This is a genomic window from Sorangium sp. So ce204 (assembly GCF_051526795.1).
Classification (GTDB): Bacteria; Myxococcota_A; Polyangia; order Polyangiales; family Polyangiaceae; genus Sorangium; species Sorangium cellulosum_B.
The window spans coordinates 12299700-12357370 of sequence record NZ_CP150317.1 but is presented as its reverse complement, the minus strand read 5'-3'; the positions used below and the strand labels follow the sequence as shown (position 1 = coordinate 12357370).

The window sequence follows — 57671 nt, the reverse complement described above, 5'->3', positions numbered from 1 at the left end:
GGAGCCGACCGACGAGCAGTATCCGTTCACGCTGCTCACGGGGCGAGGGAGCTCCAGCCAGTGGCACACGCAGACGCGGACCAAGAAGTCGGCGGTGCTGCAGCGGCTCTATCCGAAGGAGATCTACGTCGAGCTGAGCCCTGTCGACGCGAAGAGGATCGGTATCGAGATGAACGAGTGGGTGGTCATCGCCTCCCGCCGCGCGGAGATCAAGGCGCGGGCGTTCGTCACGAACTCGGTGAAGCCCGGGGAGATCTTCGTGCCGATGCACTACGAGATCACGAACAAGCTGACGTTCCCGGCCTTCGACCAGTACTCCCGGCAGCCGTCGTACAAGGCCTGCGCGGTGAAGGTGCGGCGGGAAGAGGATCGCGGGTAGCCCGCGCGGCCTCCGCGAGGACAGCCTCCGCGAGGGGGCGCGTGGCGCGCGTGGGAGGCGCGCTCAGCCGGTCGCCCTCCGCCGCGGCGGGCGCGGGGCGTTCGGCCATCGTTGCGGACTGCGGGCCCTCGGCGCGGCCCGGCGCACGCCGCTCGCGGCCGGCGCCGGGGCGCTCAGGTGCCCGCGGCGCAGGTAGTAGGCGAGGAGCGTGTCCAGCAGCCGGGCGTTCATGGGGGGACACGCGATCGCCGTGCCGGCCAGCCCGTCGATCGTGTTCTGGCAGTCGTAGACGGGCATCCGCGCGTACAGCTCCCATCGGGTCAGGTCGCCGTGGACATTCTCGGTCAGCATCGGCAGGAGGGGAAGGAACGGGCTGTCGCTCGATCGCCGTACCCGCGCCAGCAGCTGCTCGCACCATTGCGCGTAAGGCAGCCGCGCCAGCGGATAGCCGCGGGAGACGAGCAGATCGAAGAAGCCGTTCAGATCGAGCCGCTGGGACGGCGGGGGCACCAGGTGGAACGCCTTTCCCAGCGAGCCCGGCCGGGAGGACAGGCGCACGATCGCCCGGCTGACGTAGTCGACCGTCACGAATTCCTTGCTCTGCGCGGGGAGGTCGGGGGCACAGCGCATCTCGATGCAGCCTTTGATCATTCTGCTTACGAAGTCGGTCAGGTTGGCGGCGCCCGTCTGGCTGTGACCCAGGATGAATCCGGGGCGGAGGACGGTGACGGGCACCCCGCGCGCGCGCGCGATCCACACGAGCTTCTCGGCGACCCACTTGCTCTGGGAATAGCCCATGTCCGTGTGGAGGTGGTCCACCCAGCGATCGAGATCGTCGCTCTCCCGCACGGTCTGGGCGCCGGTGAAATAGCCGATCTGGCCGATGACCCCGATCGTCGAGACGTGGTGCACGGGCTTCGTCCGGCCCAGGCAGGCGAGCCGCAAGACCTCCTGTGTCCCCAGCACGTTCGCCGCCTTGTGGGACGCGTACGGCTTGATGTAATTGACCTCGGCGCCGGCGTGGTAGATCGCGTCGACGCGCCGCGCGAGCGCCTCGAAGCGAGCCGGGGTGAGCCCGAGCAGCGGCTCCCTCAGGTCGCCCGGCACGGCGACGATCCTCGCGCTCGCCGCCGGATCCCAGAGCGAATAGGCCGAAAGGCTCTGCCGCAGTCTCGCAAGGCCTGCGGCGGCGTCGGGCGCGCGGACCAGGCAATGGACCGTGGCGCGCGTCTGCGTGAGGAGCTCGCGCACGAGAAAGGCGCCCAGGAACCCCGTGGCGCCGGTGAGGAAGACGTGGCGAGGCGGAGCGCTCGTGTCGACGAACGAGCCGCAAGGGCGGATGTCGGGGGCGAGGGCGGCCTCCGCGCGGAGGTCGATCGCGCCCATCGACGCCGCGGCGCCGCGCGCCTTCCAGCGCCGCGCCTCCTCGACGGCACGGGCGAGCCCGGCCAGGGTGGGTGACTCGAACAGCCGGCGCGCGGGCACGTCGACCTGGAAGGCCGTCCGCACCTGGAGGAGCACCTGCGCCGCCAGCAGGGAGTTTCCGCCGAGCTCGAAGAAGTCATCGTCGACCTCCGGGCGATCGGCATGGAGGACGGACGCCCAGATCTCGGCCACCCGGCGCTCGATCGGAGAGCGGGTGCTCTCCGGAGAGCGGGTGCTCTCCGGCTCTCCGGTGTGCAGCCGGCCGGCGTCGGGCGGCGGCAGCGCCCGGCGATCGACCTTCCCTGTCGCGGCGAGCGGCAGCGATGGCAGCACGACGAACGCGGCCGGGATCATGTAGGCGGGCAGCTTCTCCTGCAGAGACCGGCGCAGGCTCCTCGACAGGTCGCGGGACGCGGGACCGCAGCTGTCCACGCCGGCCTCCGCTCCCCGCCACCGATCCCCGTCCGCGGGGCGCGACGGCGGGCCGCCCGCGCCGACGTCCGAGACGACGTACGCCACGAGGCGCATGTCGCCGGGCGCGTGCTCGTGGAGCACGACAACGGCCTCGCGCACGGAGGGGCACGCGCACAGCGCCGCCTCGATCTCCGCGAGCTCGACGCGGAAGCCACGGATCTTCACCTGACAGTCGATCCGCCCCAGGAAATCGAGCGACCCATCGGCCAGATAGCGGACCTGATCGCCCGTCTTGTACAGGCGCTCTCCCGGCTCCTCGGGCAAGGGGTTCTGGACGAACGCCGCGGCTGTCAGATCGGGTCGGTTCAGGTAGCCTCGGGAGAGCCCGTCGCCGGCGACGTAGAGCTCACCGGGGACGCCCACGGGCACCGGCTGGAGCCGGCGGTCCAGGACATAGACGCGCGTGTTCGAGATGGGCCGTCCGATCGGCACGCGGGAGGCGCCCTCCGGGACCGCGCGCACGAGGTGAGCCGTGGAGAACGTCGTGTTCTCGGTCGGACCGTAGCCGTTCACGAGGTGCTTCGGGGCGCCTCTCAGGAGCACCTCTCTCGACAGCTTCGGATTGAGCACGTCGCCGCCGACGACGAGGTAGGAGAGCCCCTGAAAGGCGTCCGGGCTCACTCGCGCGAGGTGGTGGAAGAGCGCCGTGGTCAGGAACAGGACGGAGATGCCTTCTCGCCGGAGGAGCGCGGGCAGCGCTTCCGGTGACAGCAGCGTCTCGTGAGACACGATGACGAGGCAAGCGCCGTTGAGCAGCGCGCCCCAGATCTCGAACGTCGACGCGTCGAACGAGAGGCTGGAGGCGTGCGCCACGCGATCCGATGGCCCGAACGCGACATAGCCTGTGTCCCGTACGAGGCGGACGACCCCTCGGTGCGGGACAGCGACGCCCTTGGGCCGGCCGGTCGAGCCCGAGGTGAACATCACGTAGGCGAGATCGGTCGCGGCAGCAGGGATGGCGGGGTCTCTGTCGTCGCCGGGCGCGCCATCGTCCTCGTCGAGGCACATGACGTCCCCGCGGAAGTCGAGCCGCGTCACCAGCGCTCGCTGCCCGAGCACGAGGCTCACCGCCGCGTCCTCCAGCATGAAGCGCAGCCGCTCGTCTGGCATGCTCGGATCGAGGGGCACGTAGGCGCCGCCGGCCTTGAGGACGCCGAGCAGGGCGACGAGCGCGCGCGACGACCGCTCGGCGAGGACGGCCACGCGCAGGTCGGGGCCGGCGCGGCGCGCGGAGATCCGATGAGCGAGCCGGTTGGCGCGGCGGTCGAGCTCGCGGTAGGTGAGCGCCTCGTCGCCCTCGATGACGGCGATGGCGTCGGGCGTCCGCGCGGCGTGCTCCTCGAAGAGCGCATGAATGCACGCGTCGCGCGGATAGGCGGTCCGCGTCGCGTTCCAGACGACGGTCACCCGGCGCCGCTCCTCCGGCGTGAGCAGCGGAATCTCGGCGATCGGCCGCTCGGCGTCCTCCGCGACGCCCGCGAGCAGGAGACCGAGATGGTCCAGCATCCGCTCGATCGTCCCGGGATCGAACACGTCGGCGCTGTAGGTCATCGTCGCGACGAGCGATCGCTCCAGCGCCGTGACGGACAGCGACAGATCGACCGGCGCGGCCGGGCGGGCGCGCGAGCGCCGCGCCGCCGTCGCCCCCCTGATCGCGGCGCGGCGCAGCACATCCCCGGGTCGCACGAGCTCGAAGGTGGTCTGGAACGTCGGGTGATCGCTCGTGTCCTCCGCCCCCCCGGGCCCCGCGAGCGGCTGGTCCAGAGGCGCGTGGCGGCGGGCCTCGGCCGAGGCGATCTGCGCGGCGAGCTGCGCGAGGAGGCCTCGAAAGCCGAGCTCCTCGTCGATGCGGGCGCCAAGGACGAGCGGGCAGCGGGGCCCGGGCGCCGCGCGCCAGCCCCGCCGGCCGCCGCGGCGAGGCCAGGGTGTCCCGATCACGATCTCGCTCTGAACGGTATGGCGGTAGAGCAGCGCCGCATAAGCGGAGAGCAGGGTGACGAAGAGCGTCGCGCCCGAGCCCCGGCGCACGCGGTCGAGCTCCCGGACGAGCCGAGGCGGCAGCTCTCGCGACGCCGACGCGCGACATCGCGAAGGCGCGGGCGGGCGTGGGCGATCGGTCGCGAGATCGAGCGCGGGGAGCTCGCGCGGGAGCTCCCCCGGCGCGTGGGACAGACGTGCCTGTGTCGCGTGAGCGCGCATGATCGAACCTCCCCGTTGAACTGCAGAGGACGATGCGTGGGAGCTCAGACGGTCATCGAGCGTGCCTTGCGCTTCAGCGCATAGGCGATACCACTTTGCAGGGTGCCGCAGGTGACGAGCCCTCTGAGCTCGGTGCCAAGATCGACGAGCGCCTGCGCGACGACGGGGCGGACGCCTGACAGCACGACGTCGGCGCCGAGCAGCCTCGCCGCCTGCGCGACGCGGACCAGCGCGGCGGCCACCTCTGCGTCCACGGCCTTCACGCCGGTGATATCGAGTATGGCCACCGCCGCTTGCCTCTCGCCGAGGGCGTTCAGGAGCGTCTCCAGGATCTGCTGCGCGCGCTCCCGGTCGATCGCCCCGATGAGGGGCATCGCGATCACGCCGTCGGCGATCGGGATGAGCGGCGTGCCGAGCTCCCGGAGCGCCGCCTGCTGCGCCTGGATCACCCGCATCTGGGCGAGCGTCTCCTCCTCGTACCGGAGCTGCTCCGTGATGTCCCTGAAGAACGCCGCCATGCCCGTCGGCTCGCCCGCCGGGCCCATGACCACGAAGGCGCTGGTCTGCCCCATCCACTCGCTCCCGTCGGGGCGCCGGATCTTGAGGACGCCGCGCCATGCGCCGTCCTTCATCAGGATCGGCAAGACCTCGTCGGAGAGCCGGCGGAAGGTCTCCGGCATATAGAAGTCATTCAGCCCGCAGCCGACCGCGGCGTCGCCGAAGCCGCTCATCGCCTTGAAGGCGGTGTTGGCGTAGACGACCTGCCCGCTCATGGACGTCAATGTGATACCATCCAGCGCATTGTCAATCAACGTCTTGGAGACGCCGAGCTCTTCGGCCTGGCGGCGCTGCTCCACCTCCATGTCCTTTCGACCTGTGATGTCCTGGACTACGCTCATGACCTGGCGCGGCTTGCCGGCGCCATCCCGCGCGAGGACGATCTCGCGCCTCGTGACCCAGCACCACGACCCGTCGGCCTTGCGCAGCCGATACGCGAGCTCCGCCGAGTCGCTCGCCTGGCCTTCTCCCGCGTGATCGAGCTGCTCGCGAGCCCGGGTCTGGTCGTCGGGGTGCGCGAGCGTCACGAACGCATCGAGGCCGGCGAGGCCCGCTTCGTCCGCCGCATATCCGAGCTCGCCGGCCAGCGAGCGGTTCTCGTAGAGCTTTCGCTGCTCGACAGGATCGTGGACGCAGAGCAGGCACGGAATTGCCTGTAGCACGGCGTTCGTACGGCTGAGCTCGGCGCGCAGATCCCGCTCGATCTGCTCTAGCCTGGACACACGAGCGCGCAGGGCGGCAAGCTCGCCATGGTGCGATTGGAGAACCGTCTCGTGAGGTTCCATCGATTTCCCCCGATGCTGGCTGCTGGCAAAGGTCAGGCGGCGGCGACGCTGGACACCTCGCCTCCACCAGCGACGCTACACCTGATGAGACGCCTTAGACAGCATCAATCTCGGCAGGAAGAGCGTCACAGTGGGGACAGCAGGGCCCGCTGATCTGTATTGTCACAGCGAGGACGTTTGCTGCGGTTATCGACTTATTGTGCGGTCCGGCGCCTGGTCGATTGCTTGGCTGCGCGCGTCTCCGACGGAGCGGGCCCGCGCGTGGCGCGGCTCGATGTGACGGATGCCCAGCGTCGCAATCGTGCGCTCGTCGCATAGAGACGGTCAGAAGATTCCTGATGACGACGGCCACCCGTATGGCGTTCTCGTTCCCTGTGCGTCATTCTCGGCACCACGTCACCGTCCTGTGACGTCCCCACGGTCCGCCGGGCGAGCTCGCGCCGGTTCGCAACGACGCCTCGCCGCGCTGCCGCGAGGCCAGGCTGGACGGCATTGGCGGCGAGGCGTTCGCCCTGGGAATGGGCGGCGGGGCGGAGCCCGGTGTCCGGCCGGCGCCCTCGGAGCGTCACGTGTCTAGTCCTGAAAACCCATCGAGACGGCTGCGGAACCGGTCTTGCCCGAGTTCGCGTTCAGATCGCCGGCACCTCCGCCGTCACCAGGGAGGCCGAACTTGATCGGAGAGTCGGGCTCGACGTCAGGGCCCTGGTCGACGGTATGTGCCACCGCGAGTGAATGTCCTCCGTGGCCTCCACCTCCCCGACCGCCGTTGCCGCCCTTCCCGCCATCGCCGCCGCGGCAGCCTGGCTGCGATCCGGCCCTGTTGCCTCCGCCAGTGCCACCGTACCCACCCACGCCGCCGTACTGGCCGTCCCCGCCTCGTCCACCGTTTCCACCACGACCCGTGATGATGCTGGTTTTACTTACGCGGACGCGGCCGTGGTAAGAGAGAATCCCGATGCTGGATCCGCCTGGACCGCCGCCCTTTCCGGGCTTGCCGCCGCAGCCGCCAGCACCGCCGGAACCGCCAGAAGCGCCGCCCTGTACTGCGCCTGCGCCGCAGTACGCTGAACCGCCACGCGAGCCGCCTCCACCGCCGCCCCCGTAACCGTGCTGCCCTGCATGGCCATCTTCGCCTGCGCCACCTTCCAGCCCCGTGTTTGTGACCCGACCGGGCCCTGATGCGCCATTCCCGTTCGCGCCGTCATCCCCCGCCAGCCCGCCCCTCCCCTCTGTGCAGGACAGGATGGCTTGCCCAGCTCCGCAGACCGCGGCAGTCGAGACCTCCCCACACGTCCATTCCTGCTGGCACGCGGACTTCGACAGAGAATGTGTCGGCGCATGCGTACACCCGCATGCCACGCTCGCGGGCAAGCTCGAACGCCCGCGCAAACGATTTTATCGGCGAATTCGGCGTGCCAGGCCAAGCATCATCGCCTTTGTCTGCCACATACACGCCCTCGCAGTCGACCGGACGATCGGCGTTGCCGGGATCCGCGTTGCAGGACTCCACCGGCGCGCATGTGAGGGTCTCCTCGCAACGTTCCCATACCCCCGATTCGCTACCGCATCCGAGCGCCGCGCTCCCGTTGAACAAAGCGACTCCGAACAGCAAAGGCCGAGCCCCCAGCGCGCGGAAGCCCGATTCCCATCTCGTCATCTCTTCCCACATTGCGCCCCCTACTGCAGCTCATGAGAGTCTGGGTCGTTGGGATCCATGGCCGCAAACGGCAGGAACTCGACCGCCACGCCATCGTCGCCCTTGCTCTCCGTGACATTCGGATCGCCGCCGTCCCCTCCCTCCCCAGCAGTTCCAAGGAGAAACGTCGCCTGGACGTTCTCGCGCGTGACCTCCGCGGTCTCCAGATACGCGATGGCTACCGAATGACCGCCGAGCCCGCCGCCTGCGCCACCGCCGGGCCCCCCGGTGCCGCCATCGCCTCCGCGGCATCCCGCGAGTGCTCCGGGCACGCCTCCGCCTCCCTCACCGCCGGGAGCTCCGCTTCCTCCTGGCAGTCCCGCCCCTCCCGCGCCGCCCCGGCCGCCGCGGCCGGTCTGAAGGGTCGATCCGCGGATGGTGACCTTCGAACCTCTCGTGACGATGCCAGCGCTCACCCCTCCGGCGAAACCGCCTGTCCCCTGCTTGCCGCCACAACCGCCGGAACCACCCGAGCCGCCGAACGCTCCCCCGACCGGCCCGGCACCACAGGCGGTCGCACCGCCGCGCGAGCCGCCACCACCGCCGCCTCCCTGACCCGGGCGTCCGAGGGTCCCGTCCTGACCCTTGCCCAGCGAGCGGACCCATCCCACAACGCCAGGAAGCCTTGCCCCCTGACCGTGCACACCCGCCGCACCGTCGAGGCCGCGCTGGCCGTCGCTGCACGCCATGCTTCCCTGCTGACCGACGCCCCCGGTACCGGCGCCTGTCGGGTTCGGGTCGGGCAGCGGCTCCCCATGACCTCCGCTGAAGCCCTCATCGGGCAGACCGGGGCCGCCCTGGCCGCTGACCGAGGTTTCGTCGTCACACTCCGTTGTGACCTCTCGGGTTGCAGCCACGTCATCGACCGTGCACGCGTCGGCTCCCGCGTGTCCAGGCCGCCCATCGGCCGCCGCTGCATCCTCCGCCGGAGCTCCGGGCTCACCGTCGGCTCCGTCACCTGCGACAATGCGGCTGTCGATCAGCTCGATCTCGCTGCCAGCGGAGAGATAGATCCCGATCGAGTTGCCGCCCGGCATCGCGCCCCGTCCTGTGATGACTTCGCTCGCAACGAGCTTGAGCTCGGCCTCATCGCGCACAGCGACGATTCCGATCGAGCACGCTGCTGTTCGGTCCATCTCGTTACCATCGGGCGCCACGATCCGCAGGTTCGCGAGCGTGACTTCCCGCCCTCCGAACGTCACGACTTCGCGCTCGGGCTGATTCGGGGCGATGATGGTCTTCGCATCGGCACCGAGGTGCTGCCAGTCGTTCGCGCAGTCGAACCCGCCCCAGATGCTGGTATCGTAGAACCAGATACGTTCGTCGAAGGTCTCAGCGCAAGCGTAGACATGGTGGGGGTGACCGCCCGCCTCCACGAGCTCGAGGGCCTTGCGCAGTGTCTTCAGCGGCTTCGCGCGCGTTCCTGGATTCGCGTCGTCGCCGAGACTTGCGCTGACGAACAGGCCGCACCCATCTTGCGGAGGCTCCAGCGTGGGGTCGTCGACACAGATGGGATCCTCGTGACCGGAGGAACACCCGTACACGACAGAAGCGATTCCGAACCCGAACGCGATAGGCACCAAGGTGGCCACAGCCACCCGGCGTCGACCTTTCGATGAGGTATCCATGCTCCGAAGCTCCACGTTCGTCACCACACACCCGCCATCATAAGCCCCATGCGCTGCCCGCTCACCGTGGGCACAACACGCACCCCATCGCTGGACGATGAGGTTCGGTCCACGAGCAGAGACACGAGCGTCAGGGCACCGATCGCGCCGCCCGACACCACAGTCACCCATCCAGCTTTCGTCAGGAGATCGCGCTTCTCTTGCAGGTCGCGCAGCTCCGAGCACGCGCGCGGTGCGTTCGGGCGGGCACATCGGCTCGCGTCCTCGTCTACGCCACGCAGCGCGGTAGCTCGGTCGTGGAGCTCATCCTCGGTGTACGCACTCCAAATCAGCAATCCGGCCTCGAAACGCAGCTGTAGTTCAAGGGGCAGGACGTTGCGCTGCTCGAGACTCCAGGCGAGATGCTCGGCAGCATCACGGTACTTGCGCAGCTCGAGCTCACACAGGCCGAGCTCTCCGGCGATCTCCGCGCGCTCCTTCTCCGTGTTCGACGCCGGGTCTGTCGCCTGGAGCGCCGCATCGTAGGCCGCGTGTGCCTCGGTCCACCGACCTCCGTCACGGGCTCTCTGCGCACGGCGAACATGGTCCTTCACCGTCGAGCTGCCGCTTCGCTCCAGCGTCGAATAGATGTCCTCGGCGCTGGCGGGGCTCGTGTAGACACCAGCGGCGCCGAGCATCAGGCAGAACAACAACGAAGGCGCAACGTCACGCATGCGCGGACCGTACTTACGCCCGGCGCGCGGCGTCAACCGCGACAAATTCGCAGGGAAGGAACGCTTTGTCAGGCAAAGATCGGCCCGGCGACGCAAAGGCGCCGGTCGACCCTCCGCGCAGTGGAGCCGCCCAGGTACGCATTCCCCAATGGCGCACATTATCCCACCAAAGTTGACCGACCCTTCTCTTTCTTGAACCCTTCCGGCCAGCTCAGGGGTGCTACCAGCTGTGAGCAAGCCAGCACGAACTCCCCCCCACTTCGAGCGCTTCCGCCGCCTCATCAGGCGGGTCGGTGTCCCCGCGCGACACGCCGAGGACCTCGCGCAGGAAACGCTCCTGCGGGACTGGGAGGCGAGAGGGCGGCTCGAGACGGGCGTGGATCCAGCGCCGTACTCGGTCACCATCGCCCTGAACCTCGCCCGCAGCCACCTGCGGGACGCGAGCCGTCGGGGTGAGGTCCTGACCCCGTTCGACGAGCGCGACCTCCGCGGGGACCAACCGAGCCCGGAAGCCCTGCTCCGCAGGGAGCAGCGGGAAGCGACCATGCGCGACCTGATCGAGCAGGTCGACCCCAAGTACCGCGACCTCTTGATCAAGCACGAGCTCGAGGAGAAGTCGCTCGCCGAGATCGCCGCCGAGCTGGGGCTCAAGCTGGACACCGTGAGGAGCGAGCACCGCAGGGCACGCGAGCAGCTGGACGAGGCGAAGCGGCGATGGATGGCGCAGCAAGAATTCCGGGGCTGGGACAAGGTGCCCTGCGTCCCTGTGGCGTTCGGCCTGCTCCGTCGCTCGTGGTGGACGACCGCGCTGCACCTCCAGAAGGTCGGGGCGAAGGTCCTCGCGCAGGCGGCGCTCGTCGTGCTCACGGGAGCTGTCGTCGCGACAGCTCCACGCTCGTCAGGCTTGGCCAGTGCGACCCCATGGTTACGGCCGGCAGCGATCCACGCCGGTGCGGCCACGCCCCCGCAGCAGCACACCGCGCCGCCCCTCGACGAGCCAGACGCACGCGGCGCGGTCGCCGCGGCCTCGCCCCCGCCGCAGGGCGGCATCCCGGCACCGGGCGAGAATGCACCGGCCGCAATGAACGGCAAGCCTGCTTCACCGGCCGCAACAGCTGCGCGTTCCTCGCCGCCCGTCCGCGCCGTACGCCCGGCCGCGAGCGAGCGCGAGAAGGACCTGATCTTCCAGGCGCGCAAGGCCATCGAAGCCTACAACGCCAGGGCTGACGTCGATGCGCGACGCCTGCTCGACATGCACGCCATGGAGTTCCCTCGGGGTCCGCTGGCCCGGGAGCGCGAGGCGCTGCTGCTGCAACTTCGCTGAATCGGCCGCGGCCCTAGCGACAGATAGCCAGCGGTGGAGACGGCGGCGATCTTGAGCGACGTCAGGCCGAGATCCGCCCTGAGCCGGGCCAGGAGAATGAGCACGTCCATGACACGCAAGGAAGCCGTGGCGGAGCATAGGCGCACGTCACGTCGAGTCGAGATGGGTGCGCCCCCGGCAGTGCACGTTCCCTTCGAGGCCATCATGCGGCACTCGAGGATGATCCATGCCGTGTTGCGCCAGTTCGGCGTACCCGCTCGCGACCAGCCGGATGTGATGCAGGAGATCTTCCTGTCCGCCTGGCGCAGCGTGGAAGGCGGAGGATTTCGGCCCCGTCCGGAGGTGCCGCCGAAGAAGGCTCTAGAGAGCTGGCTCTTCGGTGTTACCTGGCACCACATCTTGCATTACCGGGAGCGCCTGTACCGGTGGTACAGGGAGCTTGCGGCGTTCGCGGCTCCAGGGATAGCGAGGCATGCACCGTCGCCCTTCGGCCAGGTGGAGGCCCGGACAGCGCTTCGTTGCCTGGAGCGGCTCAGGCCCGAGCTCCGTGCCGTGCTCGCGGGCGCCGCCGTGGGCAATACCGCTGAGGAGATCGCAGCAGCGCTTGGTGCCCATCCAGGCACGACGAACAAGCGGCTGCACCGCGTGCGAAAGCAGTTGCGAAAGATCCTCCGCTGAACGAGGTGCGGACGTAGCTCGCCGGCGCCGCGCGCGTTCGAGCTGGTCGAGCAAGGCCTGCTCGCTGGATCGTACGCGTTCTGCGGACCACATCCTGTCTTCGAGCCTCTGCGCCGCTTAGAAACCCGCGCCGGAGGTACCGATGGACGAGAGCACACGCACCTGGCGCGACCGCGTGGCGCGCTGGCACAAGAGCGGGCACTCCGCCCGCGTGTTCGCGGAGCAGGAGGGGGTCAACGCCGGCACACTGTACTCCTGGAGCCGCCGACTGGGCATGAAGCGGAGCGAGCACCGGCAGCGCTCGGAGAAGGCGACGCTTCCGGCGCTGCTGCCCGTGGTGGTCGCCCCGCCTGCAGCCACGACGCCCTCTTCGGGCGCGGCGCTGGAGATCGTCTTGCCGGACGGGGCGGTCGTCCGCGTCCCGCCGTCGTTCGACGAGGTTACGCTGGCGCGCGTTGTTCGTGCGCTCGGGGGGGCACGATGATCCCTGGCCGCGTCTCGATCTACGTTGCCACCGAGCCGCTCGATCTACGGCGCTCGTTCGATGGTCTCGCTGCCGTCGTGCGCGAGGTGCTGCGACAAGACCCGCTCTCCGGAGCGCTGTTTCTCTTTTTCAACCGGGCGGCCGATCGCTGCAAGGCCCTTTGGTGGGACCGCAGCGGATACTGTCTACTTTACAAAAGGCTCGAGCGTGGGGCATTTCGAGCCCCACGTGCCGTCACTCCGGGAGCCACGAGCGTCCTTATTGACGCCGCCGAGCTCGCGAAGATCCTGGAAGGCATCGCCCTGTCGCCCTCGAAGTTGCGGCGAGCGGTCCCGTTCGCCGAGACCGCACCGCCGCAGGTCCCCTGATCTCGCCTGACAGCCTCGCACGCTCCTGGGTAGCCCCCACGGTTGCATTGCCTCGAGCGACATGAATTTTCCTCCACAAGCCCCTTCAAAAAGCAAGAGCTCACGAGTACTTACCGCGTCGTGAGCAAGCCGGTCGAAGAGCAGATTCGCGAGCTCAAGGACAAGCTCGCGCGCGCTGCCCACGAGCGGGACGAGTACCGCAAGCTCTACGAGCTCGCCAGCATCGAGCTGGAGCGGCTTCGCCGGCACATCTTCGGCCAGAAGGCCGAGCACGTCGACCCCGGGCAGATGCAGCTCGCCTTCGATGCGATCGTGCAGATGCTCGCGGGCACCGGGGCGCAGCCGGATGCGGGCGCGACCGGCTCACCCGACGGTGGCGATGGCGCGGCGCCGAACGGCTCCTCCGGAGGCGGGGACAAGGGGCGCCAGGCTCGCCCGCACGGGCGGCAACGGCTGCCCGAGCATCTGCCGGTCGAGCGGATCGAGCTGTTGCCGCCGGAGGCGCAGGACGAGCGCGCGACCGCGCTTGTCCGCATCGGCGAGGAGGTGTCGGAGACGCTGGAGTGGCGGCCCGCGAGCTTCGTGCGACTGCAGATCGTGAGGCCGAAGTTCGCGGTCAAAGGTGAGCCCGAGCAAGGCATCACGATCGCCGACGTCCCCGACAGCCCTGTCCCGCGCAGCCTCGCCGGTCCGGGGTTGCTCGCGCACGTGCTGGTCAGCAAGTACGCCGACCACTTGCCGCTCCACCGGCAGGAGAAGATGTTCGAGCGCTGGGGCCTTCACCTCTCGCGCTCGACGCTGTGCGGCTGGGTCGAGTCGTGCGCCGACAAGCTCGCGATCCTCGTCGGGGCGATGGCCAAGGACGCCCTGAACGCGCACTGCATCGCCATCGACGCCACCGGCGTGCTCGTGCAAGCAAAGGACAAGTGTCGGCGGGGCCACTTCTGGGTCCTGGTGGCGGACCGAGATCACGTCCTGTTCCGTTTCACGCCGCATCACAACCAGGATGGCCCGAAGGAGTTCCTTCGCGGCTACAAGGGCTATGTCCAGGCCGACGCCTCGAACGTCTACGAGCAGCTCTTCCGCACCGAGGGGGTGACCGAGGTCGGTTGCTGGGCCCATTGCCGGCGGAAGTTCTTCGAGGCGATGACCTCCGACCGGGACCGCGCGACGGTAGCGTACGCGTTCTGCGGACCACATCCTGTCTTCGAGCCTCTGCGCCGCTTAGAAACCCGCGCCGGAGGTACCGATGGACGAGAGCACACGCACCTGGCGCGACCGCGTGGCGCGCTGGCACAAGAGCGGGCACTCCGCCCGCGTGTTCGCGGAGCAGGAGGGGGTCAACGCCGGCACACTGTACTCCTGGAGCCGCCGACTGGGCATGAAGCGGAGCGAGCACCGGCAGCGCTCGGAGAAGGCGACGCTTCCGGCGCTGCTGCCCGTGGTGGTCGCCCCGCCTGCAGCCACGACGCCCTCTTCGGGCGCGGCGCTGGAGATCGTCTTGCCGGACGGGGCGGTCGTCCGCGTCCCGCCGTCGTTCGACGAGGTTACGCTGGCGCGCGTTGTTCGTGCGCTCGGGGGGGCACGATGATCCCTGGCCGCGTCTCGATCTACGTTGCCACCGAGCCGCTCGATCTACGGCGCTCGTTCGATGGTCTCGCTGCCGTCGTGCGCGAGGTGCTGCGACAAGACCCGCTCTCCGGAGCGCTGTTTCTCTTTTTCAACCGGGCGGCCGATCGCTGCAAGGCCCTTTGGTGGGACCGCAGCGGATACTGTCTACTTTACAAAAGGCTCGAGCGTGGGGCATTTCGAGCCCCACGTGCCGTCACTCCGGGAGCCACGAGCGTCCTTATTGACGCCGCCGAGCTCGCGAAGATCCTGGAAGGCATCGCCCTGTCGCCCTCGAAGTTGCGGCGAGCGGTCCCGTTCGCCGAGACCGCACCGCCGCAGGTCCCCTGATCTCGCCTGACAGCCTCGCACGCTCCTGGGTAGCCCCCACGGTTGCATTGCCTCGAGCGACATGAATTTTCCTCCACAAGCCCCTTCAAAAAGCAAGAGCTCACGAGTACTTACCGCGTCGTGAGCAAGCCGGTCGAAGAGCAGATTCGCGAGCTCAAGGACAAGCTCGCGCGCGCTGCCCACGAGCGGGACGAGTACCGCAAGCTCTACGAGCTCGCCAGCATCGAGCTGGAGCGGCTTCGCCGGCACATCTTCGGCCAGAAGGCCGAGCACGTCGACCCCGGGCAGATGCAGCTCGCCTTCGATGCGATCGTGCAGATGCTCGCGGGCACCGGGGCGCAGCCGGATGCGGGCGCGACCGGCTCACCCGACGGTGGCGATGGCGCGGCGCCGAACGGCTCCTCCGGAGGCGGGGACAAGGGGCGCCAGGCTCGCCCGCACGGGCGGCAACGGCTGCCCGAGCATCTGCCGGTCGAGCGGATCGAGCTGTTGCCGCCGGAGGCGCAGGACGAGCGCGCGACCGCGCTTGTCCGCATCGGCGAGGAGGTGTCGGAGACGCTGGAGTGGCGGCCCGCGAGCTTCGTGCGACTGCAGATCGTGAGGCCGAAGTTCGCGGTCAAAGGTGAGCCCGAGCAAGGCATCACGATCGCCGACGTCCCCGACAGCCCTGTCCCGCGCAGCCTCGCCGGTCCGGGGTTGCTCGCGCACGTGCTGGTCAGCAAGTACGCCGACCACTTGCCGCTCCACCGGCAGGAGAAGATGTTCGAGCGCTGGGGCCTTCACCTCTCGCGCTCGACGCTGTGCGGCTGGGTCGAGGCGTGCGCCGACAAGCTCGCGATCCTCGTCGGGGCGATGGCCAAGGACGCCCTGAACGCGCACTGCATCGCCATCGACGCCACCGGCGTGCTCGTGCAAGCAAAGGACAAGTGTCGGCGGGGCCACTTCTGGGTCCTGGTGGCGGACCGAGATCACGTCCTGTTCCGTTTCACGCCGCATCACAACCAGGATGGCCCGAAGGAGTTCCTTCGCGGCTACAAGGGCTATGTCCAGGCCGACGCCTCGAACGTCTACGAGCAGCTCTTCCGCACCGAGGGGGTGACCGAGGTCGGTTGCTGGGCCCATTGCCGGCGGAAGTTCTTCGAGGCGATGACCTCCGACCGGGACCGCGCGACGGTAGCCATCGGCTTCATTCGCAAGCTCTACGCGATCGACAAGGCGACCAAGGAGCTGGTTCCGAACCGTCGAACCGAGCAGCGCCGGACGGATGCCGAGCCCGTGCTCGTGGCCTTCCGCGCGTGGCTTGAGACAGAGGACCTGCTCGTCCTGCCGAGGAGCCCCATCGCAGGCGCCATCGGCTACGCGCTCAACCAATGGACCGCACTCACTCGCTTCCTCGAGGATGGCCGGCTCCGCCTCGACAACAACCGGAGCGAGCTTGAGCTCCGCCGTGAAGCCGTGGGCCGTAAGAACTGGCTCTTCGTGGGCAGCAAGGACGGCGCCGAGTGGAACGCCACCATCGTGTCGCTCATCGCCTCCTGCGCGCTGCACGGCATCGAGCCCTGGGCCTACTTGCGCGACGTGCTGATCATGCTGCCCACCTGGCCTCCCGAGCGGGTCATCGAGCTCGCTCCGAAGTCCTGGAAGCAGACCCTCGAGAACGCCGACGCTCGGCAGCGGCTCGCGGCCAGTCCGTGGCCCCGGGCGCCGGACGCGACGCCCAGCTGATCGATCGTCGGCGTCGCCGTCCGCTGCCGTGGGCACGGACGCATGCTTTCCGGCTGCCGGGCGCGCAGCTCGCCGGCTTTGGCGCGCTGGTGCCGGCTCTTCGGCGCTTGCGCGGTCGACGCGTGGCTTCCGGCGCCTTGTCGACGATTCGGGCCCGGCAGAGGCATCGGCGGCACGCGGCTTCGCCGCCGCGCGCCTGCGGGCGACGTGCACGCGGGCGGTGACCTCAGCGTCGACCGCCGTTTCCTCCGCTCGCTGCTGGGCCCAGCCACCCTTCGCCGCAGACCGCTCTTCCTCTCGCATCGGGTCGCGAATCTACGGCGACGCCACGCACCACGCGAGGATGGGGTCTACAGGACGGATACACGGTAGCCATCGGCTTCATTCGCAAGCTCTACGCGATCGACAAGGCGACCAAGGAGCTGGTTCCGAACCGTCGAACCGAGCAGCGCCGGACGGATGCCGAGCCCGTGCTCGTGGCCTTCCGCGCGTGGCTTGAGACAGAGGACCTGCTCGTCCTGCCGAGGAGCCCCATCGCAGGCGCCATCGGCTACGCGCTCAACCAATGGACCGCACTCACTCGCTTCCTCGAGGATGGCCGGCTCCGCCTCGACAACAACCGGAGCGAGCTTGAGCTCCGCCGTGAAGCCGTGGGCCGTAAGAACTGGCTCTTCGTGGGCAGCAAGGACGGCGCCGAGTGGAACTGTCGGTGAGCATCGCGTCCCGCGTCCGATCGGTGAAGACCGCGGCCCCATGATCGGCGGCGTTCACCGTTCACCGCCGGTCCCCACGCCGATCTGGGCCACGCTCGCCTCCGCGGCGTAGACGTTACGCCCGCCGAAAAGTCGAAGGCCCGAGGGCTGCCACCCTCGGGCCTTCTGGAGCTCCGCGTTGCCGGAGTCCCCCACCTTCATCACAAGCCGGGCTCCAGGTCCAGAAAGCGGCGTCATGGAGCCCGTTGCCTTCGTCCGCCTACCGCCTCGCCCACTGCGCCCGCTGCCGCGTCCAGCTTCGCCTCTGCCGTCGCTGCGATCGCGGCCAGCGCCTCTGCCCCGACTGCCGCCCGCTCCAGCGTCGTGAGTCGCTCCGCCGCGCCGGCGCGGCCTACCAGACGCAGCTTCGCGCTCGCCGCCTCCATGCCGCTCGCCAGGCCCGGTATCGGGACCGGCAGCGGGACAAGTTCTCCGCGCAGAAAGTGACGCATCACAGGGTGACACAAGCCGCGGCCGCGTCGATGTCCCAGCTCGCGCCGGAGATCACCCCCGGCCGAAAGGACAACAATGACGATTGGATCCGAGATGTCGGCCGCTGCTCGCTCTGCGGAGCGCGGCTTCCGCCCTGGGCCCTGCGCGAGCGGCGCGCTCGGTCAGCTGTTCACCGACGCGCTCCCCGCGTCCCACGAAGCCCTCCGCGGTGACGGGAGGCGGCGGTGATCGCGAAAGAGAAGGAGGCCGAGGTGCTGCGCCTCTACCACGGTGAGAAGTGGCCCGTGGGCACCATTGCCGCTCAGCTCGGGCTGCACCACACCACCGTTCAGCGCGTGCTCGGGCAAGCGGGCGTCGACCCGAAGGTCGTCGCGCCGCGCCCGTCGATGGTCGACCCGTTCGTGCCCTTCATCGTCGAGCAGCTCGGCAAGTATCCCTCGCTGCGCTCGAGTCGCCTCTTCGGCATGCTCAAGGAGCGCGGCTATCCGGGCGGTCCCGATCATCTGCGCCGAGTGATCGGTCGTCTCCGCCCCAAGAAGCCGGCAGAGGCATTCCAGCGGCTGCGCACGCTGCCCGGCGAGCAAGCGCAGGTCGACTGGGCGCACTTCGGCAAGCTGGCTGTCGGCCGGGCGCTGCGCCCGCTCTGGGCGTTCGTCATGGTGCTCAGCTACTCGCGGCGGATCTTCCTGCGCTTCTTCCCCAGCGCAGCGATGCCCTTCTTCGTTCGCGGGCACGTCGAGGCGTTCGCCGACATCGACGGCGTCCCGCGCGTGCTGCTCTACGACAACCTCAAGAGCGCTGTCGTGGAGCGTCACGGCGACGCGATCCGGTTCCACCCCATGCTCCTGGCTCTGTCGGCGCACTACCGCTTCGAGCCGCGCCCCGTCGCCGTCGCTCGCGGCAACGAGAAGGGCCGCGTCGAGCGCGCCATCCGCTACGTCCGCGAGGCATTCTTCGAGGCCCGGACCTATACCGATCTCGACGACCTCAACCGACAAGCGACCGAGTGGACCAGCTCCGCAGCGCTCGATCGCTCCTGGGTCGAGGACCGCGCCCGCACCGTGCGGCAGGCCTTCGACGACGAGAGCCGTGTGCTGCTCGGGCACCCCGACACGCCGTTTCCAGCCCATGAGCGCGTCGAGGTCGAGATCGGAAAGACCCCCTACGCGCGTTTCGATCTCAACGACTATTCTGTTCCCCACGACCGGACGAGCCGCACGCTCGTCGTCCTCGCCGACCTCGAACAGGTGCGCATCGCTGACGGCAACGAGATCGTCGCGACCCATGTCCGCTCGTGGGACCGCGGCCAGCAGATCGAGCAACCCGAGCACATCCAGCGCCTGGTCGACGAGAAGCGCCGCGCCCGCGAGCATCGCGGCCTCGATCGCCTCGCCCGCGCCGCCCGCAGCAGCCAGGCATTCCTGCGCATCCTCGCCGAGCGCGGAGACAACGTCGGCAGCGCCATCGCCCGGCTTCTGCACCTGCTCGACGCCGTCGGCGCCGCCGAGCTCGAAGAGGCGCTCGTCGAGGTGCTCGAGCGCGACACCATTCACGTCGGCGCCGTGCGCCAGGTGATCGACCGCCGGCGCTCCGAGCGCCACCTGCCGCCTCCAGTCTCGATCCCCGTCACGCGCGGCCAGCACGCCGCCCTCGTCGTCACGCCGCATTCGCTCGCCACCTACGACGCCCTGAAGAAGGACCCGACGCCATGACCGATCTAACGCCCACCGAGACCAAGGCCCGCCTGAAAAGCCTCGGCCTGTTTGGTCTGCTGGCCTGCTGGGAGGAGCTCGCCGAAAAGCCCTGGCTTCGCGAGGTGCTCGCCATTGAGGAGCGCGAGCGCCAAAAACGCAGCCTCGATCGCCGCCTCAAAAACTCCCGCGTAGCCGCCTTCAAGCCCATGGCGGACTTCGACTGGTCCTGGCCCAAGAAAATCGACCGCGAGGCCGTCGACGACCTCTTCGCTCCCGGCTTCCTCGCCACCGGCCACAACGCCGTGCTCGTCGGCCCCAACGGCGTCGGCAAGACCATGATCCTCAAGAACGTCGCCCACCAGGCCGTCGTCCGCGGTCACACGGTCCGCTTCTCGACCGCGAGCGACATGCTTGCCGACCTCGCCGCGCAGGAGTCCTCGGCCGCGCTCGCGCGCCGGCTGCACCGCTACACGGTTCCAGCCCTTCTTTGCATCGATGAAGTCGGCTATCTCTCCTACGATGGCCGCTACGCCGACCTGCTATTCGAGGTCGTCACCCGTCGCTACGACGCGCAGAAGCCGATCCTGCTCAGTACGAACAAGGCCTTCTCCGACTGGGGCCAGGTCTTTCCGCACGCCGCCTGCGTCGTTACGCTCGTCGACCGGCTCGTGCACCGGGCCGAGGTGATCGAGATCGAGGCCGAGAGCTACCGGCTCAAGGAAGCCAAGGAGCTGAGTGCCATCCGCACCAAGCAGCGCCGCACCAAAAAGCACTGAGCGGCCTCTTCACCGGTGAACTTCACCGGCGTCGGGTGCGGGTTTCACCGGCACCGGGCGCGGATTTCACCGGTGAACTTCACCGAATCTCCGCGGATTGCCGCGATCATCAACAGGAACGCCACCATCGTGTCGCTCATCGCCTCCTGCGCGCTGCACGGCATCGAGCCCTGGGCCTACTTGCGCGACGTGCTGATCATGCTGCCCACCTGGCCTCCCGAGCGGGTCATCGAGCTCGCTCCGAAGTCCTGGAAGCAGACCCTCGAGAACGCCGACGCTCGGCAGCGGCTCGCGGCCAGTCCGTGGCCCCGGGCGCCGGACGCGACGCCCAGCTGATCGATCGTCGGCGTCGCCGTCCGCTGCCGTGGGCACGGACGCATGCTTTCCGGCTGCCGGGCGCGCAGCTCGCCGGCTTTGGCGCGCTGGTGCCGGCTCTTCGGCGCTTGCGCGGTCGACGCGTGGCTTCCGGCGCCTTGTCGACGATTCGGGCCCGGCAGAGGCATCGGCGGCACGCGGCTTCGCCGCCGCGCGCCTGCGGGCGACGTGCACGCGGGCGGTGACCTCAGCGTCGACCGCCGTTTCCTCCGCTCGCTGCTGGGCCCAGCCACCCTTCGCCGCAGACCGCTCTTCCTCTCGCATCGGGTCGCGAATCTACGGCGACGCCACGCACCACGCGAGGATGGGGTCTACAGGACGGATACGCTCTAGGCGATGGAGCGAAGCAATGGCAGAGCCGGACAAATTGTTCGACTTCAAGACGCATGAAGAGGCTGCGGTCACTGCATACTTAAAACGACATGGGTTCTATACGGACCTTGCCTCCGTTGTGAAGCGCATCCTCGAAGAATCACTCAAACGCCGAAACATCAATGTCCACTCGGTCAATGCACGAGCAAAAGATCCATCGAGCTTCGGCAAAAAGGCATCGCAGCCCTCGGACCAAGACCCGACAAAACCCAAGTACACAAATCCTCTCGCCCAGATTACCGACCTGGCAGGAATTCGCATAATAACATATTTTCCGAGCACGCTGGCAGAAATCGACAACATGCTGCCTGAAGAGCTCAGCGTGATCGAACGAACAAACAAGGGCGCAAAGCTGATAGAAGAAGACCGGTTCGGGTATCAAAGCATTCACTATCTGGTCAAGCTTACAACACACCGGACACGACTTCCAGAGTACGGACCTTTTGCGGACACAACAGCCGAGATCCAGGTACGCACGATTCTTCAGCATGCATGGGCAGAGATCGAACACGACATCCAGTACAAATCGACCTCTGTCATACCGACCGAAATTCGCCGTCGATTTATGTCGCTTGCGGGAATGCTCGAGATCGCCGATCGCGAGTTCCAGGCGATACAGGACGCCGACAGAAAACTTACCGATGAAGCCAGATCCCGTGTGGAGGAGGGGCAGCTAGACCAGGTGGAAGTAACGCCAGATTCAGTAAAGGCGTTTCTCGACAAAAGACTAGGGCGAGATGGTCGCATATCCGACTTCTCGTATATTTGGGTTGCGAAGCTCCTAAAGAAGCTCGGATTTAAGACCCTGGACCAGGTCGAAAGTTGTATCCATGGATACAGCGACGACCACTTAAGCAGGATAGCGGGTGGAGGACGCCATGGCCAAACGACCCGCTTCGAGTACATGCTACTCGCGGGCATGGGCGAAAATTATCTTCAGCGTCACCTATGGGCCAACGAGCCTTGGTTTCAAAGCAGAGAGCGCGATCGGCTTGAACGCATGAAAAATCAGGAGGTCGAGACGCGCGCCTACGACCCCATGCTGGAGACGTCCGGCGCCGAGAATGAACAAGGAGATATATCTCCGAAAAGCGATGCTGTGACGTAGGAGTAGGGGATCCAGCAATCCAGCTCGGCGAGGTCGGTGCTCGCGAGGACGGGCTCCCACGCCGCCGCGGGCCGGAGATCTCCGGTCCGCGCGCTTCGAGGAGGCCGGACGGCGCCGTGTGACCTGCGTGTGCCCCGATGTCATGGCACGGGGTTCCCTCTGAGAGGCCGAGGTGGGTGAGGAGCTCTCGATCGCCGCTGATGCCGGCGGCCTGGCGGCTCCAGCGGTCCAGCTCGGCGAGGTCCGTGCTCGTGAGGACGCGCTCCCGCGCTGCCGCGGGCCCGCGGAGATCCCCAACCCCAGGCAACGCGGCGCAGGCCGGCCTCCCTGCCACAGGCTGGTCCTCAGAGCCGAGCGAGCCGTCCGTCTTCGAGCAGCACCCACGGGGCTGAAGCCGAGTACGCCTTGGTCCCAGCGATGGGTAGGCTTGGCGCATCCGTGAGTCGATTATTGGACCTCCTTAATCCGCGGCTCGATGGGCGGATCGAGCGTATCGCCATGGAGCTCGCGCAACAGGATCGCGGCGTGACGAGCTCCGCCCTCGATCGCATCCAGAGGATCCTCCCCGGGTACGTTGTAGCTGCGCCCGTCAACTTCCACAGGAATAACCCACGGCCACTTTTTGTCCGGTGTGTTTCGGGTCGGCTCGTGGATGCGAACCAGGATGTCACGCGACTCGCCGCCCTCTCCGGTCACCTTGAAAACCAGATCCATCATCACTTACACCTCTTGTCACAATCTTTGAGGCATCGCCCAAGTTCCTCGGTGCATTGGCTCCGACAGTTCCTGTCCCCTTTTGGGCAATTGTCCCAGCATCGTTCCCATATCTTGTCGCACTTTTCCTTGCATGCCTCTAGGCAGTCGGGAGTGCACCCTGCCATCGCCTCATAGGATCCGCTTCCGACCGGTGCGTTTTGCGGCCTTGCCGGCACATACCCGAAGGCCCCATCCCCTCCCGTCGGAGTGATGATGCTACCGCCGGCACCTTCATTTCCCTCCCCGCGGACCCAGCACTCTCCCACATCGTAATTGCACGCCGTGAGCCCAAAGAACAGAACAACAAATATCTTATTCATTTTGACCTTACCCTAAATCTCCAGACCGGTCCAGTGGTCACCATCACAACCAGACTTCCGGGGAGAACGCGACTACTGCCGCCAGCCCAGTCCACATGGACGCTGGAGGACACGCCCAAGGGCCCGGCGAAGTACCACTCGGACTGGGCACGGCCACCTGGAGCAACCCCCACCACGCGGTCACAGATCACGGCACCACACACCGGCATTGAGTAAATCGCAAGGGACGGCCCGAGGCTGACGGTCGTTGTCTTCGTGGCATACCCAAGAGTGACAGCCGTTCGGTCGTAGAGCCCCACACCAGCGCCTGGAACGATGCTGAGCATGTTGTGGGCTTCGAGCCTGAAGTCTCCCTCGCTGCGCCAGAGTCACCCGGAGAAGGGGCTCACGGCCAGCCTGGGCTCGATCCCGATCTGGATCCCGCCCACGCTGACGCCGCCGCTGAACTCGAGTGCGTGTGCCGGCACCGGAACACTACTGGCGAGCGCGCAGGCACAGCCGCACAGGACGAGCACGCGCGCCTTTGCCTTCAGCCCGTGCCCCATGCGCTCCCCCGATCCCGGATGCTTCTCCTAACGGAAGGCGGCGTCAATAGGTGACCTGGGCCACATTACGTCCAAGCGGTCCTTGCACACGAGGGCCAGAGCGCGACCGGCAACGTGGATGGTCAAGGTATGTGTCAGCGAGTTCGGCACCGTCCCGTTCACCCGCTCGTTCACTACGTCCGAGGCGGCTCGCTCGACGGCTCTCCGTTCCGTTACTGGCGTCGGCTGGGCTTGATTGCCGCTGTCGCTGAAGAGCTCGACGAAAGAAACACCTGCTGCCGCCTGTCCGATGGGACAAGCATCCCAGGCGACTGTGGTGAGGCGATAGACTCGCGGTACTCGTTACCTCCAACTCCTCACCCCGCTTACCTCACCCGGCCAGCCGCAGCCCTCACCTCGCCTCAAACCCCGCGCGGGAAGTCGCCCAGCGGCGGGAAGCGCGGGTCCTCCGTCGGATCGGGCGACGGCGGCTCCGGCTGCTCCGGCCCCGGATCCCCCGGGTTCGGCGGCAGCGGGGCATCCTCGTCGTCGCCGGGAATGTCGGTCTTCGCGAGCTCATGCGTGCCGTGGTTCATGACGATCTTCCGCTGCAAGTTTCAAACCGGAGCATCCGGACGCCCACGAGCCGCCCCCTGCTTGACGCCCCCGCCCGGTCCGCCTGATCTGCAGCCAGCGTGCTCTCGATCCGCCACGACCCCTTCCCGCTGGAGGCCGCCCGCGACCTGCTCGGCATCGTGCGCGCGCTCTACGCCGAGGCGCGCTCCCGCGGGGCCAGCGTGGCAGATCTCCACGCCATCGCGGCGGTCGGCGACGACCTCCGGCAGGCGATCGCCCTCGCCGAGGCCCATCCGCCCGGCACGCTCGGCTTCTCCTCGGCGTGGGCCCGCGCCGAGCGCGCGGCCGGACGCGTCGGCGAGCTCGCGGACGCGGTCGCGCCCGCTGCGCCCATCGTCCGCGCCGCCCTGGCGCGCGTCGGCGGGGGCAGCGTCGGCGGGGGCAGCGTCACCCCCGGCGGCTGAGCGCCCCCGCGATCGGGTGGTCCGGCGCGATGGGCCAGGTGAGCGCGCGCGACGCGGCCGCGCAGTACGCCACGAGGCGCTCGCGCGGCACCGGGGGGCGCGCGCCGAGGCGGCCGAGGTTGTCGACGAGCAGCTCGAGGCAGGTGTTGCCCGTCCGCTCCCCGACGCCGAGCGCCGTGGCGTGGACCCGCTCGACGCCGCTCGCCACCGCCCAGAGCGCTGCCGCGAGGCCGAGCCCGCGATCGTTGTGGCCGTGCCAGTCGAGCTCGATCCCGGTCGCCCCGAGCGCGCCCAGCTCGCGCCGGGCGAACGCGACGAGCGCCTCGACGCCCGGCGGGGTGACATGGCCGGTCGTGTCGCAAAGGCAGAGGCGCGCCGCGCCGGCGTCGACGGCGGCGCGGAAGAGCGTGCGGAGCATGTCGGGCGGCGAGCGGGTCGCGTCCTCCGCGACGAGGCAGAAGGGCAGGCCAGCCGCCGCGGCCGCCCGCCCGGCCTCGTCGACGCTGCGGGCCAGGAAATCAGGCCCCCACCCCTCGACGAAGTGCCGGATCGGCGAGCTGCCGATGAACGCGTAGACCATGATCGGCGCCCCGGTGCGCTCGGCCACCCGGGCGACCTCCTCGACGTCCGCGGCGAGGGTGCGCGCGGCCGCGGTCAGGCCGAGCGGCAGGCGGGACGCGACGATCTCCCGGGCGAGCAGGCACGCGTCGTCGAACTGCCGCGGCCCGGTCGCCGGCATGCCAAGGTTCACGACGTCGACGCCGACGCTCGCCATCGCGTGGAGGAGCTCGATCTTGAGCGCGCGCGGCGGGTTCACCGTGGAGACGCCCTGGATGCCGTCGCGCAGCGTCTCGTCGAGCACCTCGACGGGCCGGGCTCCCCGGTCGAAGGGCAGCCACGCCTCGCCCTCGGCGCGCGCGGCGCCCCACGCGTCGGGGGCCAGGCTGCCGGGGGGCGGCTGAGGGCCACCGGGGGGCTGAAGGTCATCGCGGGGCGGCTGCAGCCCGCCGGAGCCGGCGGGCGACAGCTGCCCGCCAGGGGGCGACAGCTGCCCGCCAGGGGGCGACAGCTGCCCGCCAGGGCGCGGCGGGCGCTCCCCGGGCGCCGGCTCGGCGCGGTTCCAGTCGAAGGTGGCCGCAGCGCCGGGATCCCGGCCGTCGGCGCTCATGCGCTGTATCTCATCTCGAAGGGGGCTCTCGGCGTGGCGCGGGCGCGGCGCATCGCGTCGATCCGCGCTGGGGGGAGAGATTACTTCATGTCGGCCGCCGGAGCAGGTCCCAGCAGCGCACGGCGAGCACCGCGCCCCGCGCCGCGGGCGCATCGAGCCGGCGCCCGGCGCCCACGCCCGCAGGGCCGGACCACCGCGCCCGCCGGCGGGAGCGGCTTTCCGCGCGGAGAGCAGCAGCGTAAAAAGCTGACCAAGGAGCAACTTGCTGCTCCGGGACACCTGCCGCTCCGGGAGCTTCGATCATGCCAGACTTCGCCGCACGGTGATGGAGGACAAGCGGACAGACGAGCTCGGCTTCTCCAGTGAACGTCCTCGCGCCGCTCGCGGCAGGCATCGACGAGGTGGCCGCGGGCGGCAGACATACGTGCGCGCGCGAGGGCGCCGAGGTCTACTGTTCTGGCAACGACTACAACGCCGAGGGGCAGCTCGGCGTGAGCCAAGGGTCGGCGACCAGCCTTCGCCGGTCGCGGTCAAGTTCGAGCCCTGAGCGGGGGCGGCGCTCGCGAAACGCGCCGTCGCATCGCACACCCTCGTCGTGCTCGCGGCGATCATCGCAGCGAGTCAGCCGGGTTGTCATCGAGGGTGGAAGTGCCAGGGCGGCGCCGTGTGGCGCCCCGATGCCTCGTGCTGGTCGACCCTCGACACCACGATACGGCCTCAGCGCCTCAACATGTGCTCGTGCCACGGGGCGCTCAGCTTGCCCGAGGTCGAGTGGATGGAGTGTTCGCGCGGACGCGAGCAAGATCCCACGGCGGTGCCTTTCGTGACGCACACGGTGCTCTACGCAGCGCGCGGCGGCGCGCTCCGCCGCGCGCCGTGATCGGGCGCGGCAGCCGCTTGCGCGGCAGCCTGGCGGCGCTGGACCCGGGCGGTGGAAAATCAGGCAGCCTTGCCTTCCCAGGGAGGCGTAGGAGCGCCGCAGAAGACAGGTCTGTATTTCGCGCTACATAGGGTGCCTCCTCTCGCAGGAAATTCCGTGTGATGAACTACTATCAAGTCGATTCCAGCAGGCATCCATGTATGCCATATTACTCTCGGATCGGTTCTCGCAGGCAGGCCTGCATGATGCCTTACATCCGAAGGCGTTCTCGCGGTCGGGCGCAACCAGCGCTGCATGATTTCTCATTTCCCGACGTGAGCAGATAGGCCCCAGGTCATGGCGGCTTGCGTCCCGGCGCCCTTGCGGAGTTCCTCTTGAGACGAAGAGCGCCGATCCCAACCTCCCGTCGCCAGACAGCCGGGAGCGGGCGCATCGCGTCCTTGCTCCTCATCGCCGCTCATCGATACGGTGAGTCGCCTGGGCTCCGCATGCCGCCAAGGCGGAGCTTGTACTCGAGCGCGTCGATCTCGACCTCCAGCTCGAAGCGCGCGCGCTCGAGCGCGCGCCTGCGGCGGGCGGCAGCGACGAAGGGGCCGACGAGCAGCAAAGCGAGCATCACGAGGCCGCGTCCAGCAGCACGCTCGTCCACGTGGCGGCGCTGGGATAACGTTAACGTGGAAGGCGTGCTGGGCCAATGGGCCAACGTCCATGGATGCCGGGACCCGTCGCGCGGACGAGGGTGCCGCACGAGCTCAGACTCGGGTTCCCCGTCCATCGGCGTCGCCTCCTCGCTCGGCCAGGGTACCACCACGCGACGGTGTCGTGCGGCGACATCCACGACCTTGCGCGTCGGGCGCGCTTCTGTGTAGGGTTCGCGGTGGCGACATCGTCCGCGCGCGGCCGCTGCGTTGAAGGGGGCCTCGGGTGGACCACAACCTGGTGGGGAGCTCATGAGCGTGGACGTTCTTGCCATGCACTGCGCGGCGCTGCCGGCCGCCCGGGCCGTCGGCTTCAAGGGCACCGAGGCGCTGTGCCGACCGTTCGAGTTCGACGTCCTGTTCACGGTGCCAGCGGGCACCGACGTCCGCGCCGCGATCAACGCCCCGGCGACGCTCACGCTCCAGCGCGGCGCCGACGCGCCGCCGATGTGCTGGCACGGCGTGTTCGTGCGCCTCCGGCTGCTGCGCGAGTCGGCCGACCGCGCGCTCTACCATGGGTCGCTCGTGCCCAGGCTGTGGCTCCAGCGCCACTCGGTGCGCAGCTTCGTCCACACGAAGAGCAAGATCGACGCCTTCCTGACGAAGACGCTCACGCACGGCGGCCTCACGACGAGCGACTTCCGGTTCAGCGTCGACACGGACCGCTATCCGGAAGAGGAGTTCGTCTGTCAATACCGGGAGAGCCACCTCGACTTCACCCATCGATGGCTCGAGCGCGAGGGGCTCTACTACCACTTCGAGCACCCGGTCGACGACGGCGGCGCCGAGGTCATGGTCATCGTCGACAGCAAGGATCAGCACGAGCCGCTGAGCGGCAACGGCCGGGTTCGTTACCACCCGACCTCGAGCCACGACGTGTCGGCGGGCGAGTGCTTCCGGGAGGTGCACGTCGATCTCAGCGCGCTGCCGGCCGCGGTGCGGATCAACGATTACAACTACGCGAACCCGGCCGCCTCGGTGTCGGGAGAGCACGCCGTGTCGAAGAGCGGCCACGGCGAGGTGCGCGAGTACGGCTACCGCGTCTTCACGCAGGACGAGGCGACACGGCTGGCCCAGGTCAAGGCGGAGTCGATGGCGTGCCGTGAGCTCACCCTGCACGCGACCGGCAACGCGACAGGGCTGCGGGCCGGCTACGTCTTCGAGCTGGAGGACGGGCCTTCGGACGTGCCCACGCGCTACCTGGCCGTCGAGGTGCGGCACGCGGCCGCGATCACGGGCGGCTCGCTCGACATCACGCGCTTCACGGGGATGGCCGTGGACGAGACGTACCGCGTCGAGGTGGTGGCGATCCCGGCCGACGTGCAGTTCAGGGCGGCCCAGGCGACGCCGTGGCCGCGGATCTACGGCTTCGAGAACGGCGTCGTCGACGGGCCCAGCGACAGCCAGTATGCCCAGATCGACGACATGGGTCGTTACCTGCTCCGCCTCAAGTTCGACGCGAGCGACCTGCCAGACGGCGCAACGTCGACATACCTGCGCATGATGCAGCCGCACGGCGGCACGGTCGAGGGCTGGCACTTCCCGCTCCGCAAGGGGACCGAGGTCATGGTGTCGTTCCAGGGCGGCGACCCGGACCGGCCGTTCATCGCCGGCGTGGTGCCGAACGCCCACCGGCCGAGCACGGTCACGAGCCGCAACCTGACCCAGAACGTGCTGCGCACGGGCGGCAGCAACCACATGGTCGTCGAGGACCTCGAGGGCAAGCAGCACATCGACCTGTTCACCCCGGTCGGCGCGACCAACGTCCACATGGGCGGCCCCACCCACCAGGCGTTCGTCGTGCCCCCGAAGACGCCGGACGCGAACCCCGACATGCAGCCCGTCGACTGCATGTTCTACGTTTATACGGAGGGCAACGCCGGCTTCAACGTGTGCGGCGAGTGGTGGCAGAACGTCGGCGGCAAGTACTACGTCGACGTCAGCGACGACGCGACCATCCACTACGCCGGCGTCCACACGATCAACGTCGACGGCGACTCGAACGAGTTCTACAACAGCCACCAGAACATCAAGGTGCGCTCGGGCCGGACCGACAAGGTCGAGAGCGGCGGCATGACGCAGGACATCCACGGCGGGTTCACCCAGACCATCGAGGCCGGCGGCAAGCAGGATGTGCTGGGGAGCTGGTTGCAAAAGATCAGCGGCCAGAACCACGACGACTACGGATCGTGGAAGACCGACGTCAAGCTGGGGTGGACGGCGGACATCAAGGGGGCGTGGTCGCACACCGTGAAGGGCGACATCAAGATCGAGAGCACGAGCGGGACGGTCACGGTGAAGAGCCCGACCAAGATCACGCTCGACGCGAAGGAGGTGACCATCACGGCGCCGGCGAAGGTGTACAAACACACCGACGCCCTCATTGAGACGTTCTATACGAAGAACTCGGCAGGCGTGCACAAGTGGGACAACACCGCGATCAACATGTCGATCAACATCTCGAAGGTGGAGGCCACCGCCATAGCGGCGTCGAGGGTCGGCATGAAGGCGGACAGCGTCGGGATCAAAATCGATCACGTCGGTATCGCGAGCAAAAAATGCGGCGCCGGGCAGGACATCAAGACGTTCAGCCTGCGCCAGGCGGCGGCGTCGATCGGCACGTACGGCTTCAAGAAGCTGTGAGGACCGAGGACTCGTGCGAGGGGCGCCGCTCGGGCGCCCAGGGGAGCGACGACGCGCCATGAAGATCATCAAGCCCATGAAAATGACCGTGCTCCACCGCGTGATCGAGGTGGCGCGTAAGCCGTACTTCCATCTCGGCGCCATGCTGGCATTCCCGCTGGCCGCGCCCCGGGCGCTCCTCGACGAGCTCTCGTTTTGGACGGCTATTTCCACCCAGCTCGGCGCGCAGGGCGTCGTCGACGAGGGCGTCGCCAAAGCGCGCGGCGAGCTGCTCGTGTGCGGCCACTTCTTTGCCCCCGGAGGCAAGCCGCTCCCCGCCTCCTACGTGCGCGCGCGGGTCGGACCCGTCGACAAGCGCCTCGCGGTCGTCGGCGATCGCTTCTGGCAGGAAGGCGCGCCGTCCGCTCCTGCGCCAATCGCGACGCTGCCGATCGACTGGGCCCACGCGTTCGGCGGCCCCAAGTACGACCGGAACCCGTACGGCAAGGGTGCAGAGGCGATCGAGGTGGGCGGACGCGCTGTGCAGCCGCTGCCAAATATCGAGCGCTACGGGGCTGGGTTCCTGATGCGCGCCCCCTCGGAGCGACCAGAGCCGGCGGGCTTCTTGCCGATGGATATCACCTTCGCGCAGCGCAGGAAGCGCGCCGGCACCTACGACAGCGACTGGCTCAAGGAGCATTTCCCCGGCTTGCCCCCCGACGCGGATCCGACGTTCTTCAACGTGGCACCCGAGGATCAGTGGATCGACGGGTTCTTCCGCGGCGACGAGGCGCTGTCCATCGAGAACATGCACCCGAGCGAGCCGCACATCGACGGACGTCTCCCGGGGCTCTCGGCGCGGAGCTTCGTCACCCAGAGGACGATGGATGGCGAGCGTTTCCACGAGATCGCCTTGCGCTGCGACACGGTGTGGCTGTTCCCCGCGGCCGGGCTCGGCGTGGTCATCTTCCACGGCGCGCTCCAGATCGCCGAGGACGACGCGGCAGACATCGTTCACCTCGTCTGTGCGTGCGAGGACCCGTCATCGCCTCGCCCCGCCGAGCATTACCAGCAGGTCCTCGCGCGCCGGCTCGACAAGGACAAGGGCGCCCTCGCGGGCATCTCCGATAGCGATCTGATGCCCCCACGCGCCTCGGGGGTCATACCTAACATCAGCCTCAGCGAAATCGACATCGGCCGGTGGCTGAAGGGCGACAACCTGGCGCTGAAGAACGGGCGCCGCGGCCAAGAGCGGGAGCTCGCGGAGACGCGCGTTCGCCTCGAGGCCGCGGGGATCGACCCGAAGGACCACGGCGTCGCTGAGCTGCCGCCCGACGAGGAGCCACCGCCGCTCGACGATCTCGATGCGCTCGCCACCTTCATGGAGGAGCAGTCAGCACGCGCGGATCTGGCGTTCGACAGCGTCGATGCAAAACAGGCGGAAGCGCGCGAGAGGGCTCGGGAGCTATATGCGGAGATGGGCCAGGACTACGACGCCGTCATGGCCGAGGCGGTGAAGACGGGCGGCGGCCCTCCCAGGTTCTCGGCCGCCGCCCATCTCGAGGAGCTGCGGTCGATGGCCGAGGACGCCCGCGCCGACGGGGGCGCGCTAGAGGAGCTCGAGCAAGCGATCGCCGACCCGGGCTACCGAGCGCAGATCGTGCAGCAGGAAGAGCGCCTGCGCGAGATGTACCGGAGCTTCGCGCACCTCCAGCCGGCGGCCGGAGCGATGGATCCCGAAGCCTCGGCGCGGGCGCGAATCGTCATCTCGCTCGCGATGGAGTCGAACGAGAGCCTCGCGAACCGTGACTTCACGGGGGCGAACCTGGCCGGGATGCGCCTGGACGGCGCCGATCTGTCGGGCGCTTTCCTCGAGGCGGCGGACCTGTCGGGCTGTGATCTCTCCGGCGCGAATCTCGCTGGCGCCGTGCTCGCCAGGGCGAACCTCGGCGGCGCGGACCTGACCGGAGCCCGGCTCTCCGGCGCGAACCTCGGCGCCGCCGTGCTGCGCGACGCGATCCTCGATCGCGCCGACCTCACCGAGGCCGTCCTGAACCGCGCCGAGCTCGCAGGCGCGCGGTTCGCCGGAGCGAACCTCAGCGGCGCCGACTGGCTCGAGGCGAAGATCGGCGCGGTCGATCTGTCGGGCGCCCAGCTGGGTCAGTGCAACATGCTGAAGGCGGACCTCGTCGGCGCGCGCTTCGCGGGGGCGGACCTGTCGGACGCAAACCTCGTCGAGTGCACGCTGGACGACGCCGATTTCTCGCGAGCGACGCTGCTCAAGACGACCTTCGTCAGCTGCAGAGGAGATCGGGTCTCGTTCCGTGAGGCGCGCTTCCGCCAGGGCGCCATCGTGCACGGCTCATCGTTCCCCAGAGCGGATTTCCGTGACGCCGACCTGGAGAAGGCAAACCTCCGCGGGACGGCGCTGGAGGGCGCGCGCTTCGACCGGGCCAACATCGGCGGCGCTGACCTGTCCGAGTGCGACGCCGCTGGCGCGAGCCTCGAGCGCGCGGTGCTGAAAGGCAGCCTGCTCGTTCGCACGAACCTCGCGAACGCGTCGCTCCTTGGGGCGAACCTGATGGACTCGCTCGCTTCGAAGGCCCGCCTCGCCGGCGCGAACTTCACGGGGGCGAACCTGGCTCGAGCCGACCTCTCCCGTGTGGTGGGTGACGGTCGGACGACGTTCGCGGAGGCGGAGGTCGATCACGTGCGCTTCTTGCCGACGGCGGATGTCCCTGCGAGGAGCGGCGCATGAATCGGGACGAGCTCTTCGACAAGATCCGGCACGGAGAGCCGGTGCGCGGCGAAGATCTGTCGCACCTCGCGCTGGCCGGCGCGGACCTCTCGGGCGCGTTGTTCGAGGAGGTGCGGTTCCCCGAGGCGCTCGGCGGCGCGTGCCTCAAGGAATCCGTCTTCATTGGCTGTGATTTCACAGGGTGTGATCTGACGGGCGCCGACCTGCACCTCGCGAGCGTCTTCCGATCCAGCCTCGACCGCGCGCGCTTCGATCGCGGCAAGCTCATCGCGGCGAGCTTCACCGAGTGCACCGCGGCCGGCGCGTCGCTCGCGGAAGCCGAGGCCCCGCTCGCGAGCTGGATGAAGACGTCGCTCCGGGGCGCATCGTTCGCCGGCGCGAACCTCGACCGCGCGAACCTCGTCGAGATCGACGCCGACCAGGCGGGCTTCGCCAGCGCGAACCTCGAGAAGGCGACGCTGTATCGCGCCGACCTCCGCACGGCCGACCTCACAGCCGCAAATCTCACGTTGACCACGCTGGTCGAGGCCAAGCTGGGACCGAAGAGCTTCGCTGGAACGAGGCTGTTCCGGACACAGTTCATGAAGAGCGACCTCGCGGGCGCGAGCTTCGCGGGGGTCGATTGCACTCAGTGCAACTTCATGGGCGCCGACCTTCGCGACGCCACGTTCGAAGGCGCCCATGGACCGCAGTGCTTCTTCGGTGAGGCGAAGCTGCCACGAGCGCGCCTCGTGAACGGTAATTTCCCGCAAGCGGTTTTCGAGAAAGCGGATCTCACCAGGACGAACCTGTCCGGCGCGACGCTGGAGGAGGCCTACTTCGGCCGTGCGCTCGCGCTCGGAGCATCGTTCGTGGATGCGAAGCTCCGCGAGGCGGATTTCTCCCACGCCGACGTGTCGGGCGCTGATTTCTCGGGAGCCGGCCTCCACCGCACCCGGTTTCATCTGGCGAAGCGCGCGGGCGCGGTGCTTCCCCGCGGCGCGGGCTGGCTCGGCGACGATGAGGCCCTGGCCCGGCTGGAGATGTGGCAGCCCAGGCACGGAACTGCGCGCGAAGAGGAGAGCTAGGGTGTTGTCCGCCCCGCGACGCAGGAACACCAGATGAACGCCCCCGAGGACGATGGCTCGCGGAGAATCTCCGCCGCACACACGAGGAAGCGAGAGGTCGACAGATCATGACAGCAGCGAAGAAGCTGGCCAGCGCAGAAACTTACATGGAGACGGGGCGCGTCGAGCGGACCGGCGCGGCGTTCGCGGTGCGGCTCTCGTCGGGGAGCTGCGAGGCGCGGCGCGCGAAGAGCTGCCTCGTCGCGCCCGACGTCGGGGACAAGGTGCTTTGCGCCATCGAGCCGGATGGGGTCCATGTGCTGGCCGTGCTCGATGGCCGCGACGGCGCGCCGACGAAGCTCGCGACCGACGGCGATCTGGTGGTGCAAGCCCGGGGGGGACGTGTCGTGATCTGCGCCTCGGAGCGCGTCGACATCGCGGGCGCGCGCGAGGTCGCCGTGACCGGCGCCGAGGTGCAGGTGCGCGCCAGAAAGGGCTCTGTGGCGATCGATGAGCTCGGGTTCTTCGGCAGGCTGGTGCAAGCCGAAGTGACGAAGATCGCGCTGATAGCGCAGGAGGCCGACACGGCGCTCACAAGACTAACACAACGCGTCAAACGCGTGTTCCGCTTCGTCGAGGAGATCGATCAGACGCGCGCAGGCACCATCGATTTGCGCGCCCAGGACCTGCTCGGCCTTCGCGGAGAGAATGCGATCATCTCGGCCCGTGTCCTCGCCAAGGTCGACGGCGAGCAGATCCACCTCGGCTGATCGCTGCGCCGAAGAGAGGAGAACCCGATATGTTGGCGAAGACGAGCGCTGGCGGCATGTGCCTGGCGTTTCCCGACGTGTGCCTCACGCCGGCCCCACCTGCGCCGGCTCCGGTCCCGGTGCCTTATCCGAACATCGCCCTCGAGCCCACCAACGTGGGATTCGTGCCGAACGTCCTCATGACGTGCACGCCTGCGCACAACATGGCCACGATGCCTGTCCTCACGAACGGCGATAACGCCGGCCTGGCGACCGGCGTCGCGTCTGGCACCGTGATGGGCCCTGCACGCACGGTGACCGGGGCGTTCACCGTGGTGGTCGGGGGGATGCCGCTGGCGCGGCTCACCAGCATGACCATCCAGAACAACACCAATGCGCCAGGCGCCAAGATCGTACCCAGCGTCACCAACGTGCTCGTCCTGGCTCCGTGAGCATGCCGGCCGCGCGATGTGGGCCTCGGAAGGCGAGCTGCGCGCGCGGGCACCCGGCTGGCTACGTGGCCCACAGCACGGCGGCGGACAGGGCGATCGCGAGCTGGGCGGCGAGGATCACCAAAATCGCATAGGCGGATGACGCGCGCTCGTGGGAGTCCGACCGGCCCCGGATGCGGCTCGACACGGCGGCTGCAAGCGCGAGCCCGACGGGGAGCCCCGCTGCGAGGCCCAGAGGAACCGGCGTGAAGCACCCATCCCACGACAGCAGCACGCTCGCGCCGCCGTTGTTCTCGAAGTCGCATCGATCTCCGGCTGCGAGGAAATAAACGGGCGCGCCGAGCAAGAGAAGAACAGCGCAGAGAACGCCGCCGACGAGGAGCAGCGTGCGCCCGGTGTCCGCCGGCCGCAGCGCGGACGATCGCGCCACATGAGGGACGTTGCGGGCAATCGTGGCAAATGCATCGAGCATGCGCGCGGCGCAGCCGGGGCTGCAGTGCCTGTCCGTGAACGCCTGGAGATGCGCGCAGATCTCGCCTCGTTCGTCGTCGATATCGATGCTCGAGAACCCCTCAGCCAGCAGCTCGCGGACGCTCGCGCGCAGCTCGGGTGAGCCGAGCACCCGCTGGACGATGAGAGGATCGCTCGGCGAGTGGATATAGACCTCGTGATCGAACGGCGAATCGCCCGTCTGGACCTCGGTCGAGACGAGGGCGACCTTGGCAGCGCGGTGCTCGGACGTCTCGGGCCGCAGCTCGATGCTCATTGGTCGGACGGCAGAGAGCGGCGCGCCGGCGGGCTCGCGATAGGTCACCTGGGCGCCGTCCACAGGCCGCTGCGCGCGGGGCGCGTACGGCGACCTCAGCCGGATGAAGTCTTGTACCGAGTACGTCACGCGGATGGGGTAGCCGCCGATGCTGAAGTGGAAGTCGACGGGCCACTCGGTCTCTTTGGGCGCGCCCGCGAGCTCGCGGAACTGATGCGCGAGCGCGGACTCGGGATCACCGGTCATCTCATGGCTCCTTGCAAGGCGATCGTACCACGCCCCGCCGCGCCGGTGCGCACCGTGACGGCCGCGTTCACCGTGGTCGTCGGGGGGATGCCCCTCGCGCGGCTCACCAGCATGACGCTCCAGAACAGCACCAACGCGCCCGGCGCCAAGATCGTGCCCAGCGCGACCAACGTGCTCGTCCTGGCGCCGTGAGCACGTTGCACCAGGGGAGGTGACGGTGCGCGTCGCGCCGTCACCCAGCCGCCACGGTCAGCGGTACGGCGTGCCGACCGCACCCCCGTCGAGGTAGTGAACCCTGGATCCCGGTTGCGACGCGAGCTTGGCGAGGGCCTCGTTCGCGTCGCGCGCGTACCACTCGGTGAAGCCGCAGAGCGCGCAGATCCAGGTCTCGAAGGTGCCCGCCTTGACGAGCGCGGCCACCGCACCCACGACCTCCGTAGTGCCGGTGAGGACATACTTGGACGTCACGTGCAACGGATTCGTCTTCGCGTATTCGCAGTCGGGCTGCTCCACTCTCTCCACGACCCAGAGCTTTCTGGACTGGCACTTCGGGCACTGACGAGAGGTCTTCATCGCGATGGGTCCCCTTGATCCGGACGAGCCTAGCACTTCGGCTCGTGACCGATCCTGGTGATCTGCCGAAAGACGACGCCTCCAGATCACCGCGCGAGACGCTTCTCCGGCCTCCCTCGGCCAAGCGCCTGTCCCGCAGCGCCCGCCACGCTCATCGATACGGAGAGTCCCCTGGCCTCCGCGGACCGCCAAGGCCGAGCTTGCGCTCGAGCGCGTCGATCTCGGCTTCCCACGCGGAGCGCTTGCGCTGGATCTCGCGCGTGCGCAGGGCGGCAGCGATGAAGGGCCCAGCGAGGAGCAAGACGAGGAGCACGAGACCGACGTCCACCGGCACGCTCGCCCAGCGGGTGAGGCGGTAGGGCGCGAGATCCTGGTCCTCGCGACGGGACACGTCGCTCGACGTGAGGCGGTCGATGTCGACAGCGCGGTTGTGACAGAGCTCTACCGACACCTCCGCCTCGGCCCAGGTGCCCGACTCGTGCCATGTGAAGACTCGCCCCGGGCCGCGGCACCCCCGGCATACGCTCGGACAGAAGACGCTCGCAGCCATGATCGAGCGGCCGATCATGGGCTCCACGCACGCGGGGAACATGAACCCGCCGATCAGCGCGGCGAGGAGGGCGAACAGGACAAGCACGGGGCGACTCGCGTACCATATCGTGGGAACTGTCCCGAGGCTCGCGTGGTGCCTGTCGCGAAGGCGCGCGAGGCGTGATTCATCGGCGATCCGCTGCTCGGCCGCCGCCTTCTCGGCCTGGGCGCGGGCCGCCTCGCGCACGGCTTCCTCCTCGCGCCGCCTCTCCATCGCGACGATCTCGCGCGCCTTGTCTTCGATCATCTTCGCGAGAACGTCGGGCACGCCGTCACCATCGGCGTCGACCGGCGCACCGCAGGCGGGACATCGGGGCTTGGAGAGGTCGAGGGCGGCTTGACAGCGAAGGCATCTCATGGGCGCGGGCTTTCATCCAGAGCTTACCACAGCGCACCTCGTGCATATCGCGGCAGCGCCGGGTATCCGATCATCGGAACGCACGCCCTGGATCAAACGACGGATCGCCGATCTGGCTCTCGACCGCGACGCCGGCGGCCTTCGCATCGCCGTGATCGTAGCCTGGCCCGCGATCGCTCACGAGCCTTCGGGATCTTCCGGCCTCACCGGCGCCGTCTCGTCGATCTCCTTCATGTTGGCGCCCGCGATCTTCGCCCGCCTCCGCGAGGCCCCATGCAGATTGGCACGCTCCAGGTTGGCGCCGCGGAGATCGGTCAGATCGAGCTTCGCGTGCGCCAGCACCGCGGCGACGAGGCGGGCCTTGCAGAAGGAGGCTGCGCCGAGGTCGGCGCGGTCGAGCCGCGCGGACATGAAATCGGCGCGATCGGCCTTCGCGTCACGCAGGTTGGCGCCGGCGAACGACGCGCCCACGAAGCGCGCATCCTCCAGGTCGGCGCCTGCCAGGTTCGCCGCGGAGAGGGTCGCGCCGTCGCCGCGGGCACGACCGAGCCGCGCTCGCTCCAGGTTCGCCCCGCGCAGCGAGGCGCCTCGGAGGTCCGCCTCCTCGAGCGAAGCCTCGACGAGCTCCGCGCGGTCGGCGCGCGCGTTCGTGAGATCGGCGCGAGACAGATCCGCGCCGCGGAGGTCGGCCTCGTCGAGCGTCGCCTCGACGAGGCTGGCCCCCGCGAGGCGGGCACCACGGAGCCTCGCGCCGCGGAGCGCGCACCGCGCGAGCGAGCGCCCGCTGAAGTCGAGCCCCGACAGGTCACCGCCCGACAGGTCGTCTCCATCGAAATCGCCGCCTTCGGCGAGCCTCGCCTCGGCCCGCTTTCGCGCCTCCAAGCCGGTGAGCGGCTCGCTCGTCACAGGCGGCGATACGGCTGCCGGCGACTCCTCCTCGGGCGGCCGACTCCTCCTCTCCGGCGGCGGCACCCTCTCAGGCAGCGCCACCTCGACCAGCGCCGGCGGCGCCATCTCGAGCTGCGGACTCACCTTCTCCGGCGGTGCCGCCTCCACCGCCAGATAGGCCGCCTCCTGCCCCGATGGCTCTCGCGCCACGAGCGTCGCCCCGGATGACGCCTCCGCCGGAGCCGCCTCGGCATCCGGCTCCGGCGGCGGCGCCGATTCCACGACACCGCTCGCAGGATCTCCCGAGTCGACCAGCGTGCGCCCGGGCTGCGAGCCCCCGGCGCCAGCAGGGCTGACGGGCCGAGGCGCGGCCATCGGGCTCCACGGCGCGCCCGGGATGGGGTCCTCCCCGCCCGACGCGCTCGTCCCCGGCGCTGCCACCGGGAACTGCGCCCGCTCTGCCCCGACCTCCGCGAGCCTGTCCTCGGGGATCGGCATCCTCTGGCCCAGCGGTCCCGTGATGCCTCCGCTCACGGCGAGATCGGCAGGAGGCTGCGGCGCGGCAGGCGAATCACGAAAGGGGAGCACCGGCATCTCCATCTTCCTCTTCGAGAGCGGGCCTGTCTCCACCAGCCCGGCGGGCGCGACGATCGGTTTCGCAAGCAGCACCGCCGGCGCCGAGCTCCGGTGCGTCGCCGCAGGGTCCCCAGGGAGCGACGCGCCGTGCTCCGGCCACGGAATGCTCTCTTTGAGCGTCTCGACACCCGCGAACAGGCGGATGCCCTGGAGCGCCTCCTCGCTCTCCGTCGCGAAGTTGCCCCGCCACACCAGCGAGGCGATCTGGCGATCACCGTCGATGACGAGCGTGTCGGCCACCAGCGGGATCTCCTGCGATCCGCCCGCCCGCTCGGCGTCGATGCGGTAGCGGCGCACACGAGCGCGCGCCGAGGGGAGGCGCGGCCAGATGAATGCTCTCCCCGCGCTCAGGTTCTCCAGGATGATCGACTCATCGCCTTGCAGAAAGGGGATCTGCTGATCGAACGGCGCCGGGTTGAAGGCGCGAAAGTCGAAGTCCGCCGGGAGGTCGAGCACCTCCGCGCGCCCCGCGGCGGCGGGGTCCGCGCCGGGCGAGCCGAGCTGCGCTGAACGCCGCGTGGCGCCCGGCTCGAAGCCGTTGAAGAGCCGCTTTCGCAAGGGCCAGTGAGGCGCGATCGGCCCGAAACACGCGGGCCGGTGGGAGCTCGCAGGATTGACCAGGTTCGGGCGCGCTCGCCTTGGGCCCATCGCTGGATCCAGCGCGCCCTCGCCGGCCTCGGAGACACCGACCGGGTTCCAAGGATGGCTGGGTCCGCCCGCCGCGCGCTCGTACACGAGCGGCATCCTCTGGAACGGCGTGGGCGCGATGCTGCCGGGCGTGGGGTCCCCGAAGACGTGGATCGTCTTGTCGAGCAGCGGCCCACCGCGGAAGAGCGCGAGCCTCGCCGAGAGGCCGATCACCGGCCCGGTGGCGTCCGAAGCATGCGCGTGCCCGGTGAGCACGACGCCGGCGCCGGGGAGGTACGGCGCGGTGTCGCTCGCGGAGCGCAGGCTCCGCGAGGGGTCGTCGTCGTGAAAGCGGTCCTCGCGCTCGACGGGCTCGGGCGCCACGAGATCCGCGCCGTCGCCCGCGCCGAAGGCGAACGTCGCCTTCACGAGGATCGTGACGCGCAGCACGCCGCCGATGCGCCACAGGACCGAGCCGCACGACACGGGATTCAAGGCGACGATGTCCACCGGCCAGAGCGCGCGCACGCGCCGATCCTACCCGCTCGTGGCCCGGCGCGTGCAGGGAGACTGGGGAGACTTCGCGGCTGTGACGCGCGTGTCCATCACCCCCAGCCGTCGCGCCACCGCGCTACCTCGCGCGTCGCTCGTGCCGGCCGGGCGCGAAGGGCTGGAGGCGCCGGCGGACATGGTCTATCGTCACGAGTCCGCCGATCGGACGCCGCGAGGCGCCGAGAGCCGCTCCAACGTCTCGATGGCCGCTGAAGGGGGTCTTGCCATGCGGATCGCGCTGATATCCGACATCCACGGCAATGAGGTGGCGCTCAGGGCCGTGCTGGCCAGCATCCGGGCGACGGGCGTCGATCAGGTGATCTGCCTGGGCGACGTCGCGACGCTTGGACCGCGGCCCTCGGCCATCCTGGACATGCTGCAAGAGCTCGGGTGCCCGTGCATCCTCGGGAACCACGACGAGTTCATGCTGGATCCGCAGCTGATCCGCACCTACACCGAGGCCCCCATCGTCGTCGACGCGGTGGACTGGTGCCGTGATCGGCTGTCGAGAGACGAGCTCGCCTTCCTGCGCACGTTCCAGGCGCGCCTCGAGATCCCGCTCGACGCTCACTCGACGCTCCTCGTGTTCCACGGCTCGCCCCGGTCTCACATGGAGGACCTCCTCGCGAACACCCCGCCGGAGGAGCTCGATCGCCGGCTCGCGGGCCACGCTGCGACGGTGATGGCCGGGGGGCACACGCACCTCCAGATGCTCCGCCAGCACCGCGGCACGCTCCTCGTGAATCCGGGGAGCGTCGGGCTCCCCTTCAAGGAGTACGCGAACGGCGGGCCGCCGACGCTGCTGCACCACGCCGAGTACGCGACCGTGGAGGCGCAAGGCGGCGCGGTGAACGTCAGCCTGCACAGGGTGCCGGTCGACAGGGACGCGCTCCGCGCGGCGGTGAAGGCCTGCGATAACCCCATGCGCGGCGCGCTGCTGCAACAATACGCCTGAGCGAGCCCGGCCGGTCCCGCCGGCCGCGGCGCGAGGAGACCAGGGAGCGCGAGCGCCTCGAGGCCGCCCGCGACGCCGCGCGCCGCGCGCTGCGCCGACGAATCCCGCTGCGTCGGCGAGGCCGAGGCGCCCGATCCGCGTGCGGCGGGGCGCGGCGATCTGGTAGCCTCGAGGGCGCGCGCCGGAGAGCGATGGAGCCCCGATGACGAAATACGAGCAGATCAAAGTATCCTATGAGGCCTCCAAGGCGGCGATCGGCCAGGTCGCCGAGGAGCTCTTGCAGTGGATATACGAGCTCCGTGACCACATGGCCTGGCCAAGGGACAAGTGGGCCCTCAACCGGATCGCCGGAGACGCCCACGCCAACGGGCTCTTGCAGCGGTTCGTCGTCGAGAATCAGCCCGGCGTCGGCGAGGTCCTGAAGTGCCAGCTGTCCCTCACCGTCGAGGAAGAGCTGCCGTTCACCGTCGACTTCTTCGCGGTGGGCAGGACCGACAGGGGCCTCCTCGTCGTCCTCATCGGCGGAGAGCAGATCACCGTCAGCAAGGCTTCCCCCGAGCCCTTCTTCGAGAAGGCCGTGGAGCACATCCGGCAGCAGGCGAGGCGCGTTGCGAAGACGCGCCGCGTCGGAGCCATCGCCGGCACACCCCACCGCCCTGCCTAGGCGCAGCGCTCGCCCGGCTGCCCAGGTGGTTCGCCTGGCGCTCGGGCGTGCGCCACCGTGCCACCGCCCGCGGAAGATGCCGCCCCTGCGCTTCACCAACGAAATCCGTCATACCAAAAACGAAAGCCTCACCCGTACGGCGCCTACGTAAATTCACGGACCCACGTCAGGAGATTCCTGGCCCAGCTCCTGCATAGCTCGGTGACCGGAGCGCCTGAGGGACGGTTTCCCCCCCCACACCGTCGGACGGGCGCTCTTTTTTTCTTTTGTGCGAGTGCGACGCCGCCGCGTCGGCACCGCGCTTCGTCCGGGCGGCGCGTCACGACAGCTCGGCGACCAGCACGCGATGGCCGAGGTCGAGCGACTCCAGGCGCCGCAGCTCCCCGTACTTGCGATCCCACTCCCCCGACGCGAGGTCCGCCCTCAAGCGCGCGAGCCCTTTCGCCAGCTCGCCCGATCCGCAGCGCTTGCGCTCGCCTCGCGCGAGGCCAGGACTATCGCGCGAGGCGCGCTTCGCCGGAGAGGAGCCGCTTCGCCGCGCCAGCGATGGAGGAAGCGTCCAACCCCGCCGCGCGCAGGAGTTCGGCCGGGGTGCCCGAGCCGGGCATCTCCCTCACGGCGAGATGGACGACGCGCGCGACGACGGGCTCTTCGCCGGCCAGGGCCTCGAGCACGGCGTCGCCCAGGCCGCCCTCGGGCCAGTGATCCTCGACGACGACGACGTTTCCCGCCGTGGCCTGCACCGCGGCGCGGATGCCGGCGGCGTCGATCGGCTTGATGCCATACGCGTCGAGGACTCGAGCGGAGAGCCCGCTCGCCTCGAGCTCTGCGTGGGCCTTCAACGCCTCGTGGACGGTGATGCCGGCGGCGATGATCGTCACGCGATCGTGGGGTGTCTGGCGCAGCACCTTGCTCCCGCCGATGGGGAACGCTTCGGTCGCATCGTACAGGATGGGCGTCTTCTCGCGCGTCGTTCGGAGATAGACGATGCCCTTCTGGTCGGCCATGGCGGCCACCAGCCGAGCGGCCTGATTGGCGCAGCACGGATAGAGCACGGTGCTCCCGTGGACGGCGCGCATCATGGCCAGATCCTCGAGCCCCATCTGCGACGGGCCGTCCTCGCCGATGGATACGCCCGCGTGCGAGCCGCACACGCGGATATCGGCCCTCGACACAGCGGCCATCCGGAGGAAATCGTGGGCGCGCGTGAGGAAAGCCGCGAACGTCGACGCGAAGGGCGACCAGCGCCGGACGCTCAGCCCGACGGCGGCGGCCACCATCTGCTGTTCGCTGATGAACATCTCGAAATAGCGGTCTGGATGAGCCTTCGCGAACTCCTCGGCAAAGGTCGAGTTGCTGACCTCGGCGTCCACGGCGACGACATCCGCGCGCGCAGCGCCGAGCGCCTCGAGCGCGTCGCCGTAGGCTTTCCGCGTCGCGACGGCCGTGGAGCGCTCGTAGGTGGGGAGCCTCAGCGGCCCGGCGGTGGGCCGCGGAGCAGGCTCACCCGGCGCAGGCGCCTCCGGCTCGATGACGATGTCGCGCATGCCCCCCAGCTCCTCGATCGCCTTCGCGCACTGCGCCTCGTCGAGCGCCTTTCCGTGCCAGCCGTCCTTGTCCTCGACGAGGGACACGCCCTTTCCCTTCACCGTGCGCGCGACGATCAGCGCGGGCGCGTCCGAGACGCCGAGCGCTTCGGCGTAGGCGCCGGAGATGGCGGCTGGATCGTGGCCGTCGATCTCCAGGGCACGCCAGCCGAACGCGCGGGCGCGCGCCGCGTAGGCCGCGGAGTCCCAGCCGAGGGGCGTCTGTCCGCGTTGCCCGAGGCGGTTCATGTCGAGGATGGCAATGAGGTTGCCGAGCTTCGTGTGGCGCGCGTGGTCGAACGCCTCCCAGATGGATCCCTCGGACATCTCGCTGTCGCCGAGCAACACCCAGACACGGTAAGGAGCCTTCTCGAGGTACTTCCCGGAGAGCGCGATCCCGACGCCCATGGGGAGCCCCTGACCGAGGGAGCCGGTCGCCACGTCGACCCAGGGGAGCGTCGGCACCGGGTGCCCTTGCAGCGGGCTCCCGAAGCGCCGGTACGACAGGAGCTCCGCGTCGGAGAGGACGCCCGCCGCCTTGAGCATCGCGTAGAGCAGCGGGGAGGCGTGGCCCTTCGAGAAGATCAGGTGATCGTTGTTCGGGTTCTCCGGATGGCTCAGGTCCCAGCGGAGGTGGTCGCGGAGGAGCACCGCCATGAGATCGGCCGCCGACAGGCTGGAGGTCGGGTGTCCGGAGCCGGCCTTGGTCGAGCAACGGAGGCTGTCGACGCGAAGCTGCTGAGCTAGCTCACGCTGGCCCTGAGCCTGCTCGGCGCTGCTTCGGTGTTGCCCCTCGGTCCGGTCGCGCCCGCCGCGCGGTTCGTGCCCACGCGGAGGCACCCCGTGGGGCGCCTGGGTCGACCGCTCGCCGGACGGCGCGGGCGAGCGGTCCTTCTCGGCCTTCGGCGCTTGCTCTCGATCCTCCTGCGCGGGCAGGCCCCTGGGGCGGCTCGGCGCAACGTCTTTCAGGGGGCTGCGTACATGCTTTGGCCGTCGCTTCTCGGCCGGCTTGGGGGCTTCTTGCGCCATGGCTGCACCTGACGCCGCCGTCTTGATGCAAGCAGGGCGCCACCGCGCACAAAGCTTGTGTCGGGCCACGACGATGACAGCCAAGCCTGCCCGCATGGCGCGATCATCGAGCGGCCTGAGGCGAGCGCCGAACCGCCGATTTCACTCACACGCTGGTTGACCCGCCGATTTCACTCACACGCTGGTCGGCAACGACCGCTCAGTGACGCGTCCTGAGCAGCTCGCGTTCGGTGGGGACGCTTCGCGCGCCGGTCGCGCGGTCACCACGGAGGATGCGAGCGCTCCGCGGCGCCGGGCGCGGGTCGACCGGGCGCCCGGCCTGCGCGGTGAGGGGGCGCGGCGCGGCCGCGGGGTCAGCGGCCTCGTCGGGCGCGGGGACAGCGGCATCCAGCGCCGCGGCGTCACCCGATCGCGCTGCTCGGGGTGGGCTCGCCTGGGCCGCGATGCGCGCCTGCACGGCGCGGACCACGGACGCGGCGCGCGCGTCGAGGCTCGACGCCCGCAGCGCGGAGGGGACCTGGGCCTGCGCCCACAGGGCGCCGGTCGACAGCACGACGCCGAGCGCCACGACGAGGCCGGCCGCGAGGCCCAGCTTGCCCCGGCGCGCGGGCTCGGCCCGCTCGGCGCGCGCCGGCGCACCCGGAAGGCCGACGGCGGCCTCGTAGGCGGCGACCATGGCCTCGATCGAGGGGAATCGCTCCGTCGGGTTCAGGGCGAACGCCCGCGCGAACCAGGCCGAGAGCGCCGGCGGCGCGTCCGGGTACAGCGCCGGCCGCGGCGGCTGCGCGCTGGCCAGGATCGAGGCGAGCACATCGCTCATGGTGTGGCCCGGAAAGGGCAGCCGGCCCGTGAGCGCCTCGTAGGAGACGACCGCGAGCGCCCACATGTCCGAGTGCGGGTTGGTGTCCCCATCGCAGGCGTGCTCAGGGCTCAGGTACGCCGGCGTGCCCAGCACCACGCCGCCGAGGGTCCGGCGGGGAAAGTCGGCGGGCAGCTCCTTTCGGATCCACTTGGCGATGCCGAAATCCGCGACCTTGGCGCGCACCTCACCGCTGCGCTCCTCCTCGAGCAGCACGTTCGTCGGCTTGATGTCGCGGTGCACGATGCCGAGGCCGTGCGCGACGGAGAGGGCCTCTCCGATCTGGCCGAGGAGCGGGGCGAGCTCCGCCGGGGACATCGGCCCCCGCTCCTGCATGAGCTGCCTCAGGGACCGACCTCGAACGTAGCCCATGACGAGGTACGGGCCCGCTGCAGGGTCGTTGCCGACGTCGTGCACGGCGACGACGTGGTCCGTCTTCTGCGCCAGCTGCGCCGCGACCTGGGCCTCGAACCGGAAGCGCTCCAGCGCGGTGCCGGCCTGGCTCTCGCGCCGGACCGTGAGGAGCTTGAGCGCGACGTCGATCCGCAGGGCCCTGTCGTGCGCGAGCCACACCTCGCCCATGGCGCCGCGTCCGACAAGCCGCGAGAGCTTGTACCGCCCGGCGACGAGCTGGTTGCGCCGCGGGTCCTGGGCTACGTCGCCCCGCCCGGCCGCGGAAGAAGCGGGAGCGGCGTCGCCGGAGCGGTCAGAGCGCGCCGCAATGGCACGCGCGCTGTCCGCCATCGGGACATTGGCGTCAGATCGTCCACCGGAAGCCGATGCTTGCCACACGAGCAGTACCCTCCGTGCCGTCGCCGTGCCCAGGCTCGTTGACGCGGTGATGCGACAACGCTCCTGGACGCCGAGACCGGGGCATGTCAGCCACGGTACCACCGGGCGGGCGAGGCAGGAATCAGGAACGACGGAAGCGCCTCGCTCAGGAGTCTCCGGATCCACCATGAGGTGCGCAAGGGTGGTGAATCAGCGCCATACGGCGCCATCGCCCCGGTCAGAACGTCATCGTGAGCGCGTTCGCCAGCCGGTTCGCCCGGCCGTGCGGGAAATCATGCGGCGGCGCCGGATGACGCGAGGAAGGGCCGCCGCCCAGACGGCCATCCATGCCGCCGGAGCACCCGTCGGGGCGGTTCGACCGGCCATTCCGCAGGTGCACCCGCCGCCTTCATCACCTTCTCCACCTGCGCTGTTCGATGTGCTGGAGCCGCCGCTGGACGCGGATGATCCCGTGCCGCTACCGGCGGCAGCGGCCACGCACCCAGCGATCCGCATAAGAGAGGATGACGTCCTTGTTGACCGGCCATGCGGCCGCGAGCGCAGGCATGAGGAGCGCCGAGTAATGGGCAGATGCCATTGCCGAACGCCGGGGTCGACACATCGCGGTCGTGGCGCTGGCGCGGCGGCTTTCGGGGGTGCTGTGGGCCATGTGGCGCGACGGCACGCTCTACGACGCGCAGAGCGCAGCGGCTGCCTCGGCCAAGGGCATGCGCCTGCAGGCGCAGTCGGTCCAGCAGCAGGCACAGGCCATGAAGCGAGCCACGGTCAAAGCGCGCCGCCGGCAGCGATCAATCGACAAGGGACTCGACGCCGCCGCGGAAGCGGCTCCATCGAGGCCGACCTCGACCTCAAGGAGGGCCTCGATGAACTGACTTCCCCCACACGGGGGACATGCGCCACGAGCGCGCCACGCCAGGAGCGTGAAAGAGGGCTACGTGGATGAGCGCGAGAGCACCGAGGGCGCTCCGCCTCTGGGTCGAACACGCCGTTTGATAGATTGCGCCTCCACGATCCCGCTTCGGATTCCAGCGTGCATCCATGCCACCAAGGCGACTGCCGGCCTGTGAATGCGGATCGTCGATCGATTGAGCCACAGCTCGCTCCTGCGGACTCGACGCGACGCTCCAGCCCAACCGTAACGACGCCCACCAGGGCGAAGGGAGACGTCCATGCCGAAACGACCTGCACCGACGACGCCGAGCGCTAGCGCGGCCGAGCCGAAGCCGGCCAGCCGCGGAAAGAGAGCGCTAAAGCCCTTGACCCCGGGGCTGCATCATCGTCGGTGCTCTGGCCTTTACGGAGCGCCGCAAAACCAGCCTGGCGTGGCGGGGTCGTGGGACCTCTGGCAAACCCCGCCCCCGGAGCAATCCGCATTGCTCAAGCACGATCGGCAACGACCCTCTCGACAAACGTACGCGCCGCAGACGCGCAGCTTCGACGCCCGGATGGGATTGTCGGCTGGAAGCGAAGACTCATCACACTCCCAACCGTAGTGCCGCGGATCAAATTTCGCCGCGCACCGAGCCCGATCACAGAATCCCGACGCACAGTCGCCGTCGGTCGCGCAGCTCACCTCAGCCTCGGCGCCGTCCGCTTGACGCGCTTCGGCAAGCTGGACCGCCGGCCCATCCGCGTCTGCGCTCACGCGTGAGCACGCCAGTACCGCCAACAATGCCAGCAGCACCGCGGAGGACGCCAGCGCTGTCCTGTTAGTTACAGCCACTTCCATCTCCGCCCGGGCCTCCAAGACGGAAGAACGTGATGTTGTTGACGTCTAGCAGCATGTTGGAAAGGCTATAGCAGTCAGGATCGTACCCTGAAAAGGCCCCACCCGGAGCGTTGCCGCCGTTGAATGCGAAGGTGTTGCTCGGAGTCGTTATGCCGATGCGCGGATTATAGATCCAGGCAGCCTGACCCGAGCTGTTGCCATGCTGACCACTGCCGACATCACCATTGGCCCAGGGGGTCGGCGGACTTCCGGTGTTGACGCCGGGATGCCAGTACTCGCCGTACCAGTCGGCACGGCACGCTCCGCTGGCGATCAGGTCGAAGGTGATGCGCTCACCGGCGGCGTCCGCGACCGAGTTCTGTGTCGGGTAGTAACCCATCCATTGGCCGCAAGCGTGGACCCACCAGCGGTTTTGAAACAACTGGATCTCGACGGGGCAGGAGTAGTGCGTTCCATTGACCACGCTCATCGTGCTCGAGGACATCACCGCGCCCGGGAAGATTGTCGCCGCAGGTTCGCGCTTGAAGCCCGCCTGGAGCTCGTCGTAGCCACCGATGCGAGCACCCTGCGCCCCACCGGCCGTGCGAAAGTAGAGAAATAGATGGATGGAAGAATTGCTATAGAGCGGGCTCTGCTCCATGAAGCCGACCTCAACCGCTTCCATGGTGGTCGACGGGCTCGCTCCTGAGCACAAGGAGGCGCCCTGCATCAGGCTCATCTCCGTGCTTCCGACGTTGGCATAGTCCCAGGTGCTCACGTCTGCAGCGTTGGACACGTGAGTGCGCAAGTCTTGCTTGTTCGCGTAGAGCTTCTTGTTTCCGTCGTAGCTCGGCAGCGGCGTCGCAATGTGGTTCTTGATATAGCTGTCCAAATTCTCTGCCGAATGGTTGCCCTCGACGTAGCCGTCGAACGTTGGCCGCGGCATGGGCACGGTCCCTTCGGGGGCCTGGATCCCAAGCTCCTCGTACTCGGTGCGCGCCCGACGAGCGTTGTGCATCGGTGCCGTCTCCTCGGCGCTCACTTTATCTTCGGCCCCTCGACGCCGATCCTGGCTCGGGGTCGGCGTCTGCTGAGGTTGCGGCGGTGGAATAACGTTAACCGCGTCCGGATAGAGACTCGCGTACTCGACGAACTCGATAATCTGGCCGCTGGGCATCTGAACGGTACCAACGATGTTCCATCCTCGGGCCCGCTGGGCGTTCCAGCCGTCCACCTCGGAGCGACGCATCGCTCAGAGATCCGACGTGACGCGCTGTACAGCGGTCTGCTCCGGTATGTCTGCCTCTGACTCCTGGCTCGGATCGGCTCCGAAACAAGCCTGCAGCAGGACGGCGCCTATCATAAGACCACTGGTCGCAATTCGGCTTATTCTCACACTAATTCCCCTCTCGCCATTACATCGCTCCTGTAGATCGATGCGTATTCGTCGCCCGAGTGAGCCAGGTCACTTCGGCGGATAGTATGCAATTGAGTTTCTCAGTCAAGCATCGACGCGAAGTTTTTGGATTTTATGTCGTTTTTTGTATTTTTGGAGTCCTGGAGGCGCGCCCTGCGGCAGAAATCCCGGATGCCTGAGAAAATGTCGCCGCTGGCGAAATTGGTCTTGTGTGGCAGGAAAACCGGCTGTGCGGCCGCGCCTGACGCAGATGCGCGAAGAAAAAGAATGAGCGCTCGACCGTCTCAAGGAGTTGGACGAGGAGCGCCAGCCGCCGATTGACGACTTCGGGTCCTTCGAGCGCGAACTGCGCGGGAGGATGGCGGAGATCGAGCGCGACCTGCTCGCGGAGAAGCCCCAGTGATGCTGATCGACGGCGTACCCCACCCCTATACGTCAGAGACGATGTCGTCTCGAATCCTGGGGCGGAGGGCGGGCCACGGACGCGGCCGCGCGTCCTGGGGCGGTCAGGGCGAGACGCAGGGCACGCTCGGCGCGGCGTCCGGCGAGAGGAGCGGCGGCAGCCAGCGCCGCAGCACCAGGGGCACCATGGCGTCGTGGGGCATCGGCTCCGTCGGGACGAGCGGCTCGAGCTCGCGGAGAACGCCGGGCGCCGCGGGGTGCGCCTCGACGCCGCGCTGGAAGGCGCGGCGGAAGTCGGCGATGGGGCGCTTGGCCCAGGTCATCGTCTGCCACGACACGACGACGTGCGTGGTCGGGCGCGAGCGGGCGAGGGGGAGCGCGAGGTCGACGTCCATGCACGTGTCGATCACGAGCGCCGCGTGCACGGGGGTGGACGCGCTCAAGGCGGTCGCGATGCCGCCCGCCTTGTTGCAGCCGCCGCCGGAGTGGCCCGCGACGACGACGCGCGCTCGGTCGAGGGTCGCAATGCCGCGAAGCCGCGCGGCCGTGGCGTCGAGGAACACGTCCAGGTCGAAGGCAGGCCAGCTCGTCCGCGCGACGGCGACCGCCGCCGGGAGCACGGCGCTCGGCGCGGCGACCAGCATCGGCGGGATCCGGCCCGCGTCCATGAGCTGCGCCGCGATCCGGCGCACGTCGCCCTCCCGGCCGCCCCCCATCCAGCGGTGCTCGATCCGCGCCTCGTTGGTGCCGTGCAGGAACACGAGGATCGGCAGCGGCCGCGCGGGATCGGCGGCGGCCAGGCGGTGCACGAAGGCGCGACCCCGCCAGCGCCGCTCCGGCGGCACCGCGGGCGCGGCGGCCCCGGCCCGCGCTGCGCCCTGCTCGGCGGCGCCGCTCGCCGGCGCAGAGGGGTGCTCGTAGTCGTACGTCGCGCCGTCGAGCTGCCCGGGTGCCGGCGTCGACGCCGCCGGCGCTACAGCCACCGGCGCTACGGCCACCGACGCAGGCCTCGGCTGCGCCCCCACGGCGCCCGGGGAGGACACGGCCGCGAGCCCCGCCGCGAGCCCCGCCGCGAGCGCGAAGGCGCGCGTCGCGGGCGCTGGACCACGCGCCGCCGCCCGCGGAGCGCGCGCGCCACCGCGGCGCCCGGCGGCCGTCACTGCGGCTCCTCTGCCGGCGCCGCGCGGCCTGCGCCGGGCGCCGGGGCGGGCGAGGCGCTCGCGTCCCGCGGGATCGTGCGCTTCCGCTCGAAGGCGCGGGTCGGGTCGACCACCTTGACGTCCCCGAGGCGGCTCAGCATCGGGCCGATCGCCTGGGCGTCGCCCACCACGACGATCGCGGCGTGCGCCGGCCGCACGTTGTCGTGCGCGACCTTGCCGGCGAAGGCCGGCGTGATGTCCCGGAGCTCCTTGCGGTAGCTCTCGTGGTGGTCGTCCGGCAGATCGAGCGCCTGCATGACGGCGATCTCGTCCGCGAGCCCGGTGGCCGTCCCGAGGCCGAGGCCGAGGCGCGCCGTGAGCCGCCGCGCCGCGGCGTCGACCTCCTCCTGCGAGGGCGCCGCGGCCGCGAGCTGCTCCGCGTGCTCGAGCATCGCCTGCGCGGCGAGGCCCGTGCGCGCCGCAGGGACGCGGACGTGGGCCAGGAGCGGGACGGGCCCGTGCGCGACGTCGAGCGGCGCCGCGGACACCTCGCGCGCCGGCCCGCGCGGCTCGAGCAGCTCCTGCGAGAGGCGCCCGGAGGGGCCGCCGAGGACCTCGCCGGCGACCGCGAGCGCGGGCCACTCCGAGGCGCCGCGCTCGGGGCCGAGCACGCCGAGGAAGAGCTCGCTCTCCGCGCTCTTCGGGCGATCGACGATCGTGATCTTGAGCGACGCCGGAGGCACCGGATCGGTGAACGACAGCGCCGGCGGCTCCGCGCCGCGGCGGTCGGTGAAGGCCTTCTCCACGGCCGCGCGCGCGGCCTCGGGCGTCGTGTCGCCCGCCACCACCACCACGGTGTTCTTCGGGACGTACCACGCCGCGTGGAACGCGCGGCAGTCGGCGGCGGTGATCCGCGGGAGCTCCGCCGCGGTCGCGCCGAACGAGGCGTAGGGGTGCAGCTCGGTCGGGAGCGCGTAGAGGTCGCGGAAGAGGACCATCAGCGCTCCCCAGCGGGCGTCCGAGCGCGCGCGCTCCCTCGCCGCCTCGGCGGCCTGGGCCTTCAGCCTGGCGAGCTCCGCGGCGTCGAGGCGCGGCCGCTGCACGACGTGCCCGAGCAGCAGGGCCGCCTCCGCGAGGCGATCGCTGGGCGCGCGCAGCGCGATCACGGTCGCGTCGAGGCCGGTGTCCACCCGCAGGGAGGCGCCGAGCGACTCGACGCGCGCGAGCAGCTCGCGGCCGGGGAGGCCGCCCGCGCCCCCGCGCAGGAGGAGCTCGCCCGTGATCGCGGCGAGCCCCGTGCGCTCGCCGTCGGCCGCGGAGCCGCCGCGGATGACCACCCGGACCTCCACGAGCGGCAGCGCGCGGCTCACCGCCGTGGCGACGCGGAGGCCGCTCGGGAGCTCGGCCCAGGCGATGGCGGGCATGCGCGCGGGCTTCGCGGGGCCGGACGGCGGCGGCTGCTCCCCGCGAGCGGCCTCGGCGGGCGGCGCCGCTGGCGCAGACGTCGCCGGCGCAGGCGTCGCCGGCGCGCCCGCCTGCGCGGGCGGCTGCGGCGCCCGTCCAGCAGCGCAGCCGCACGCCACGGCGGCGGCCGCGAGCGCCGAGGTCCAGGAGAGCCAGGGGCGCGCTGTCCGTCGCCCGCGCAGGTCGCGTCGCTCGCTTCGCTCGTTCATCGCGTCACGCGTTCTCCGTCGCTCGCCTGTTCGCGTCACTTCTTCGTGGGTTTCGCCGGCTTCGTCGGCGCCGGATCCGGCGCCGGCCGGCTCGCCGCGCCGTGCGGCTTCGCCGGGCGCTCGCCCGGCGCGGCCTTGTCCGCGGCCTTGCCCGGCGCGCCCTTGCCCGACGCGGCCTTGCCCGACGCGGCCTTGTCCGCGCCCTTGCCCGACGCGGCCTTGTCCGCGCCCTTGCCCGACGCGGCCTTGTCCGCTCTCTTGCTCGGCGCGGCCTTGCCCGCGCCCTTGCCCGGCGCCGCCTTCTCTGCGGCCTTGTCCGGCGCCGCCACCTCAGCGTCCTGCTCCGGCGCCGCGGCGCGCGCCCCGCCTCGGGCCCGCGGCGCGCCGGCCGACGCGCGCGGCGGCAAGGAGGCCCCCGGCAGCCCCGGGGGATAGGTCTCGACGATCGTCCGGCGCGTCGGGCCGAGGTGGTCGCGCGCGACGCGCTGCACGTCCTCCCGGGTCACCGCGAAGTAGCGCGCGAGCTCCCCGTTCAGGTGGGCGGCGTCCCCGAAGAGGAGCTCGTGCTCGCCGAGCGCCCGCGCCCGCGCGCCCGCGTCCGCGAGGCCCGCCACGAACGCCGACTGGAGCAGCCGGCGCGCCCTCGTCAGCTCGGCCTGCGAGGGTCCCGCCGTCGCGAGCGCCCGGATCTCGCCCTCGATCAGCTTCTCGACGTCGCCGACCCGGGCGTCCTCGGCGGGCCGCACGTCGATGGAGAAGAGATCGGGCCCGCGGTGGCCGTCGATCGCGACCCGCACCGACCGCGCGACCGCCTTGTTCCCGACGAGGAGAGCCGGGAGCCGCGAGCTCTCGCCGCGCCCGAGCAGGGACGCCGCGAGCGCGAGCGCGTGGTGATCCGGGTGCTCGCGCGGCGGCACGGCCCACCCGTAGAGGATCGACGGCGCGCGGGCGGCGCTGTCCCTCACGACGCCGGTGCGCTGGCTCGTCTGCTCGGGGAAAGGCACCTCCTTGAAGGGCGCGGCGGAGACGGCGGGGATGCCGTCGAAGTACTCGTGCACGAGCGCCATCGCCGCGCCCGCGTCGAAGCCGCCGGCGATCGCCAGCACCGCCCTGTTCGGGCCGTAGTGGGCGGCGTGGAAGTCGCGGACCCACGAGAGCTCGGCGCCCGCGAGATCGTCCGCCTCGCCGAGCGCCGGGTGCTCGTGGGGCCAGTACCCCTGGAAGACGAGCTCGCGGAGCCGGATCGCGCCCTGGCCGTGGGCGGCGCCGAGGACCGCGCCGCGGCGCTCGATCGCGCCCCTGCGCTGCGCCTCGAAGCCCTCTGCGCTCGGCGCGGGCGCCCGCATGCGATCGGCCTCGATCCACAGCGCCAGCGCGAGCTCGTTCGCAGGCAGCGCCGCCGTGAAGGTGGTGCGATCGACGTCCGCCTCGGCGTGGAGCTCGCCGCCGCGCTCGGCCACGAGGCGCTGGGGCTCGCCCGCCGGCAGGCTGCGGCTGCTCCGGGCCATCGAGTCCATCACGAGGCGCGCCACGCCGCTCCTGCCGCTCGGCTCGTCGCGCGAGCCCGCGTCGTACGTCACGGCCACCGCGACCGTGGGCGAGCTCTCATCGGGGCTCAGCACCACGCGCATCCCGTTCTTCAGCGTGATCCGCTCGACGGGCAGCGCGAGATCGAGCGGCGCTTCCGCCGGAGCCGCCGCGGCGCTCCTCGGCGCCCCCGCCGTGTGCGCCGCCTTCCGGATCGGCGCGCCGCCGCCGCGCGCCGCCTTGCGGGCCGGCGCGCGCGCCGCCTTGCCGGACGGAGGCGCTGCCGCGGCGAGGTGGGGCGCGCCTGCGCAGAGCAGGCCGAGCGCCGCGAGCGCGGCCGTGAGGGCGCGACGGGGCAGGGTTCGGCGCACGGTCGTGGACACCGCAGGGCGATAGCACGTCGCCGCCCGGGTGCGCGCGTCGAGGACGCGACGCGGCGCAGCGACCGCGCTTCACCCTGCCGGCCGACTCGCGTAGGCTCACGCCCCGAGCTCACGACGTCACGAGCGCGCGCCGCGCGCCGCCCCGCGCCGCCCCACGCCCAGAGAGAACCGCCGATGCCCGACGTTGAAAATTTGATCAAAGCCGTTATCGGAACGCTCGTCTTCGTCAGCGTCGGGCTGCTCGTCTTCCTGCTGGCGTTCGTGCTGATCACGAAGCTCACGCCCTTCTCCATCCGCAAGGAGATCGAGGACGACCAGAACACGGCGCTCGCGATCGTGATCGGCTCGGTGATCCTGGGCCTCGCCTGGATCATCTCCGCGGCCATCCACGGCTGACGCGCGGGTCTCGGCGTTGGCCTCGGCCGGGCCCGACCTCCTCGGCGCGCTGCCGGCCGGGCCCAGCGGCGCGGCCCGCGGCGGCTTCATGTGGAGCCGCCGCGCCGACCTCGCTGTGTTCGGCGGCTCCGCCGCGGTCGCCCTCGCCCTCGCCGCGCTCTCGACGGGGGGCGCGCTGCCGGCCTGGGGCTTCCTGCTCTTCGTGGTCGGCGTCGACGTGGCGCACGTGCACACGACGCTCTTCCGCACGTACCTCGATCCGGAGGAGCTCCGCCGCCACCCCGCGCTCTACGCCGGCGTGCCGCTCGCCTGTTACGCCGCCGGCGTCGCGCTCCACCTCGCCTCCGAGCTCACCTTCTGGCGCGCGCTCGCCTACGTGGCCGTGATCCACTTCGTCCGCCAGCAGGTCGGGTGGGTCGCGATCTACCGCGCGCTCGCGGGCGAGCGCTCGCGCGTCGATCGCCTCCTCGACGACGCGCTCGTCTACGCGGCAACCGGGTGGCCGCTCCTTTACTGGCACGCACACGCGCATCAACCGCGCGCGTTCCAGTGGTTCATGGACGGCGATTTCGTGAGCGCGCCCTGGCTCGCGGCCGCGGTGGGCCCGCTCGGCGCGGTGTACGCCGCGCTCGCCGCCGCGTACGTCGCCCGCGCGATCCAGCGGGCCTGCGTCGACCGCGCGCCGCTCAACCTCGGCAAGCACGTCGTCGTCGGGACGACCGCGGCGACGTGGTACGTCGGCATCGTCGCGACCGACAGCGACTTCCAGTTCACGGTCACCAACGTGATCGTCCACGGGGTCCCGTACATGGCGCTCGTCTTCGCGTACGCCCGGGAGCGGGCCCGCGAGGCGCCGCGCTCGCTGCTCGCGCGGGTCCTCGCCGCCGGGCTCCTCGCCTTCCTCGGCGTCGCGCTGGCGCTCGCGTTCGTCGAGGAGATGCTCTGGGACCGGCTCGTCTGGCACGACCGGCCGGAGCTCTTCGGCGGCGCGCGGACAGCGGACGAGCCGCTCCTCGGCCCGCGCGCGCGGGCGCTGCTCGTGCCGCTGCTCGCGCTGCCGCAGGCGACCCATTACATGCTCGACGCCGTGGTCTGGCGCCGTCGCCACACCCGCCCTGCCCAGGCGCGCGCGCTCGGGTTCCGGCCGGGAACGCCCGAGCGCGAGCGGGGCGAGCGCGGAGAGGCTTGACCCGCGGCGCAACTCCCGTAACCCTCGGCGCTTCGCATGGCTTCGCTCGCGGTGCCCGTGCTCCCGCCACGCCCCTCGCCCGCCGCTCGGCGCGGATCGGCGCCGCCCCCGCGTAGCCCGGAACCATGTCCGGAGAAGATCCGACGATGCTGAAGGCATGCGATGCGTGCGCGGTGCTCGCCTGCTATCGCTCCTGCATGCTTGCGCCGTCTGGAAGAGGTAACAGCGATGAGTGAACCCTGGCCAACCGACGGGCTCGGCGGCCCGCGCGTGACGCCGATTCCCCCGAACCCACGCGCCCCCGTCCTCCTTGTCGACGACGACGCCGAGCTCCGCGAGATGCTCCGCGAGATGCTCGAGTCGTCGGGCTACGATGTCTACTGCGCCAGCAACGGCAGGGAAGCGCTCGATCTCCTGCACCAGGCGGACCCGCCGCCCGGGCTCATCCTGCTCGATCTCATGATGCCGATCATGACCGGCGAGGAGATGCTCGCCGCGCTGAAGCAGGTGCACGCCCTCGCGGCGATCCCGGTGACCATCGTCTCCGGCCACGACGGCCCGCCCGAGGGCACGGCCTACCTGAAGAAGCCCGTCGACTTCAGCGCGCTGCTCGGCGTGGTCCAGAAGACCTGCGGCTAGCCCCGCCGGTCGAGCGCGCTCGCAGCGCCGACCGGAGCGTCGACCAGCGCGCCGACCTCGACCGGCGACGGCGACCGCGGGCTCATCGCCGCGAACGCGAGGAGCGCCACGACGGTCAGCAGGAGCGCGAGCGCGAACGCCGCGGCGAGGAACAGGATGCCGAGCGACGCGCGCTCGCTCCCGGCTTCGCCCGCGCCCTGGTCCGGGTCCTCGTCGCGCCGCTCCGGCTCATCCACGCTCCGCCCTCCGCTCGCCGGCTGTGCTTACCGCCTCGCGCGAGACGGCGCAACGGACGCTGCGAAGACCTCCGTGTCCGCCGCGCGGCGGCGTCCTCGGCGGACGCGCCCGTCCGGACATTGTCTGTCCGGAAGGGCCATCGCCGTCCGCCTCCAACGGCTGTAGGTTCGCCTCCTCGGAGGGCGTGAGAATGGCAGAAGGCCGCACCAGCGACGCTGCGGAGAAGAGCGGACAGGCGAGCTCCGATCGCCTGTGGATCCTTGTCAACACAAGTCTTCGTGAGTCTGCGCCAGAGCGCGTAAGTGGCCGCCCTCCGCGGGAAACCATGGTGATACGTGACGGCGATACCCTCCTCGTCAGCGTCGATGTCGGCCGGGGCCGCGGCAAGGCGCTCACGGTGCCGTTCAACATGGTAGAGCTCGGCCGCCTGGAGGCGACGCTGGTGGTGCGGCTCGCGGCCAGCTCCGCCCCGTGCGCCGCCTGCATCGACGAGAGCCTTGCCAGGGCGGCTCAGGAGCCCGGGGGGCTCGACACGGAGCGCGTCCTCCGGGCGGTGCGCGCCGCGATCGCCGGCTGCGCGCAGCGCGCGCACGGCGAGGCCGCCCGCGGCGCGGCCGACGCCGGCGGGCCTCCGCCGGAGAGCTCGGGCCCGCGGCCGTGGGGCGCGCTCCGGCTGGCGCCGCTCAACGCGCCTCACGTGCCCGCGGGGGGCGCGACGGCAAAGGAGAGCGAGCTCGAGCTCCTGCTGATCATCTGAGTCGGGACTTGGCGCTTCCCGGGAGGCGCGCATGCCGGCTCTCGATCCGGCGTCGCGGCGCGCGAATCCGGCTCAGCGCCCCGGCTCACCGAGCCTCCCGTACCGCCGCATCGCCTCGCGCAGCCGGTCGAGGGGGATGGCGTG

46 protein-coding genes and 2 pseudogenes (2 of these 48 cut by a window edge) are annotated in these 57671 nt (G+C 70.0%); 26 read left to right on the top strand and 22 right to left on the bottom strand.

The window, feature by feature from the left end:
• Positions 1-379, top strand: the end of a protein-coding gene (locus WMF22_RS46770; protein ID WP_438033959.1) for a molybdopterin oxidoreductase family protein. It extends 1868 nt beyond the left edge of the window; 379 of the gene's 2247 nt are visible here — the last part of the coding sequence; its start codon lies off the left edge, out of view; it ends in the stop codon at positions 377-379.
• A 63-nt stretch (positions 380-442) separates the two neighbouring features.
• Here the strand turns inward: WMF22_RS46770 and WMF22_RS46765 are convergent, their stop codons facing one another.
• The 4 genes from WMF22_RS46765 to WMF22_RS46750 all read right to left on the bottom strand — a co-directional run bounded on the left by WMF22_RS46765 (position 443) and on the right by WMF22_RS46750 (position 9857).
• Positions 443-4477 (bottom strand): non-ribosomal peptide synthetase, encoded by a 4035-nt coding sequence (locus WMF22_RS46765; RefSeq protein WP_438033958.1) that lies wholly within the window; start codon positions 4475-4477, stop codon positions 443-445.
• Positions 4478-4521: 44 nt separating this feature from the next.
• Entirely contained in the window at positions 4522-5757 is a 1236-nt protein-coding gene (locus WMF22_RS46760; RefSeq protein WP_438033957.1) for a PAS domain S-box protein, read from the bottom strand.
• A gap of 1740 nt (positions 5758-7497) precedes the next feature.
• Complete coding sequence (locus tag WMF22_RS46755; protein WP_438033956.1) at positions 7498-9171, bottom strand: hypothetical protein; 1674 nt, start codon at positions 9169-9171, stop codon at positions 7498-7500.
• Positions 9165-9857 carry a hypothetical protein gene (locus tag WMF22_RS46750; protein WP_438033955.1) on the bottom strand — a complete coding sequence of 231 codons (693 nt, stop codon included), beginning with the start codon at positions 9855-9857 and terminating at the stop codon, positions 9165-9167. The genes WMF22_RS46755 and WMF22_RS46750 overlap by 7 nt, the downstream gene beginning before the upstream one ends.
• A gap of 229 nt (positions 9858-10086) precedes the next feature.
• On the opposite strand from WMF22_RS46750, the gene WMF22_RS46745 reads away from it, so the two are divergent.
• The 7 genes from WMF22_RS46745 (at position 10087) to WMF22_RS46715 (ending at position 17108) form a co-directional block, all read left to right on the top strand.
• Positions 10087-11181 (top strand): sigma-70 family RNA polymerase sigma factor, encoded by a 1095-nt coding sequence (locus WMF22_RS46745; protein ID WP_438033954.1) that lies wholly within the window; start codon positions 10087-10089, stop codon positions 11179-11181.
• A 108-nt stretch (positions 11182-11289) separates the two neighbouring features.
• Positions 11290-11859, top strand: coding sequence for an RNA polymerase sigma factor (locus WMF22_RS46740; RefSeq protein ID WP_438033953.1), 570 nt, complete (start codon positions 11290-11292; stop codon positions 11857-11859).
• Positions 11860-12001: 142 nt separating this feature from the next.
• Positions 12002-12343 carry an IS66 family insertion sequence element accessory protein TnpA gene (tnpA, locus tag WMF22_RS46735; protein ID WP_437296051.1) on the top strand — a complete coding sequence of 114 codons (342 nt, stop codon included), beginning with the start codon at positions 12002-12004 and terminating at the stop codon, positions 12341-12343.
• Complete coding sequence (tnpB, locus tag WMF22_RS46730) at positions 12340-12711, top strand: IS66 family insertion sequence element accessory protein TnpB (protein ID WP_437296052.1); 372 nt, start codon at positions 12340-12342, stop codon at positions 12709-12711. Before tnpA ends, tnpB begins: the two co-directional genes overlap by 4 nt.
• Positions 12712-12831: 120 nt before the next feature.
• Positions 12832-14670 carry an IS66 family transposase gene (tnpC, locus tag WMF22_RS46725; protein WP_438033952.1) on the top strand — a complete coding sequence of 613 codons (1839 nt, stop codon included), beginning with the start codon at positions 12832-12834 and terminating at the stop codon, positions 14668-14670.
• A gap of 42 nt (positions 14671-14712) precedes the next feature.
• The gene (gene tnpC, locus WMF22_RS46720) at positions 14713-16395 is read left to right on the top strand and encodes an IS66 family transposase (RefSeq protein ID WP_438032201.1); all 1683 of its coding nucleotides are present in this window, start codon (positions 14713-14715) and stop codon (positions 16393-16395) included.
• A gap of 374 nt (positions 16396-16769) precedes the next feature.
• Positions 16770-17108: an IS66 family transposase gene (locus tag WMF22_RS46715; protein WP_438037337.1), complete on the top strand. Its 339-nt coding sequence runs from the start codon at positions 16770-16772 to the stop codon at positions 17106-17108.
• Between the two features lie 54 nt (positions 17109-17162).
• Here the strand turns inward: WMF22_RS46715 and WMF22_RS46710 are convergent, their stop codons facing one another.
• Positions 17163-17309, bottom strand: coding sequence for a hypothetical protein (locus tag WMF22_RS46710; RefSeq protein ID WP_438032198.1), 147 nt, complete (start codon positions 17307-17309; stop codon positions 17163-17165).
• Between the two features lie 515 nt (positions 17310-17824).
• Here WMF22_RS46710 and istA point away from each other — a divergent pair.
• The 4 genes from istA to WMF22_RS46690 all read left to right on the top strand — a co-directional run bounded on the left by istA (position 17825) and on the right by WMF22_RS46690 (position 21925).
• Positions 17825-19312, top strand: a complete 1488-nt coding sequence (gene istA, locus WMF22_RS46705) for an IS21 family transposase (protein ID WP_438032199.1) — start codon at positions 17825-17827, stop codon at positions 19310-19312.
• Complete coding sequence (locus tag WMF22_RS46700; protein ID WP_438032200.1) at positions 19309-20070, top strand: ATP-binding protein; 762 nt, start codon at positions 19309-19311, stop codon at positions 20068-20070. The genes istA and WMF22_RS46700 overlap by 4 nt, the downstream gene beginning before the upstream one ends.
• A 72-nt stretch (positions 20071-20142) precedes the next feature.
• Positions 20143-20406: a transposase domain-containing protein gene (locus tag WMF22_RS46695; protein WP_438033951.1), complete on the top strand. Its 264-nt coding sequence runs from the start codon at positions 20143-20145 to the stop codon at positions 20404-20406.
• A 388-nt stretch (positions 20407-20794) separates the two neighbouring features.
• Positions 20795-21925: a GTP pyrophosphokinase gene (locus tag WMF22_RS46690; RefSeq protein ID WP_438033950.1), complete on the top strand. Its 1131-nt coding sequence runs from the start codon at positions 20795-20797 to the stop codon at positions 21923-21925.
• A 447-nt stretch (positions 21926-22372) separates the two neighbouring features.
• Here the strand turns inward: WMF22_RS46690 and WMF22_RS46685 are convergent, their stop codons facing one another.
• From WMF22_RS46685 to WMF22_RS46675, 3 genes are all read right to left on the bottom strand, one after another.
• Positions 22373-22642, bottom strand: a complete 270-nt coding sequence (locus WMF22_RS46685) for a hypothetical protein (RefSeq protein ID WP_437975419.1) — start codon at positions 22640-22642, stop codon at positions 22373-22375.
• A gap of 727 nt (positions 22643-23369) precedes the next feature.
• Positions 23370-23546, bottom strand: coding sequence for a hypothetical protein (locus WMF22_RS46680; RefSeq protein WP_438033949.1), 177 nt, complete (start codon positions 23544-23546; stop codon positions 23370-23372).
• 401 nt (positions 23547-23947) lie between these two features.
• Complete coding sequence (locus tag WMF22_RS46675; RefSeq protein WP_438033948.1) at positions 23948-24121, bottom strand: hypothetical protein; 174 nt, start codon at positions 24119-24121, stop codon at positions 23948-23950.
• 99 nt (positions 24122-24220) lie between these two features.
• Between WMF22_RS46675 and WMF22_RS46670 the strand changes: the two genes are divergently transcribed.
• Entirely contained in the window at positions 24221-24565 is a 345-nt protein-coding gene (locus WMF22_RS46670) for a hypothetical protein (RefSeq protein WP_437296288.1), read from the top strand.
• Here the strand turns inward: WMF22_RS46670 and WMF22_RS46665 are convergent.
• The gene (locus WMF22_RS46665) at positions 24549-25733 is read right to left on the bottom strand and encodes a 2-isopropylmalate synthase (protein WP_438033947.1); all 1185 of its coding nucleotides are present in this window, start codon (positions 25731-25733) and stop codon (positions 24549-24551) included. The genes WMF22_RS46670 and WMF22_RS46665 overlap by 17 nt on opposite strands.
• Before the next feature lie 1337 nt (positions 25734-27070).
• Positions 27071-27229: a hypothetical protein gene (locus tag WMF22_RS46660; RefSeq protein ID WP_438033946.1), complete on the bottom strand. Its 159-nt coding sequence runs from the start codon at positions 27227-27229 to the stop codon at positions 27071-27073.
• Positions 27230-27563: 334 nt separating this feature from the next.
• Between WMF22_RS46660 and WMF22_RS46655 the strand changes: the two genes are divergently transcribed.
• From WMF22_RS46655 to WMF22_RS46635, 5 genes are all read left to right on the top strand, one after another.
• On the top strand, positions 27564-29954 hold the full coding sequence (locus WMF22_RS46655; RefSeq protein WP_438033945.1) for a type VI secretion system Vgr family protein: 2391 nt from the start codon (positions 27564-27566) through the stop codon (positions 29952-29954).
• A 58-nt stretch (positions 29955-30012) separates the two neighbouring features.
• A complete protein-coding gene (locus tag WMF22_RS46650; RefSeq protein WP_437296282.1) occupies positions 30013-32691 on the top strand; it encodes a DUF2169 domain-containing protein in 2679 nt (892 codons plus the stop codon).
• Positions 32688-33758, top strand: coding sequence for a pentapeptide repeat-containing protein (locus WMF22_RS46645; protein WP_438033944.1), 1071 nt, complete (start codon positions 32688-32690; stop codon positions 33756-33758). Before WMF22_RS46650 ends, WMF22_RS46645 begins: the two co-directional genes overlap by 4 nt.
• Before the next feature lie 107 nt (positions 33759-33865).
• On the top strand, positions 33866-34507 hold the full coding sequence (locus WMF22_RS46640; protein WP_438033943.1) for a DUF3540 domain-containing protein: 642 nt from the start codon (positions 33866-33868) through the stop codon (positions 34505-34507).
• 29 nt (positions 34508-34536) lie between these two features.
• On the top strand, positions 34537-34938 hold the full coding sequence (locus WMF22_RS46635; protein ID WP_437296279.1) for a DUF4150 domain-containing protein: 402 nt from the start codon (positions 34537-34539) through the stop codon (positions 34936-34938).
• 61 nt (positions 34939-34999) lie between these two features.
• On the opposite strand, the gene WMF22_RS46630 is transcribed toward WMF22_RS46635, so the two are convergent.
• Complete coding sequence (locus WMF22_RS46630; RefSeq protein WP_438033942.1) at positions 35000-35950, bottom strand: hypothetical protein; 951 nt, start codon at positions 35948-35950, stop codon at positions 35000-35002.
• Between the two features lie 42 nt (positions 35951-35992).
• On the opposite strand from WMF22_RS46630, the pseudogene WMF22_RS46625 reads away from it, so the two are divergent.
• A pseudogene (locus tag WMF22_RS46625) lies at positions 35993-36142 on the top strand (type VI secretion protein); the annotation flags it as partial.
• A 57-nt stretch (positions 36143-36199) separates the two neighbouring features.
• Here WMF22_RS46625 and WMF22_RS46620 read toward each other — a convergent pair.
• The 3 genes from WMF22_RS46620 to WMF22_RS46610 all read right to left on the bottom strand — a co-directional run bounded on the left by WMF22_RS46620 (position 36200) and on the right by WMF22_RS46610 (position 40151).
• The gene (locus tag WMF22_RS46620; RefSeq protein WP_438033941.1) at positions 36200-36523 is read right to left on the bottom strand and encodes a hypothetical protein; all 324 of its coding nucleotides are present in this window, start codon (positions 36521-36523) and stop codon (positions 36200-36202) included.
• A gap of 151 nt (positions 36524-36674) precedes the next feature.
• Positions 36675-37382 (bottom strand): hypothetical protein, encoded by a 708-nt coding sequence (locus WMF22_RS46615; RefSeq protein WP_438033940.1) that lies wholly within the window; start codon positions 37380-37382, stop codon positions 36675-36677.
• A gap of 267 nt (positions 37383-37649) precedes the next feature.
• Complete coding sequence (locus WMF22_RS46610) at positions 37650-40151, bottom strand: DUF2169 family type VI secretion system accessory protein (protein WP_438033939.1); 2502 nt, start codon at positions 40149-40151, stop codon at positions 37650-37652.
• Between WMF22_RS46610 and WMF22_RS46605 the strand changes: the two genes are divergently transcribed.
• Positions 40126-41130: a metallophosphoesterase family protein gene (locus WMF22_RS46605; protein ID WP_438033938.1), complete on the top strand. Its 1005-nt coding sequence runs from the start codon at positions 40126-40128 to the stop codon at positions 41128-41130. The genes WMF22_RS46610 and WMF22_RS46605 overlap by 26 nt on opposite strands.
• 202 nt (positions 41131-41332) lie before the next feature.
• Complete coding sequence (locus WMF22_RS46600; protein ID WP_437296273.1) at positions 41333-41794, top strand: hypothetical protein; 462 nt, start codon at positions 41333-41335, stop codon at positions 41792-41794.
• 494 nt (positions 41795-42288) lie between these two features.
• Here WMF22_RS46600 and WMF22_RS46595 read toward each other — a convergent pair whose 3' ends face one another.
• A complete protein-coding gene (locus tag WMF22_RS46595; protein WP_438037336.1) occupies positions 42289-44220 on the bottom strand; it encodes a transketolase in 1932 nt (643 codons plus the stop codon).
• A gap of 388 nt (positions 44221-44608) precedes the next feature.
• Positions 44609-46012 (bottom strand): serine/threonine-protein kinase, encoded by a 1404-nt coding sequence (locus WMF22_RS46590; RefSeq protein WP_438033937.1) that lies wholly within the window; start codon positions 46010-46012, stop codon positions 44609-44611.
• Between the two features lie 656 nt (positions 46013-46668).
• Here WMF22_RS46590 and WMF22_RS46585 point away from each other — a divergent pair.
• Positions 46669-46932, top strand: a complete 264-nt coding sequence (locus WMF22_RS46585) for a hypothetical protein (RefSeq protein ID WP_437296271.1) — start codon at positions 46669-46671, stop codon at positions 46930-46932.
• Positions 46933-47769: 837 nt separating this feature from the next.
• Here the strand turns inward: WMF22_RS46585 and WMF22_RS46580 are convergent.
• The 4 genes from WMF22_RS46580 to WMF22_RS46565 all read right to left on the bottom strand — a co-directional run bounded on the left by WMF22_RS46580 (position 47770) and on the right by WMF22_RS46565 (position 54297).
• Positions 47770-49017: a neprosin family prolyl endopeptidase gene (locus WMF22_RS46580; protein WP_437296270.1), complete on the bottom strand. Its 1248-nt coding sequence runs from the start codon at positions 49015-49017 to the stop codon at positions 47770-47772.
• Between the two features lie 674 nt (positions 49018-49691).
• On the bottom strand, positions 49692-50747 hold the full coding sequence (locus tag WMF22_RS46575; RefSeq protein WP_438033936.1) for a hypothetical protein: 1056 nt from the start codon (positions 50745-50747) through the stop codon (positions 49692-49694).
• Positions 50744-52399, bottom strand: a complete 1656-nt coding sequence (locus tag WMF22_RS46570) for a M16 family metallopeptidase (RefSeq protein ID WP_438033935.1) — start codon at positions 52397-52399, stop codon at positions 50744-50746. The genes WMF22_RS46575 and WMF22_RS46570 overlap by 4 nt, the downstream gene beginning before the upstream one ends.
• A gap of 35 nt (positions 52400-52434) precedes the next feature.
• Entirely contained in the window at positions 52435-54297 is a 1863-nt protein-coding gene (locus tag WMF22_RS46565) for an insulinase family protein (protein WP_438033934.1), read from the bottom strand.
• 204 nt (positions 54298-54501) lie between these two features.
• Between WMF22_RS46565 and WMF22_RS46560 the strand changes: the two genes are divergently transcribed.
• From WMF22_RS46560 to WMF22_RS46550, 3 genes are all read left to right on the top strand, one after another.
• Positions 54502-54705, top strand: coding sequence for a DUF350 domain-containing protein (locus WMF22_RS46560; RefSeq protein ID WP_437296266.1), 204 nt, complete (start codon positions 54502-54504; stop codon positions 54703-54705).
• A 16-nt stretch (positions 54706-54721) separates the two neighbouring features.
• Entirely contained in the window at positions 54722-55894 is a 1173-nt protein-coding gene (locus WMF22_RS46555) for a hypothetical protein (RefSeq protein ID WP_437296265.1), read from the top strand.
• A 228-nt stretch (positions 55895-56122) separates the two neighbouring features.
• Positions 56123-56533 (top strand): response regulator, encoded by a 411-nt coding sequence (locus WMF22_RS46550; protein ID WP_437296264.1) that lies wholly within the window; start codon positions 56123-56125, stop codon positions 56531-56533.
• On the opposite strand, the gene WMF22_RS46545 is transcribed toward WMF22_RS46550, so the two are convergent.
• Positions 56530-56769, bottom strand: a complete 240-nt coding sequence (locus WMF22_RS46545; protein WP_437296263.1) for a hypothetical protein — start codon at positions 56767-56769, stop codon at positions 56530-56532. The two genes, WMF22_RS46550 and WMF22_RS46545, sit on opposite strands and share 4 nt — an antisense overlap.
• Positions 56770-57095: 326 nt before the next feature.
• Between WMF22_RS46545 and WMF22_RS46540 the strand changes: the two genes are divergently transcribed.
• On the top strand, positions 57096-57527 hold the full coding sequence (locus WMF22_RS46540) for a hypothetical protein (RefSeq protein ID WP_438033933.1): 432 nt from the start codon (positions 57096-57098) through the stop codon (positions 57525-57527).
• 72 nt (positions 57528-57599) lie between these two features.
• Here WMF22_RS46540 and WMF22_RS46535 read toward each other — a convergent pair.
• Positions 57600-57671: pseudogene (locus WMF22_RS46535) on the bottom strand (P1 family peptidase); it runs 1181 nt beyond the window's last position.

Bases quoted from the DNA above. Each gene is read 5' to 3' on its own strand.
- WMF22_RS46685 (WP_437975419.1), bottom strand. From the start codon at position 22,642: ATGATGGATCTGGTTTTCAAGGTGACCGGAGAGGGCGGCGAGTCGCGT.
- WMF22_RS46740 (WP_438033953.1), top strand. From the start codon at position 11,290: ATGACACGCAAGGAAGCCGTGGCGGAGCATAGGCGCACGTCACGTCGA.
- WMF22_RS46580 (WP_437296270.1), bottom strand. From the start codon at position 49,017: ATGCGTCGCTCCGAGGTGGACGGCTGGAACGCCCAGCGGGCCCGAGGA.
- WMF22_RS46640 (WP_438033943.1), top strand. From the start codon at position 33,866: ATGACAGCAGCGAAGAAGCTGGCCAGCGCAGAAACTTACATGGAGACG.
- WMF22_RS46600 (WP_437296273.1), top strand. From the start codon at position 41,333: ATGACGAAATACGAGCAGATCAAAGTATCCTATGAGGCCTCCAAGGCG.
- WMF22_RS46655 (WP_438033945.1), top strand. From the start codon at position 27,564: ATGAGCGTGGACGTTCTTGCCATGCACTGCGCGGCGCTGCCGGCCGCC.
- tnpB (WP_437296052.1), top strand. From the start codon at position 12,340: ATGATCCCTGGCCGCGTCTCGATCTACGTTGCCACCGAGCCGCTCGAT.
- WMF22_RS46690 (WP_438033950.1), top strand. From the start codon at position 20,795: ATGGCAGAGCCGGACAAATTGTTCGACTTCAAGACGCATGAAGAGGCT.
- WMF22_RS46605 (WP_438033938.1), top strand. From the start codon at position 40,126: ATGTCCACCGGCCAGAGCGCGCGCACGCGCCGATCCTACCCGCTCGTG.
- WMF22_RS46665 (WP_438033947.1), bottom strand. From the start codon at position 25,733: ATGAGCGCCGACGGCCGGGATCCCGGCGCTGCGGCCACCTTCGACTGG.
- WMF22_RS46675 (WP_438033948.1), bottom strand. From the start codon at position 24,121: ATGAACCACGGCACGCATGAGCTCGCGAAGACCGACATTCCCGGCGAC.
- tnpA (WP_437296051.1), top strand. From the start codon at position 12,002: ATGGACGAGAGCACACGCACCTGGCGCGACCGCGTGGCGCGCTGGCAC.
- WMF22_RS46710 (WP_438032198.1), bottom strand. From the start codon at position 17,309: ATGAAGGTGGGGGACTCCGGCAACGCGGAGCTCCAGAAGGCCCGAGGG.
- WMF22_RS46700 (WP_438032200.1), top strand. From the start codon at position 19,309: ATGACCGATCTAACGCCCACCGAGACCAAGGCCCGCCTGAAAAGCCTC.
- WMF22_RS46660 (WP_438033946.1), bottom strand. From the start codon at position 27,229: ATGCTCGCTTTGCTGCTCGTCGGCCCCTTCGTCGCTGCCGCCCGCCGC.
- WMF22_RS46635 (WP_437296279.1), top strand. From the start codon at position 34,537: ATGTTGGCGAAGACGAGCGCTGGCGGCATGTGCCTGGCGTTTCCCGAC.
- WMF22_RS46630 (WP_438033942.1), bottom strand. From the start codon at position 35,950: ATGACCGGTGATCCCGAGTCCGCGCTCGCGCATCAGTTCCGCGAGCTC.
- WMF22_RS46645 (WP_438033944.1), top strand. From the start codon at position 32,688: ATGAATCGGGACGAGCTCTTCGACAAGATCCGGCACGGAGAGCCGGTG.
- WMF22_RS46765 (WP_438033958.1), bottom strand. From the start codon at position 4,477: ATGCGCGCTCACGCGACACAGGCACGTCTGTCCCACGCGCCGGGGGAG.
- WMF22_RS46650 (WP_437296282.1), top strand. From the start codon at position 30,013: ATGAAGATCATCAAGCCCATGAAAATGACCGTGCTCCACCGCGTGATC.
- WMF22_RS46680 (WP_438033949.1), bottom strand. From the start codon at position 23,546: ATGGGGCACGGGCTGAAGGCAAAGGCGCGCGTGCTCGTCCTGTGCGGC.
- WMF22_RS46540 (WP_438033933.1), top strand. From the start codon at position 57,096: ATGGTGATACGTGACGGCGATACCCTCCTCGTCAGCGTCGATGTCGGC.
- WMF22_RS46550 (WP_437296264.1), top strand. From the start codon at position 56,123: ATGAGTGAACCCTGGCCAACCGACGGGCTCGGCGGCCCGCGCGTGACG.
- WMF22_RS46570 (WP_438033935.1), bottom strand. From the start codon at position 52,399: ATGAACGAGCGAAGCGAGCGACGCGACCTGCGCGGGCGACGGACAGCG.
- WMF22_RS46590 (WP_438033937.1), bottom strand. From the start codon at position 46,012: ATGGCGGACAGCGCGCGTGCCATTGCGGCGCGCTCTGACCGCTCCGGC.
- WMF22_RS46750 (WP_438033955.1), bottom strand. From the start codon at position 9,857: ATGCGTGACGTTGCGCCTTCGTTGTTGTTCTGCCTGATGCTCGGCGCC.
- WMF22_RS46620 (WP_438033941.1), bottom strand. From the start codon at position 36,523: ATGAAGACCTCTCGTCAGTGCCCGAAGTGCCAGTCCAGAAAGCTCTGG.